A 55,839-nucleotide genomic window follows, 5' to 3' on the forward strand; every position below is an offset into this window, starting at 1 on the left:
CATAAAAAACAAAAACAGGCGGAGAAAAAACAACTCGTTTTTCTCCGTCTGCTTTATTTTAGGGACTTATTGGACAGCCCCGAGATTCATTTACAGTTTGAGGGGCCTCGTCGCGGGGCCTTCCAGCACCGAGCCGTCTTCCCGGAATCTGGAGCCGTGGCATGGGCAGTCCCACGTGCGGTCGCCCTCGTTCCATCTGGTTTTGCAGCCCATATGGGTGCAGGTCGGCGTATCCAGCCGGACCGTATAGCCTGTAGCCAACTCGCCGGTGACCAGACCGGATACCTTGATGCCCTGCAGAAGTTTCGCGCCGAAGCCGGTTCGGCCGGGGCTGTACAATTGAGTCGCTTCGTTTGGCCGGCCGATGATCAGGTCTCGTAGCACTTCAGACCCTGCAAGCGAACCGGACAGCCCCCACTTCCGGAAGCCGGTGCTGATATAGATATGGGGCAGGTCTTCCGTGATGCGGCCGATGTATGGAACATAATCGGGCGTCTGTGGGTCCTGGGCCGACCAGCGGTGGGAGACTTCGGTTACACCGAACTGTTTCCTGAGATGCTCGGAGAGTTCACCGTAGTTTTCGCCGGTGTCCTCCTTCATGCCGGCCAGGTGGCTGCTGCCAGAGACCATCAGGTAGGCCTGGCCGTCGATTCCCGCAGTCCGGATCGACAAGGAGTCGGCGTCCACGCCGAGATACTGGTTTTTCAGCTCCTTCGAAACCTTGGCGGCGGCAATATAGGAGCGATTAACCTGGAGTTTCATGATGTTCAGGTTTTGGAAGCCGACCAGCGGATAGTGGGTGCAGATAATCAGTTCATTGAAGGTGACGTCAGCGCCGTTTTCAAGCTCCACGAACCGCTTCTTGAAGTTCATCTTCCTAACGGCGGAGTTTTCATAGATGCGGGCACCCGCATCCGCTGCCATCCGTGCGAGGCGCTGGCCGAAGCGGAGAGGATGGATCTGCAGTTCGTCATGCATCGACAGAGCGCTCTCAACGGTGAATGGCAGTTCCGTCTCATTGACGAACGCGCCCTGGATGCCGATTTCCTTGTAGGCTTCCCATTCCTTTCGGAGGTTTTCGGTGCCGAGAGGGGTGCGGGCATAGAGGATGGAGTCAAGAGGGCGGGCTTCGTCATCACGGGCAATCTCCCGTGCCCTGCGCACAGCGCGCTCATTCGCCTGGTAATAGGTCCGTGCAGTTTCCAGGTCAAACTGCTTGATCAGCTTGGAATAGATGATGTCATGCTGGGCGGTCACTTTTCCTGTCGAGTGGCTTGTCGTGGAGCCGAAGATGCGGTCCTTCTCCAGGACGATGACATCCTTTCCGGCCTTCGCGAGCTGCTCGGCCGCGGCAATTCCTCCGATACCACCGCCAATGATACATACATCACAGCGAAGCGAGCCGGCTGCTTCCGGATACTGATCCCGCGGATAACCCGTGTCGAGCCAAAGTGGTTCATTCAATGGTAAATCCTCCAATCACTTGTCGTTCTGCCCCGCGTTCTGCCGGGCGGATTCCTTGTCGCGTGCTCAGCATCCCCCTACAATGAAGACAGACAAAACGGAAGGGGATCGGTGACGTGAAAATAGAAGTATGGTCTGATTATGTTTGCCCGTTCTGCTATATCGGCAAACGGAAACTGGAACAAGCCCTCGAGAAGACGGGCTTGGGTGCCGGAGCGGAGGTCATTTTCAAAAGCTATGAGCTGGACCCGCATTCTCCGGAAACATCTGAGCAGTCGATGGTTTCCGTGCTGGCCGGGAAATATGGCACGACCGAGGCCCAGGCGGAAGGCATGACGGCCAATGTCACAGCCGCTGCCAAAGAAGTCGGTCTCGAGTACAACTTCTCCAAAATGCGCCCGGCCAATACCTTCAGTGCCCACAGACTTGCAAAATGGGCTGAAGAGCAGGGGAAGGCGGACCAGATTTCGGAAAATCTGCTTCGTGCTTACTTTATCGAAAACCGGAAAATTGGACTGAAAGAAGTTCTTGCGGACATCGCTGAAGAGACGGGGCTCGAGCGTGCCGAGGCAGAGGCAGTCCTTAAGTCTGATCGCTATGAAAAAGACGTCCGGGCGGATATCGAAGAAGCTCGTCAGCTCGGTGTGCAGGGCGTCCCGTTTTTCGTAATCAACCGCAAATACGCCATTTCTGGTGCCCAGCCCGATGAAGTGTTTGAGCAGGCACTTCGGCAAGTTGCTGAAGAAGAGTCATGAAATGCCGAACCTGCCGCATTCTAATGGATGGATGCGGCTTTTCTAATGCAAAAAAACGGCCGCCCATTAACGGGCGGCCGTTTTGAACAATTAGGATTCGAGGCTTTCTTCTTCTGCTTCTTCTGTTTGAGGCTGTTCCTCGGTCGCCTCCAGGTCCAGATGAATCTTCACGTCTTCACCGACGAGGACGCCCCCGGTTTCGAGCGCCTGGTTCCAAGTGAGGCCGAAGTCTTTGCGGTTGATCTTACCGTCCACTGAGAATGCGACGACTTCCTGGCCCCAAGGGTTCTTCGCCCGGCCTTCGTACTCGGCTTCAAGCGTGACGGATTTGGTTTCTCCCTTGATCGTCAGGTCACCTGTCACTTTGTATTCATCGTCTCCGTCTGGCTGGATGTCGGTCGAGACGAAAGTGATCTCCGGATGGTTCTCCGTATCGAAGAAGTCTGCAGAGCGGAGGTGATTGTCGCGGTCCTCGCTGTCCGTGTCGATCGAGTTCACATCAATCGTGAACTTAAGAGAGGCACTGGAAAGATCCTCAGGATCCGCCTCGACCTCTGCGTTAAACTTGCCGAACGATCCCCGGACCTTCGAGATCATCATGTGCTTCACCGTAAATGTTACATGAGAGTGCGCCGCGTCAATCTGCCATTTCGTATTTGCCAATGGAACTCCTCCTTTTATTGGTACCGTAATAATTTGAATTTAAGGCAATTTTCCGAACAAGTCAACCAAAGCGATTCTGCTTTTGGGGCTGACGGGTTCGACTTGTCAAAACGCCGGGCAGACAGCATACTATATAATTGTGAATGACGATTAGAGAGTAAGAGACCCGCCGCGGCAAGGCGGAGAGCCTCTGAAAGGAATGGCAATCCAATGAGCAAACAGCAATGGGCTGATGACTTAAAAAAGATCATCGGCGATGCACACGTGAAAATAGATGAATCTCTTTCCCTTCATACGATGACCCGGATGGGCGGGCGCGCGGACCTGTTCTGTGACCCGAAGACGGAAGAAGGTGTTCAGGCGGTCGTCCGCTACGCGCATGAAAACGGGATCCCGGTGCTCCTGCTCGGGAACGGTTCGAATATGGTCGTCCGGGATGGTGGCGTCCGCGGAATCGTGCTGAACCTGTCTGAACTGAATGAGATCCGCTTCGACGGCAAGTCCGTGTACGCAGAGAGCGGGGCGGACATCAAGGATGTCTCACGGCAGTCTGCGGCTCTCGGCCTCACCGGTTTTGAATTTGCCTGTGGGATTCCGGGTTCTGTCGGCGGCGCGATGGTCATGAACGCCGGTGCCTACGGCGGCGAGATCAAGGACATCATCCACCGCTGTACGGTCCTGACGCCTGAAGGGGAGCGTCTGGTGCTCTCCAAGGAGGAGCTGGAACTTGGCTACCGGACGAGTGTGATCGCGAAAAAAGGATATTATGTCCTATCAGCGGAATTCCTGCTTGAGGAAGGCGAGCAGGGGGAGATCGATGCGAAGGTCGCGGATCTTACGCACCAGCGCGAATCCAAGCAACCGCTTGAGTTTCCTTCCGCGGGCAGTGTGTTCAAGCGTCCTCCGGGTTACTTTGCCGGCAAGCTGATCCAGGATTCCGGCTTACAGGGCAAAGGCTTCGGGGGTGCGGAAGTATCGACCAAGCACGCAGGATTCATCGTCAATAAAAACGGTGCAACGGCTACCGACTACATCCGCACGATCGAGATGGTCCGCGAAGCGGTCAAAGACAACTTCGGTGTCGACCTCGAGCTCGAAGTGAAGATTGTCGGGGAAGAATAATAGACAGCAAGGGAGCGCGGACATCGGTCCGCGCTCCCTGTTTTAAAAGGCGTCCGTTGCATGGACGCTGCAAAAAAAGCGGCTGCCCGCCATGGACAGCCGCTTTCTTTATTGAACGTGTTTTTCCTCCGCCATGCGTTCGACGGTACGTGATTCTTCAATTCGGTCATCATCCACATGCACCTGGCACATCTTGTGGTCATGCATGAATTTGAAGATGCCGTTATTGAAATCGGTCCCGATCTCCTTGAAGAAGATCCCTTCGAATTCGCAGCCTTTCGACTGGGTGAAGCTGACGCGGTAGTCTTCGCCGTCCTTGATCAGGTACGCGCGGACGCCTTTTTCATACATGTCCTCTTCCACGGACTTGATGGTCCTGGCGACGGAGACGACATGCAGGTCGGCGAACGGAATTTCACGGAGCAGGACGTTGATGAATGATCCCTTGGTGATTTCCTCCCACCGGCTCTGTGCGGTCTGGCCGATGACGATCTGGGTTACATTCTTGTCATAGGCCACTTCCTTGATGACCTTGGCGGAAGGCAACCGCTCGCTGTCCCGGAGGATGAACGCCTGTGCGCCGAGTTCCTCCGAGAGTTCCTGCCATCGCTCCACGTATTCGGACTTGTCGGCATCAAACTGGTCGAACGGCAGGGGATCGACCGTCAGGATATAAAACGGGCAATTGAGCATGCTGGCCATTTTATGGCCTCTCCGGATCAGCCGCTCGCCGTTCGGGCCATAATAGACACAAACGAGAATGCACTCATCCATTCCCGGCTTTTTCAACATGGCGGTGAGTCACCTCTTGTTCATAATAACTGGGCTGCCGGGACAGTGCCCGGCGCCTACTTCGAAAGCCAAGACATTATAAGACATCCCAGAGAAAAACACAACCTGACCGGCTGGCAGTGGACATGATGTGCGAATAGGGCGGATTTCCTGTATACTTTTAAGTGGGAAATCAGTGCCGCAGAAATGCGGCCGCTGTGTTTCGCATGCCCTTTATACATAACTGCAGTCCGAGGCTCCCGGAAGGGTTCCGGACGCTGTTGCACCATATTATGCGCCCTGCCGGCCGTTACGTCAAGGCGGCTTGCCCGGAAGGTGCTCACGACCTGATTGGAGGTTCCCATGTACGCTGTATTTGTCATCTTTTTCCCATTCATTATGGCAGCGCTCCTGCCGCCGGTCCACCGTCTGATCGGCGATCGCCTGATCGGCTGGTATGTCATGGCGGTGCCGCTTATTCTCTTTGCCACCCTTGTCCGGCTTATCCCGAGGGTCGCGGATGGAGAGATCGTCTCCGCTTCCTATGCCTGGATTCCGGATGCCGGAATCGACTTGGCCGTCCGGATTGATGGTCTCGGCATGATTTTTGCACTCCTCATCACCGGGGTCGGCACACTGGTCGCCCTCTATTCTATTTATTACCTCTCACCGAGGGAATCACTCGGTCACTTCTATGTCTACCTGCTATTATTCATGGGCGCCATGCTCGGCGTCGTCTTTTCAGATAATCTGATGCTTCTTTATACGTTCTGGGAGCTGACGAGCATCTCGTCGTTTCTTCTGATTGCGTTCTGGTATCACCGGAAAGGTTCCCGATACGGGGCCCAGAAGGCGATGCTTATCACGGTCATGGGAGGCGTGTCGATGCTCGCCGGCTTCCTCATGCTCTACTTCATGACAGGGACGTTCAGCATCAGCGAAATCATCGGGATGCGGGAATCACTTTCCGGGGCGCCGTTGCTTATTCCTGCGATGGTGCTCATTCTCCTGGGGGCGTTCACCAAGTCGGTCCAGTTCCCTTTCCACATCTGGCTTCCCGACGCGATGGAAGCACCGACACCGGTCAGCGCCTATCTGCACTCCGCTACGATGGTCAAGGCAGGGATTTACCTGGTCGCGCTGTTCACGCCTCTGTTCGGCGGCCTTGAATCCTGGTTCTGGTCACTGAGCATTGCCGGGATCATTACGCTGCTGTGGGGCGCGTTCAATGCGATGAAGCAGAACGATTTAAAGGCCTTGCTCGCTTATTCCACAATCAGCCAGCTCGGCCTGATCATGAGCCTGCTCGGTTTCGGGTCAGTGGCGTTGTCTGATTCTGCCGCGGGAGATCCGACAGCTTATGCGGCCGCCGGATTTGCAGCATTTTTCTATCTGCTCAACCATTCGACCTTCAAGGGGCTCCTTTTCATGGTCGTGGGGATTGTCGACCATGAAATCGGGACGCGGGACATCCGCCGTCTCGGAGGTCTCATGTCCTTTATGCCGGTGACGTTCACCTTTGCTGTGATCGGCAGCTTCTCGATGGCGGGATTGCCGCCGTTCAACGGATTCCTGAGCAAGGAGATGTTCTTCGGGGCAGCTGTGGACATCGCGTCCGGCCAGCCGTTTGCCGGCGGAGCCGAGGTGCTCTTCCCGGTTATCGGCTGGCTCGCGAGTGTCTTTACATTCGTCTACTGCACGATCATCGTCTACCGGACATTCCTGGGCCCATCACAGCCCGAGAAGATCGACCGCGTACCGCACGAGGCGCCAAAAGGGATGCTGGTCGCTCCCGGCATTCTTGCTGCGCTGGTCATCGTGATCTTCTTTTTCCCGAACGTGGTCGGCAAATATGTGATCGGTCCCGCAATGTCCGTCATGTTCCCGGAGCTTTCCCGGCAGACGGATCTTGTTCCGGAAATAGAGGCGTGGCATGGATTTAACCTGCCACTTCTCATGACATTCGGAGTCATCGCTCTTGGCCTGCTGCTGTTCATTACGTTCCGCCACTGGAAGAAGATTTACCGTGTCGCGCCGTTTCGCTGGACGATGGACTCCATATACCGAAGCATGCTCGGAGCCGGGGAGGCAGGCTCCACGATCCTCACTGATCTATATATGACCGGAAGAAGCCGTGACTATTTTGCCTTCATCTACCTGTTCTTCCTTGTTACTGTCGGCGGGATGCTTTTCCTGACCGGGGCTTTCGATCCTGACTTCAGCAGGGGGCCGGTCGGAATTTTCGAGATATCATTTGTCATCATCATGGCGTTTGCAGCGATCTCGATGCTGTTTGTCCGGTCCCGTATTACGGCGACCCTTCTGAACGGAGTGCTCGGATACTCTGTCGCCATCTTTTTCGTCTTTTTCCGGGCACCGGACCTTGCACTTACGCAAACGGTGATTGAAACGGTGACGACGGTGCTGTTCCTGCTGTGCTTCCACTTCCTTCCCGAATGGAAGCCAGAAGATTCTCCGCTCCGGACCAAAGTCGTCAACGGAATCATCGCGATCGGCGCCGGTACGCTGGTCACCGCGTTTGGCCTGACTGTCCAAGGGTATGACGTCTACGAATCAATCTCGGGATATTTCGAGGATTCCTACAAGCTTGCGGGCGGCAGCAACATCGTCAACGCCATCCTCGGCGACTTCCGTGCGTTCGATACGATGCTGGAAGTCGTGGTCCTCTTTATCGCGGGCATCGGTGTCTATACGCTGATCGCCCTCAAGCCGAAGAAAGGAGGGGATGACATTGAAGGAAAATGATGTGATTCTCCGGACTGTCACCCGTGCAGTTGTCTTTATCATCCTGACCTTCGGTGTGGAGCTGTTCCTGTCGGGGCACCACAATCCTGGAGGCGGCTTTGTCGGAGGGCTTGTGCTGTCTTCCGCGCTTGTCCTCCTGTATGTGGTCTTCGATATCGAAACCGTCCATCAGGGCGTGCCATTCGACTTCCGCAAGATTGCGGCGTTCGGAGCGATGGTATCCGTCTTGTCAGGTACCGGGGCAGCCGTGTTGGGCAAGCCTTTCCTGACGCAGGGCTTCGGCTATTTTGACCTGCCGATCTTCGGACTGACCGAACTCGCTACCGTGACGATCTTCGAAGCCGGGGTCGCACTCACGGTCATCGGCACGGTCGTCACCATTATCTTGAGTATCAGTAAGGACGTGTAGCAGATGGAATTCCATATGACCATACTGGTGGGCATTCTCGTGACCGTAGCGGTCTATCTGCTGCTGTCCCGCAATATGATCCGCATCATCCTCGGCACCGCCGTCCTGTCGCATGCCGTCCACCTTCTCCTCATCACGATGGGCGGAGCGGGGGAAGGCGGGGTGCCGCTCCTCCGGGAGTCCGACGGTCCGTATGCAGATGCGCTGCCGCAGGCACTGATCCTGACGGCGATCGTCATCAGCTTTGCGACGACCGCTCTCCTGCTCGTGCTGGCTTACCGGACGTACGAGGAAAGCGGATCCGACAACATGAACACGATCAGGAGGATTGACCGTGAATAATATCTTAGTCCTCCCGATGCTGCTCCCGTTGCTCACCGGATTTGTGCTGTTTTTCCTGCGGCCTTCCGTAAAGGCGCAGAAAATTGTAAGTTTCCTGTCTCTCCTCGCTTTGGTTGCTGTCGCCGGCCGGATTCTTTTCCGCATCAGTGACGAAGGCATCCTCAGGCTCGATTTTGGCGGATGGGCGCCGCCGTTCGGCATTTTGTTCGTCGGAGATTCCTTCTCCGCACTTATGGTGCTCACGGCCTCGGTAGTCTCTACGCTAATCATCGCCTATTCCTTTACGGCGACGGAGCGCAGGATGGAGAACATGTTCTTTTATCCGTTTGCCTTCTTCCTTGTCGCGGGTGTCAACGGTTCGTTCCTGACAGGGGATATGTTCAACCTGTTCGTCTGTTTTGAAGTCATGCTGCTCGCTTCGTATGTGCTTATTACGCTAGGAGGCGGCAAGGTCCGACTGGCGGAATCGATGAAGTACGTCGCGATCAACGTGGTGGCTTCCTGGTTTTTCCTCGTCGCACTGGCATTCCTTTACGGGACGGTCGGCACGCTCAACATGGCCCACGTTTCCGTCCGCGTGGCGGAAGCCGGGCAGGGTCCGCTCCTCAGCGCTGTGGCGGTCGTGTTCCTGATCGTCTTCGCGCTGAAGGCCGGGCTTTTCCTGTACTTCTGGCTGCCGGGTTCGTACAGCTCGCCGCCTGGCCCGATTGCCGCGCTGTTTGCAGCACTCCTCACGAAAGTCGGCGTGTACGCGATGTTCAGGACGTTCACCCTCATGTTCTATCATGATGACTTCATAATGGGCACCATCATCGGCACGATGGCGGTCGTGACGATCATCGCCGGCTGTCTCGGTGCGGTCGCCTATACCGACATCCGCCAGATTGCTTCGTACAACGTCATCATCGCGGTCGGATTCATGGTCCTGGGCCTGGCTGTCTTTAATGAGGAAGCGTTCAAGGGTTCCGTTTTCTACCTCATTCATGACATGGTCATCAAAGGGATCCTCTTCCTGATCGTCGGGGCGATGGTCTACCTGACCGGCAAAACGAAAATCACCGAAATGAGCGGCCTGATCCGGAACTATCCGGTTCTCGGCTGGCTGCTTTTCCTCACCACGCTCGGCCTGGCCGGAATTCCGCCGCTCAGCGGATTCATCGGCAAGATGTATGTCGGACTCGGTGCAGTCGAGGGCGGGAATTACTTCCTTCTCTTTATCGGTTTCGCATCGAGCCTCATCGTGCTGTATTCGATGCTCAGGATCTTCATGAACTGCTTCTGGGGCGAGACGATCATCAACCGGGAAGACCAGCGTCTTTATCCTGCGAGGCGGCTGATTCCTATTGCAATTCTCGGGGTTCTGACAATCGGCATCGGGGTCGGTGCGCAGGCGCTGGAGCCGTTCGTATCCGATGCAGCCCGAGTGATGGCAAACCCTGGCCTCTACATTGACGCTGTCCTCGGGGAGGTGGAGTCATGAACAAGTTTGCCGGAGACGAGGGATTCGGGGCGACGGCCGCCCAGTTCCTCCTGAACCTGTTCATCGCGTTTCTCTGGATGCTGCTTCTCGATGAGGATCAGTTCCGGGCAACGACATTCATCGCCGGATTTATCGTCGGGATCTTTATCGTGTTCTTTATGCACCGGTTCTTCGGTACGCAGTTCTATCTGCGCAAGCTGTTCGCCATCATCAAGCTTATCCTGATCTTTATCCGGGAGCTCATCATGTCGAGCATGTCCGTCATCACGCAGATTTTGAGCCCGACATTGAAAATCCGTCCCGGAATTTTCCGGTATGACACGATTCTTGAGAGTGATGTGGAAGTCACCATGCTCTCCCTGCTGCTGACACTCACTCCGGGTTCGGTCGTTATGGAAGTGACCGAAGACGGGCAGGGACTCTACATCCATGCGATGGATCTTGACACCTCGAAGGAAGCGCTCATCAGCCAGTTGAAGAATTTTGAAAAAGCGATCATGGAGGTGACGAGATAATGGTGAATATCCTCATGCTCATCTCGTTGGTGCTGTTTTCGTTCACAATCCTGATCGCAGTCTATCGGATCATCAAGGGTCCGTCTAAGCCGGACCGCGTCATCGCGCTTGATATGATCGGTGTGAATCTGCTGGCATCCATTGCGGTCGTGTCCTGTATCCTCCTCACAAAGGCTTTCATGGAAGTGATCCTGATCCTCGGCATCCTGAGCTTTATCGGGACAATCGCTTTCTCAAAGTACATAGAGAGGGGGATCATCGTTGAACGCAGACACAATCGTTGAATACGTCGCGGCGATCCTCATGGTCACGGGCGGGATAATGAGTGTCATCAGTGCGATCGGCATCATTCGTTTGCCCGATGTGTACACACGCTCCCACGCGGCGACGAAAAGCTCGACGCTTGCCGTCCTGCTTTCCTTGCTTGGCGCCTTTCTTTATTTTTGGGCGGTCGACCGATTTATCAGTGTCCGACTCCTGCTCGGCATCATCTTCGTCTTTCTGACGGCTCCTGTAGCCGGCCACGTCATCATCCGGGCCGCGCACAGGTCGGGCGTCAGGCTGGCCGACATTTCTCAAGGCGATGAGCTGGAGGAAGCAAAGGAAGCCAGGAAAGAGAAGGAAGCAAAGAAAAAACCCGAAAAGGAAAATGAAAGCAGATCCGATGGCTGATGGCCGTCCGGATCTGCTTTTTCTAATGAGTGCTTCATGAGGGGCGGGAAGGATTTCTCAGGTAAAGGGAGAATCTTTTGGTCAGGGGGGATGTTGGAATGAGCAAGTGGCCGAGGTGGTTGCGCTTCGCCTTGTATGCGGCGGGGGCGGTTGTGGTATTGGGTGTTGCCGCACTGATTTTCGTAAACGTTTACATAGGTAGGTCCGCTCCTGTCACGGAAGGCGAGCTCCGCGTGCCGGTGCTGGATTCAGAGGTCACGGTTGTACGTGACGGAAAGGGTGTGCCGCATATCCGCGCTGAATCAGATGCCGACCTGTACAGGGCACAAGGGTATGTCCAGGCGCAGGACAGGATGTTCCAGATGGATCTGGCCAGAAGGCAGGCTTCCGGCAGGCTGGCGGAAGTGGTCGGTGAGGCAGCAGTGCCATCCGACAAGCTGTTCCGCACGTTCAGCCTCCGGCATGCGGCTGAGCAGTCTCACGAGGGATACGGGGAGGAAGCAAGACAGGTGCTTGGGTGGTTCGCCGAAGGGGTGAACGCCTATATCGACGAGGCGAATCAAGAAGGCAGCCTGCCGTATGAATTCAGCCTGCTCGGGTACGAGCCGGAGGAGTGGACGCCGCTGGATTCCCTCACAATCGGAAAATTCATGGCCTACGACCTTGGGGGCCATTGGCAGGCGCTGGCATTCCGGCACTGGGCGGTAAATAAATTTGACGGCGAAAAGATGGAGGAGCTGTTTATCCATTATCCGGAGGATGCACCCTCCATCATTGAAGCGAACCGCGCGAACCCGGTCCAAGTTGCCGGAGCATTTGATGCCTCACTGATACCGCCTGAGTTCAATGGAAGCAACAACTGGGTCGTTTCGGGTGACAAGACAGCGACCGGCAAGCCGCTTCTCGCCGACGACCCGCATCTGGGACTGACGACGCCGTCCATCTGGTATGAGATGCACCTGGAATCACCAGAGCAGAATGTCGCAGGTGTCATATTCGGCGGCATCCCGGGCATCATCCTCGGCCACAACGAGGAGATCGCCTGGGGTGTGACAAACGTCGGCCCGGATGTGCAGGATCTGTATATCGAACAGCCGAACCCGGACGATCCGACGCAGTTCCTCTATGACGGAAAGTGGGAGCAGGCAGTGGTACGGGATGAACCGATCCGTGTGAAGGACGGGGAGACGGTGGACTTCCGGGTGGTGACGACGAGGCGCGGACCGGTCATCTCGGATCTGATGCTGGAGGAAACGGGACCGGGTGCCGTGCTGTCGATGCAGTGGACGGCGCTTGAGCAGACCCGGGAGCTTGAGGCCGTCCTGACGTACAATAAAGCTTCTGGCTGGGATGAGTTCGAGAAGGCACTGGAAAACTTTAACGCGCCGGCGCAGAACTTCGTCTTCGCTGCCAAGGATGGCACGATCGCCTACAAGGCGAACGGCAACATCCCGATCCGCAAAAAAGGGGACGGACAGCTGCCGGTCCCGGGCGATTCGCCGGAATACGGCTGGGAGGGCTATATCCCGTATGACGAATTGCCGCGTGCCGTGAACCCGGAAGAAGGATTTATCGCCACAGCGAATAACCAGGTCATCGGGGAGGACTATCCGTACCACATCACCCAATTCTGGGCACAGCCTTACCGTTACGAGCGGATTGCAGAAGTGCTCCGGGAGGGCGATGACCTGACCCCTGAGGATATGATGGCGCTGCAAATGGATGTGAAGAACCTGTACGCCCGGGAGTTTCTGGATGACATGATCGGCTCGCTAAAGGCGACGGGCGCGGCGGAAGAATACGCATCCGCCGTCCGGATGCTGGAAGACTGGAACCTCGAAGATGACAAGGACCTCGGCGCGCCGCTGATCTTCCACAGGTGGATCCAGCAATTGCCGAGGACTATGCTGCGCCCCTCCATGCCTGGGGATGTCTATGACCTCATGCCGGGCAAGAACCACATCACCGATGAAATGATGAGGCAGGCCTACGCCGGAAGTCCGGGTGCCTGGGTGACGGGTTACGGCGGCGTGGACGCCTGGGTCACAGATTCGTTCAAGCGCGCAGTCATGTCAATCGCGGACGCCTACGGGGATGATGCGGACAACTGGAAATGGGGCGACTATCACCAGCTCGTCTTCCCGCACCCGGTCGGCGGCGCCTCGCCGATCCTGGAGCGGTACCTGAATCCGCCGCGCACGCCGGTCTCCGGCTCGCACATCACCGTACAGGCCGCCGGATTCAACTACGACGGCACCGCCGACCACGGCGCATCCTGGCGGTTCGTCGCCGACCTGTCCGACCTGTCCGGCACGTGGCACATCGTCGGCCCCGGCCAGAGCGGCCATGTCAAATCCGGCTGGTTCCATGACCAGGTGGACGACTGGGTAAAAGGCGACTATCACGAAACCCGGATCGACGGGACCGCAGAAGGCGACGAGCTGAAGCTGCTTCCGTAAAGAAGTGGAGCGGCAATCAAGGGCGGGAGTTGCACCAAGTGGTGCGGATTTGCGATATGGCGCACTGATTTGCCGCATAGGCTGCCGATTCGCCACATGGAGTCCGGATATGCCACATGGGTCTCCGATTTGCCGCATGGGCTGCCGATTCGCCACATGGAGTCCGGATATGCCGCATGGGTCGCCGATTTGCCACATGGAGTCCGGATATGCCGCATGGGTCTCCGATTTGCCACATGGAGTCCGGATATGCCGCATGGGTCGCCGATTTGCCATATGGGGCTCCAACTTGCGATAAGGAGCCGGGAGTTGCAACAAGGGGTCCCAACTTGCAGTAAGGGGCCCCGACTTGAAATAAGGAGTCAGAAGTTGCAATAAGGGCTGCCGAAATGAAATATGGCAGTCTGCCTTGAAATAAGCGGACCGATCATCCGGAGAGAGGGGAAGAAAGTGAGAAGGTTTATAGTTGGTGCGATCATTGTCGCGGGGCTCCTGGCAGGCTGCAGCGATCCGGAAGTCACGAGTTTCAGTGAAGTCAATCAGATGCCGGGTAAAGCATGGGAACAGGTTGATCCCGCCTTGTCCCTTCAGATGCTTAATTCGAAAGACAAGTCCTACATCGTCTTCCAATCCGAGCAGGCTGTGGCGGCAGACTACGAAATCAAAGACAATAGGGTCATCATCAAGCTGGAAGAAACCGCAAGGACTCAGGACGCGGCTGCAGACACCCACGTTTACGAACTGAAGACAGACGCCAAACAAGACACGATCGAAGTCAGGGTAAACGGCGAACAGCGGCCGTTTGACAGAGTGACCGGTTTCTGAGGCGAAGAAAAGAGAACTTCCGCAAATCTGGAAGTTCTCTTTTTCCTTAGGTGCCAACTCACCGGAATTCCGCTTTCCTGACAAGCCTTCCTTTTCTGCCGGTCGTCGTCTCCGCGTGCAGGAGCGACTGCAGGATGGCTTCTTCCGTCGAGACGATGGCCGCTTCGAACAGGTCGTTCATGACCGGGTGGTCGTCCTTGGTGATTTCCCTGGTGACGGTCATGTCTTCGCCACCGTGCCGTGTCAGCAGCCCGTTCGAGAAGGCGATGATGATGTCGCCGCTCCCGTTATGGATGTGGGTGCCTGTCCGGCCAAGTCCGATTGCGGCGCGCCTGGCGATGCGTTTTAGCTGGCGGGCGTCCAAAGGAGCATCGGTCGCGACGACGATGATGACCGAACCGTCCGGGCGCTTTTCCTCTTCGGCAACCGGTGTTTCGGGAGCCGGTTCTTCCGGCGATACCCAGCCCGAAAAACGGCATTCATGGCCGCGGCCGAAGTTGGTGAGGACGAGCGTGCCGACGGTAAATGACCGGTTGCCGGCCTCGACGATCCGTGATGAACTGCCGATGCCGCCTTTCGCGCCGTAGCAGATCATGCCCTTGCCGGCGCCAATCGCGCCCTGTGCCAGTTCCCCGCCGGAAGCTTCTTGAATCGCCCGGACGGCGTCTTCCGGCCGCACGGCCATTTTGCGCATCGAGTTCAGGTAACTGTCATTGCACTCGCCGACGACGACATTGAGCGAGCTGGTGGAGTCCCCGATTGCCGGATTCTCATCGAGCATGTATTGGAGCGTACCCTCCAGCACCGCACCGACGCTGAATGTGTTTGTCAGCATGATTGGCGATTCAAGCACGCCCAATTCCTCAACCTGGACAAGCCCCGCTGTCTTTCCGAAACCATTCAGGACAAATGAGGCAGCGGCGGGCTTTTCCTCGAACCAGTTGCCCCTGTGCGGCAGGATCGCCGTCACCCCTGTGCAGAAATAATCGTCCCCATCCCCGGGCCGGTCAAGCGTGACATGGCCGACCGACACTCCTGCGACATCCGTGATGGCATTCCACTTTCCTTTTCTCATTGCTTTTCCCCCTTGCGAGCCTGATCTGCCTCCCATTATCTCAAAGTTCAATTAAAAATGGGCGCATAAAAAAACCGTCCCCCTTTTGGGAACGGTTCACTTCACAAGCAGGACGGGGCATTCGGCGCGCTTGGCGACTTTATGGCTGACACTGCCGAGCACCATCTCCTGGAAAGCGTTCAGACCGCGGCTGCCGACAATGGCCAGGTCGTAGCCGGCCGAATTAATGAATTTGACGATTGCAGGGCCGGGTTCACCGAACTCGATCTGAAGTCCGGGCCGGATCCCCCTGTCACTGAAAATGGCGAAAACCTCGGACAGCTGGTCGCGGATGCGCGTTTCCAATTCTTCCTTTGTGACGTTTTCGAGTTCCTGCGGACGGGAGCGGTCATGGTCGACCACGTAAAGCAGGTCGGCCGCTGCACCGGTGGCCTGCGCAATGGTGGCGCCGTGCTTGGCCGCGCGTCTGGAATGGGCGGAGCCATCCACGGCAATAATGATTTTCTCGTACATGAGTCCGGTATCCTCCTTCGGTTTCCGGAATGGACGGCTGCGAGCCGCCCGCCGTCGTCCGGTTATCCGGACGAGGGGAAACGTTCTCTATATTAATACTATATTCCCTCCACGCCGCTGAAAAACCTTTTGCACCAAAAGAAAAAACAATCAATCAACGTTATGCTTGACCTTGGTTCCTGTAACAGCCCATATAAAGGGGGCGTTGCGCCTTTAGAGCATCAGTAAAGCCGGAAAACGTTGTGTAAATTGAGAAAAACGATTATGTTTTCATTAGGACATAAAATTGCCGCTCTGCCTCCTGCAAATCCGGGAGCAGTGCGCGGCAGGGGGGACACGCATGAAACTGACGGAATGGACGATGCAGGAACAAGAAGAGCTCATCCACTTCATGACGGAAAACAGCTGGCCGTACCACGGCATCCCGCATCCCGCGCGGAAGATGATCGAGAAGGCGATCGACGATGGCGGCTATGAATCCGATGAGGTAAAAACCTTTTGGGTGGAAACGGATGACAGGGAAAAGGTCGGCATCGTCAAGCTGTATGACATGCAGGACGAGATTCCGATGTTCGATCTGAGAATCGCGGAGCGGGCGCGGGGCAGGGGCTTCGGGCCAAGGGCGCTGCGCCTCATCTGTGACTATGTGTTCAGCCTGCCGGATAAGAAGATCCGGCTGGAAGGCCATACCCGCCAGGACAACGCCGCAATGCGGAAAACGTTTGAGCGGGCGGGCTTTGTGAAGGAAGGCCATCTCCGGAGATCTTGGTACTCCCCGAAAGAAGATTCTTACTATGATGCTGTAACCTATGGCATCACGCGGGAGGACTTTGAGAGCGGCATGACAACCCCTGTGGAATGGAACGACCGGGAAATTGCTGCGGCATCCGATCACCAGGGACGTCCGCCAAGTTTCCCGGATGAGTTCCGGTCGGAGCGGCTCCTGATACGTGCGCCGCGCCTGGAGGATGCCGCCGATGTATATGATGCGCTCACCTATTCCCATCCGGAGCTGAAGGAATGGCTCCCGTTTGCCAAGGACAAGCCGACACTCGAAGGCGTGGAAGACAGTCTGAGGGGAGCGGTGGCCGACTTTATCACACGGAAAGATCTGAGGCTGCATCTTTACCGTTTGGAAGACGGCGCGTTTATCGGTTCTTCCGGCCTGCACCGGATCAACTGGGACGTCCCGAAATTCGAGATCGGCTACTGGATCGATACTCGCTATACGGGCCACGGCTACATCACGGAAGCCGTTGAGCGGATCACACAGTTCGCCGTGGAAACGCTAGGGGCGAGACGCGTCGAGATCAGGTGCGACACGAAAAATGAAAAGAGCCGTGCCATCCCGGAAAAGCTTGGCTTCGGGCTTGAAGGTGTCCTGAAAAACGACGCTGTCGCATCAGACGGCAGTCTCCGCGACACCAATGTTTATGCAAAAGTGAACTAGTGCATTAGCTGGCAGCCCCTGAATGAAGGCCGCCGGTTCTGTCGGAGCAGCACCGGGATTTTCGCGAATGACAAGCAAACCCTCAGACTTAAACATAAAGGGATGCCGCCATGTGTGTGCGGCATCCCTTTATTCAATGTTTATTCCTGCCGGTGATCAGCTGGAAGATGAAAATGATGCCGGCAATAATGAGGATAATATGGATCAGCCCGCCGAAAATATCGAGCAGGAAGCCGATCAGCCAGAAGGCGATCAGGATCAGGATGATCCACCAAACGATTTTGCCCATGAGGTCACCCGCTTTCCGTCTTGTCTGTTAATCAAATCCTACCCCTCGCACGGCACGGATAAACCGGCCCGGGCACCGTGGCGTCCGTGCTATAATGGACGGACAGGCAATGGAAGGGGCGGATCTGATATGGCGACGCCGAGCATGGAAGACTATCTGGAGCAGATCTGGCTGAAGTCGGCGGCAACCGGGGAAGCGCGTGTTTCCGACATCGCAGAGGCGCTGGAAGTCCTTCCGTCATCCGTGACGAAGATGGCGAGGAAGCTTGACCGGGAAGGCTATTTAGTTTATGAACGCTATAAAGGGTTAATATTAACTTCAAAGGGTGAAGTATTTGGCCGGAAGCTGGCCGGGCGCCATGAGCTGCTCGAACGGTTTCTCCGGCTGATCGGCGTAGACGAAAAGCATGTCTACAACGATGTCGAAGGGATCGAGCATCACCTGAGCTGGGACGCGATTGACCGCATCACCGATCTTGTGCGTGTCCTCGAGGCCAACCCTGCGACGCTGGATCAGCTGGAGCGAAACCGAGCCGCGGACCGTGCAGATGAAGAAAGGGAGAGATAACTATGACAAAGGCCGAATCCGGGCGAATCATCGAGGCGCTCGCGGAAAGGCGGGAAGGTTCCCGCTGGGTCCTGTCCTGCGACGGACAGGATTTCAACATGAATGCGTCGGAAGCACCGGAAGACCTGAATGAAGGAGACCGGCTGAAAGTTTTTCTCCACCCGGACCGCCGCGGCAACCTCGTTGCGACGAGCAGGCTGCCCCGCATAGAGGCCGGTTCGTACGGCTGGGCTGAAGTGATCGATATAGATGGGCGCGATGGCATCCGGACAGACATCGGCTCATCCGTCGAGGTCATCGTGAACCCGAAAGACATGCCGCAGCTCAAGGAACTCTGGCCGGAGCCGGGCGACTGCCTCTACATGACGCTCCGTACGGATAAAGGGGGCAATCTGTTCGGCCGGCTCATTACCGAAGAGCGCATCAAAGAAGAATATGTGGACGCACCCGCTTCCCTCTTCAACAAGAATCTGAAGGCGAGGGCATACCGTCTGCTGCCGGTCGGGGCATTCATGCTGAGCGAGCCGCAGAAATACAGGATCTTCGTCCATCACAGCGAGATGAAGTTTGAGCCCAGACTCGGACAGGAAGTCGAAGTGCGCGTCATCGGCATCCGGGATGACGGCTCGCTTAACGGATCCCTTCTGCCCCGGAAGGAAGAGCGGATCGGGGATGATGCGGAAACCGTCCTTCGATACCTGAACGGAGCAGGCGGCAAAATGCCGTTCACCGACAAGTCCACACCGGAGGAAATCGAAGAGATGTTCGATATGAGCAAGGCCTCGTTCAAGCGGGCTCTCGGGAAGCTTCTGAAAGAACGGAAAATCGTACAGGAAGACGGCTGGACTTATTTGAAGGACGTCCAGCGGGATTCATGAAACTTTTTACCCTCCCTGCCCGTTATATGGGTAGGGAGTTGCTTTTGTATTCTGGAAAGGGGAAAACCTCATGATCAAGAAGAAAAGATGGGCATTGCCCGCAATCATAGCAATAATCCTTTCGCTGGTGGCGGGCCCGGCTGTATCTGCTGCGCCTGCGGTCGATGAGCGGCTCGGGATTCCGATTGTCGTATACGGTGCAGACCTGACCGCCGACCAGAAGGAAAGCGTCAAGTCTAGCCTGAAGGTGGCAGAGGAAGCGGAAGTCGAGGAAATCACTGTTTCCGGACAGGACCTCGGAAAGTATATTGAGGGCTCCAATCCGCGGGCACGGATGTATTCATCCGCGAAAATCACCGTGACCGAGCCGGGCAGCGGCCTGATCATCCAGATTGTCACGCCGGACAATATCACTCAGGTCACGTCCGACATGTATGCGAACGCAATGCTGACAGCTGGAATTGAAGATGCTGACGTGGATGTAGCCGCACCGAAGCCGGTTACCGGCCATTCGGCGCTTGCGGGGATTTACAAGGCCTATGAGGCAAGCGGCGGCACGCTCGATGCGGAGCGGACCGATGTTGCAAACGACGAGCTGACCGTGGCGACAGAGCTCGCCGAAAAGTCGGGCGTCGATGAACAGAAGGTAACGGAGCTCCTCACCGAGCTGAAGCAGCAGATCGCCGAGCAGAATCCGGCGACAAAGGAAGATGTCGAACGCATCGTTTCCGAGCAGCTCGACAAGCTCCAGATCGAGCTGAGCCCCGAAGACCGCCAGCTGCTCATTGATCTGATGGACCGCATCCGCCAGCTTGATATCGATTTTGGCCAATGGTCAGATCAGCTCGGACAGTTTGCACAGGATTTCAATGACAAATACGGCGACAAGATTCGCGAGACGGTGAATGACGAAGGTTTCTGGCAGAAAGTCAAAGACTTCTTCAACAGCCTGATTGACTCGGTCCGCTCGCTGTTCAGCGCCAACTAACGGAAAACGGATGCCCGGCAATTTGCCGGCATCCGTTTTTGTTTTTGGCTCTGTTAATGTTTAATGTTGTTTTTAAATATAAAAACGGGAAACTCTTTTTACTTTGAGTTTCCCATTCAGTTTTAAATAGGAGCAGTTCACCAAATTAGTTCAATTTTGATGGAAGCAATCTTCACATATGAAACTTCCTTCATTTTTTAAATACGCTTTTATTTCAGTCATACCTTTACGCTTTGGATAACGCATTTTTATAAGAACAACCTCGTCACCCTTGATTTCCTTACCACATTTTGTACACTTAGGCTCTTCTCTAAACATTTATATCACCACTAATAGATTATTTATACTCTTATTACGAATAAGTTTCATAAAAGTTTCTTTAAATGCTAAATGCCAATGAGCCTTGCTTTTAAAGAGGCAAGAATCGCGACGAAAGTGACGATTCGCCCTTCTCGAGTGACGAATCCCTCCCGAGAAATTATCCGGCGTTCCGCAATCCGGCCGTTATCGGATCCGCTGGCCCAGCTCCCTGTACCATGACTCGGTTTCTTCCGCACTGCCGCCCGTAATGAACACCGGCCGGCCGGTTGTCTTAATCAGCAAAATGGGCGCCTGCTTCATATCGACGAAAAGCAGGGAAGATCCATGGCCTTCGACGGAGAATCGGCCCTTGGCATAATCGGCAAAGCCGAAGCCGTTCTCCTTTAAGACGACAGGTGGCATCGTGTCGAGCATTTCCACGGAGTGGATATCCCGGTAGGGGATTTTTTCGCCGTACATGCCGGAAATCTCCACAGCGGACTTGCCAAATGTGAAATCGGGCTGCTTTGCGCCGATCATGAGCAGTGCCGAAACACCGCCGATTACGACGACCGCCATGATCACCGAGATGAGAAGGGAGCGCTTCCTCTTATGCGGGACTTCGCGGCGCGACAAGATAATCAGCCCCCCGAACAGCACGAGCATCATAAAGGCCATCTGCACTTCAAATGTGTAGCGGAAACCGGTAAGGCCGAGTGGCATGAGGATCATCAGCCCCGCTGCGATGATGAGAAACATCCGGCCGACGCCTTGAGGATAGCCGTTTTCAATCAGTTGCTGTTGCTCTTCTTTGGAGCGTGTGGCGAATCCGGAAATAAACATATAGGAGCGGCGTTTCAGGATGATGTAGGCAAACAGTGCAAACAGGGCAACCAGGAACACCTGGGTCCAAAAGATGAGTGACATGATTTTTTTCCTTTCCAAACGGGTATCGTCTTTCAAGTGTAGTGGGGATGCCTGGAGATTGCAAAAGCGCGAGTGGGAGTATATGATTAAGGAAAGTATCTTGAAGTCAAGATAAAAAGGAGCGAATGACATGCAACTCGGAGGAATTCACCATGTCTCGGCCATCACGGCCAGCGGAGCAAAAAACCACGACTTTTTCACCAGGGTACTCGGAATGCGGCTCGTCAAGAAGACGGTCAATCAGGACAGCACCTCGATGTACCACCTGTTTTATGCCGATGCGGTCGGCACGCCGGGAACGGATATGACGTATTTTGAAATCCCGATGGCGGGCCGCACCTATCCTGGCGTTTCTTCCATCAGCAGCACCGGTTTTCGGGTCAAGTCTGAAGAAGCGCTTGCGTTCTGGATCGGGCGGTTTGATGAATTGGGTGTGGACCACGAAGAGATCCGGGAGCGCAACGGCCGGAAAACGCTGGCCTTCACCGATCATGAAGGTTCAAGGCTGATGCTCATTGCAGATGACGGCTCGGGCGTTCCATACGGGCTTCCTTGGAAGAAATCTGATATTCCTGAAGAATTTGCGATTGTCGGGCTCGGTCCTGTAAAATTGACGGTACGTCACCCGGAACGGACGGAAACGGTTCTGACTGAAGTGCTGAATTTCAGGAAGGCGGGGACCTACCCGTCTGATGTGCCCGGCATGCCGGACTTTATCGTCTACGAAACCGGTGAGGGCGGAGCAGGTGCGGAAGTGCACCTCGAGACTCGTCCCGACCTGCCTCCGGAGAGGCCGGGCAGGGGAAGCGTTCATCACGTCGCCTTCCGTGTTTCGACTTTCGAGGATTATGACAGGTGGCTTGAGCACCTTGAACGGGCAGGTTTCCAGACGAGCGGCAAGGTGGACCGGTATTATTTCCGGTCGATCTATTTCCGTGAACCGAATGGTATTTTGTTCGAACTTGCAACGGACGAGCCCGGCTTTGACTCGGATGAGCCGATGGACTCGCTTGGCAAGACGCTGGCACTTCCGCCTTTCCTTGAGCCGCGCCGACAGGAAATCGAGGCGTCACTCAGTCCGTTGGAGCTTGACTGATCGCCGTTTTGGGTACACAAATGGGGAAAGGGGAGTTGGATCATGGAGTTTGAACTGAAAGAGCTGGGCAGCGATGCGTTTGCATTCGTGCATGAGGAAAATGGCAAGAGAGATGCGGAGATCACTTGGACGAAGATGGGGGATGTAATGGTCATGGACCATACATTCGTCGACCCGTCGCTCCGCGGAGGCGGCGTAGCGAAAAAGTTGCTTGACCGTGCGGCCGACTATGCGCGTGAAAACAATTATAAGATGGAAGCGGTCTGCTCTTATGTCGTAACCGCATTTGACCGCTACGATGAATATGAAGATGTAAAAGCCAAATAAACACACGAAAAAAGCAATCCGTTCCGATTTGACCGGGCGGATTGCTTTTATGTTTGATAGTGGCTGATCGTCATAAAGTCCTCCTTCAGAATGTGAAGAAAATCAGAATTGCCGTGAGAACAGACGATCCGGCAATGGCATACATCGCATCGGACTGACTAAAGATGAGTTTCTTTTCCATGGGTTCGTCTCCCCCTTTTTAAATGTGTGTTGCTATGAAAGTACCCCATGAAATAGGTGGGTAAACCTTCCATTTTATATCCTTTTAAAAAAGTTGAAACCGTGCGTAGTTTCATCCGTAAGAAGAAAGGTAGAATAAAAGAAAATCAAAAGAGGTGTCGCCAAATGGAACAGAACTCCTTTAACCGTCCTTTTAAACGGACCGGGGAACGCGTCCTCGGAATCGTCAGCCTGGTCTTTAACATCCTCGGTGTGATTATGACACTCGTTGTGAACAGCCTGATGAAGTCGCTGACGAACGATCCGCAATTCCAGCAGGAATTCGAAGCGGAAATCTGGAATGATCCGACGCTTACCGAGTCGGATGCGCAGGCCATTGTGGACATGATGTATATGGGAATGGACTGGATAGTCAGCTTCGGCTGGTTCTTCATCGCTGCACTGGTCATCAGCTCGATCCTGATCGTGATTGCACTCATCAATCTTAATAAGAACTCCAAACTGAGCGGAATTCTATTCATCGTCGCCGGCGTCCTTGCCGGAATCATTTCCCTGACTTCCATCCTGCTCTACATCGCCGGTATCATGTGCTTCGTGCGCAAGCCGCCTGTAGAAGAGGAATCGGTCTATGGAAACGACACAATGCGTCCGCTTTGACCGAAATAGCCCCGGCCTGTGCCAGGGCTTTTCCTATTTATGTGAGAGTGTTAATGGAGAATCAGTGCCTGATATAAATAGGAATAAAAGAAATAATCATATGTGCAAAAAAAAAAGCCCCGGCTCATACGAGAGCGGGTGCTTTGAGATAATAGACATATTGGGCTGTGACTGTCGGATAGCCTTCGAACAGCTCGTCGAATTCTTCAAGAAGCTCGAAACCTTGCTTTTCGTAAAATGCGCGGGCGCCTTCATTCAGGCAGTCGACGTAGACGAACAGTTGGCGGCCGTCTTCCAGTGAAGAGATGCCGGCTTCGAGCAGTGCCGAGCCAAGGCCCATTCCCTGATAATCCGGGAGCAGGTACATATCGGTCAATTCTGCATCGCCGTCTTCATCCACACGGGTGAAGTTGGCAAATCCGACCGGCCGGCCTTCATGCTCCGCGATCAGCATCGTGGTCTTTTCCAGCCGTTTCATCATCATCGGTGCAGCATAGGCGCGTGTGAGGAAGGACTCCTGTACCTCTTCCGGGAGGATGCCTTCATACGTGTCATCGTAACTGACCGCCGCAATCTGCCGGACGGTCTCGATATCATGTCGTGTCATCAAACGGATCATGGAAAAGGTCACCTCGCCAAATGATTTCCATCAACTATAACAAATAAATCAGACTTCCGATATACATTGTGGAATAATGTAATCAAAATGAAATGAAAGAAGTGGGACTATGAACTGGAGTGTCAAAAGCTTTTCGGAACTGACGGTGGACGAGCTATATGAAATTCTCAGGCTTAGGGTCGACGTGTTTGTAGTGGAGCAGGCTTGCCCCTACCCGGAAATCGATGGAAACGACCGGGATGCCCTCCATCTGATCGGCATGGAGGGGGATACGATCACGGCTTATGCGAGGGTGCTCAAATCGGGAGCCGTGCATGAGCATCCGGCAATCGGCCGGGTGATCGTCAGGAAATCCCACCGGGGAAAAGGGATTGCCCGCGAACTTGTCGAAAAGGCAAAGCAGGTCGTAACGGCGCGTTATGGCGAGGTCCCTGTACACTTATCGGCCCAGCTTCATCTGGAAGACTTCTATGCGTCATGCGGATTCCGTACGGTTTCCGAGCCATATGATGAAGACGGGATTCCCCATGTGGATATGCTGCTATTGGTTTCCGCCGGGGAGTGAGGGGGTATACTGCACTATGAAGCCAATCACGACTGAAATCGAACTGGAGGATGATGGATATGGCAGGCAAAAATAAGAATCTCTTACTGGCTGGTCTCGCGGCAGGAGCCTATGCGTATTTCAGCAAAAAGGAGAACCGCGACAAGGCGATGGTCGCCTTCAATAACGTGAAGACGAAAGTGGATTCCTTCATGGAATCCCAGAAGGTGAACCGTAACTACGAGGATACGAAAGCGGGCCATTCCGATCCGTATGACTTCCAGGACAATGACATGGTGGCGGAAGGTGCCCAGACTAGTGTCCACTACTACAACCAGGAAGTAGAGGACAAGAAGAACAAGAAAAAGAATCCTGATGAGGACGGACTCTATCACAAAAAAGAAACCGGTGAGCCGGCAGGCCAGCAAAAAGCCAGCCTCGGAAGCAATGACGATACAGCAGAACAGCTTAACGAAGATACGGATGCCGTCACGACGGAAAACCGCATCAATACGGATAAGTTGTAAAATTAGAGCGGCTAAGATGCCCATCCATGACAGGATGGGCATCTTTTTTGCATAAATGTGTGAAAAACGAATGCTGAAGGGTATAGAATTAGTACATAAGAAATCCGGAAGGACGTGCGCTATGGAGAAACAGGAGGCGGTGTTTATCCTGAATCCTTCCTCGGGGAAGGAAGAGGCGGAATCATACCGGGAACTCTGTATAGAGGTACTGGAGGAAATAGGCTACTCAGTCACCGTCCGTGCCACGGAGAAGCAGGGGGATGCATCTGACTTCGCACGCGACGCTGCGAGGGCGGGATGTCCCCTTGTTGTCGCGATGGGCGGCGACGGCACGGTTAATGAAGCCGTTAATGGCCTGGCAGGAGAAGAGAGACGGCCGGACTTTGCCTTTATCCCGCTTGGTACGGTGAACGATTTTGCGCGTGCCCTTTCCATTCCGCTTGACCCCGAGGAAGCCATACGCGGACTGCCGGATTTTGTCGGGAGGCCGACGGATATCGGCCTGGCCGGTGACCACTACTTTATGAACATCCTGGCGGTCGGAAGCCTGGCTGAAGGGGTAATGGATGTGCCGGTCGAGGAAAAGACGAAATTTGGCCCATTAGCCTACGCGGCCCATGGCCTCCAGAAGCTGATAACGGACGACGGGAACCGGTTCACAATCACCCACGACAGCGGTACATGGACCGGGCAGGCGTCACTTGTTCTGGCAGCCCTGACGAACTCGACGGGCGGATTCGAGAAGATGAACCCGGATGCCAAAACTGACGACGGACTGCTTCATCTGACAGTGATCAAACAGACGAAGCTGCCGAGTCTCCTGAAAATGTCCGCCGCACTGCTACTTGGAAAACTGCAGGAGGACGGAGCGGTCGAAACGCTCCGGACAACCCGTGCAAAGATCGAAACGGATGAGCCGATCGCCTGCAACATTGACGGTGACGAACGCGGGACGACTCCGGTCTCGATCGAGGTCCTGCGCGGTCACCTGAATATACTGGCTCCGGAAATAACGGAAGGAGAATGACCATGCGTGGAAAAGGTGCAGGAGGATGAGGGAAACGGGTCTGCAATACATGACGAATCTGTTCATGGACCGTGTGGAAGTCCTGAAGTCGTATGAGCGAAGCGAAGATTTCTATCATCTTGAGAAAGATCTGCTGGAAGCGATGGCAGAAGGGGACCGAGCCAGAGCGAAGGACAGACTAAACCAGATTGTCACGATGGTGAAGGATATCGCGGGGGACCGGTGGGTGAAGGACGTCGCCAATTACTACGTGATCTTCGCTGCGCTCACTGCCCGATTCCTGATGGTCCCGAAGTTTTCCCCGGAATGGGCAGTCGCGACAAACATTACCGCGATGAGGATCGTCGACCGGAAAGCGGATAGAAAAGACATCGTAGAAACGACCAATGACCTCGTTGAATTCTTCATACACGTCCTTGAGGGCCGGGACAAGCCGGAACTTTCGCATCCGGTCGTCAACGACATCATCCAGTTCATCGATGCTTCGATCGAGGATCCGATTACAGTCGAGCAGCTTGCGAAGCGGGCCGGCATCAGCACGAGCCATCTGTCACGAATCTTCCGCGAACACGCAGGCCTGACGCTGATCGACTACATCAACATGCGGAAAATAGAAGAATCCCAATTCTATCTCCGCAACACCGATTTGAAGATCGCAGAGGTATCGGACCGCTTCAGCTTCTGCAATCAGAGCTACTTCACGAGGACGTTCAAAAAGTATACAAATGTGACGCCGAAGCAGTTCAGGGAGCGCAAAGACATCGATTACTTCTCCTCAGTCTTGCCTGGAAGCGGAGAAGCGGCCCGAACATAAATTGAAAAGCCTGCAACGGGTGGTGTATACTACTCTATAGTCTAAAAAAGTTGTAGGTGAATCGATTGAATAAGCGCATCGGGCTGATCCTTACACTGGTAGCCGCAGCGTTGCTCCTTGGCGGATGCTCCAGCATCGAGAACAAGGAAGGCACGTTCTATAATCTATTCGTCCGGCCGATGGACTGGTCCCTGGAATTTCTCGGGACATTCTTCAACGGCAACTACGGACTGGCGATCATCGCCATTACAGTCATCATCCGTCTGATCCTCATGCCGCTCATGCTGAAGAACTACAAAACCCAGCAGGCGATGAAGGTGAAGATGGATGCTCTCCGCCCTGAGATGGAAGATATCCAGAAGCGCATCAAGGAAACAAAGGACAAGGACGAGCAGATGAAGCTCCAGCAGGAAATGATGGGACTTTACCAGAAGCACGGCGTCAACCCGCTGAACATGGGCTGTCTGCCGGTTCTCATCCAGATGCCGATCATCATGGGCCTCTACTTCGCGATCCTGTATTCGGACGACGTCAAGTCACACCAGTTCCTCTGGTTTAATCTCGGCTCTCCTGACATGATCATGGCCCTGATTGCAGGGGTCGTCTATCTCCTGCAGGCACGCGTCTCTCTCTGGACGATGCCTGAACAGCAGCAAAAGCAGATGAAGATGTTCATCTACATGTCCCCGATCATGATCACGTTCATCTCCTTCACGGCGATGTCCGCACTGCCTCTCTACTGGGCGGTCAGCGGTGCAATCCTTGTGATCCAGACCTATATCGGGCGGAAGTTCTACTATGAAAATCCGGAAAAGGCAGTGGAGCAATAAACCGGATAACCATCCGGCTATCAGAACAAACGGCAGTGGCCCGGGACTCATACGAGGCCTGGGCACTGCCGTTTTTCTGCTTATGACCAACTGAGGAAAAGGAGATGAGGGGGATGTCCAAGAATAAGCGGTGGTTATTTGGAATCGGCATCGCGGTAGTCTTTATACTGACTCTGGTCTTTATTGTACGGCAGGCAATGCATGCTGCGGCGCTGTCGATGGCGCTCCTGTTTGTCCTGACCAATACAGCGCGTGCTGCGGGTTTCAGGGAGCGGGGCATGATGAGAGAAGCGAAGTGGATGAACCTGCTTGCCGGTTTTTTCGGTCTGCTGTTCATCGTTCTGGCGGTCATGCTCTTTATTTGACCGATCATGAAAAAACGCGCCGGTCATTTTTGACCGAGCGCGTTTTCTGCTTTTATGCCTATCTTATGGACAAGGTTTTCCTGTTCTGCAAGCAAAGCATCCAGCTTTTCCATGAGTTGAAGAATGTCTTGGATCGAGATTGGTTTCATATGTATGCCCCTTTGTCCTCGTTTGCAAAACTATACGGACAATTGTCTGGGCATTTGTCCGTATTTCACAAAAATAGTACTTTAGTATCAATTGGAACGATTAATAATCGTCGCTTGCCGTTTACGGGGAGAGCTAATGCCGGCTCCTGGTGCCTTAATAAGCGTGCCTCTTTCTGGTTGCATAAACGATCAGGGCGGCCGGAACCGTACAGATGACCATGCTGAGGAATGACAGGCCCGGCTTCACCTCGTACAGGGCCCCGCCGAGAAGGGTCAGAAATGCAGTGCTCAGGCTCATTGCAAATGCCGCATACAATGCCTGTGCAGGCGCGATCAGACGGGTCGGAAGCTTCTCGGAAATGTACCGGATAAAGGCCACATGTGCAATGCCGAAAGAGGCAGCGTGCAGGACCTGGGTAAGCGTGAACATCCATACCGTCGGCACAAGGAAGATCAGCACCCAGCGGAGTGTCGAGCCTGCAGCGGCCAGAAGGAACATCCGTGATGCGGTCATTTTTCCGAACAGGCGGTCCGCGACGCCGAAGAACAGGATTTCGAAAAGGATGGCGACATTCAGCACGAGGCCGATTGTAAAGCTTGCGACACCAAGGTCCTCCAAATAGACGAACCCATAGTTATAGTAGGCTGCGTGGGACCCCTGCAACAGGACTGAGACAACCAGTACCGTCAGAAAGCCTCGTCCGCGGATCAGTTCACGAAAAGCGCCGGACCGCTTTCCCGCCGGCTTCCCGGGTTCATCGCGGCTGAGAGATGCGGGGACAGCTGTGTATTGGGCGGCAAGCATAAACAAAAGTCCGGCGAACATCGTCCAGAGAATCGCTTCATTGCCGAACAGGGCGGTGACCGCGCCGATGATGAGCACGGCAACCATATAGCCCGCAGAGCCGAAAGCCCGGCTGCGGCTGTAGTTGATGTTGTCTTTTTGGATCAGGACGGAAGCGCTGGTTTCCATTGCGGGAAGCAGATTCGGGTACACAACATTAAACATGCAGGTAATGACGAGAATCGCCGTGTAGGATCCGGACGGGATGTAAAGCAGCGCGATGATAAAGGAAAGGACGACACCCGCTTTCATCACTCCGGTGATCGGGAAGCGCTGCGCTGCTGCAGGGAACAGGAAAAGGGTTGAAAACGCCCGGATGAACATCCCTGCCCCCATGATCGCACCTGCTTCAAAGACGGTCAGGCCCTTTGCGGAAACGAGCCAGCCCGTCCAATAGGGGAGGAAAATGCCCCACGTAAAAAAGAACGCGAAGAAATTCAGGGATAGCCAGCGTGAGTTCATTATAAGGTTCCTCCGCAAGTAATAGATTTGTCACAAAAGAATCATAGCACACCGGATAAAGGCGCGGAATGCGGGTTGGTATGGTACGATAGACCAATGGAAATTTCATGAAAGAAGGGTCACCAAGAATGAGCAGAATGAATGTACGGAAGCAGAAGCGTGAGGGGAAAAGCGTCTGGGTCGCCGTTCTCGCTGCAGTCGCTCTGCTGGTCGGAGGAGCAGTAATCTTTGCCGGCATGAACGGATGGGATGCAGGGCGGATCAAAGGGGCACTTGGCGGAGAAACGCCTGTACAGGATGAGGAGGCGGGCCCGGCCGGGACGGAAGAACCGGCCAGCGGAGGGAACGCAGCCGAAGAAGAGAATCCTGAGGCCGATCCGCTGCCTGCAGGCGGCACGCCGGAACCTCAAGCCGACCCGCTTGCCGGCATCGGCGAATATGTGGAGGGACTGGAGCTGCCGGCGGAGCCGACCTATATCGGCGGCATCCTGCTGGCCAACAAAAAGTACCCGCTTCCGGCCGACTTCGCGCCCGGCGAAAATCCGGATGCGCGTGAAGCATTCGAAGAAATGGCCGCGGCGGCGTTCGTGGAAGGTTTTGATCTGGACGCCTTCAGTACATTCAGGACCTATGAACGGCAGCAGGAATTGTATGATCGGTATGTGGAACGCGACGGAGCAGAGGCAGCGGACCGCTACAGCGCGCGCCCCGGCTATTCAGAACATCAGACAGGATTTGCTTTCGACATCGGAGAGGCGACGCAGCCTGAGCACTATGCCCGTGAATCATTTGGGGATACACCTGCCGGGCAGTGGCTGCTTGCCAATGCACACAGGTTCGGCTTCATCCTCCGCTATCCCGAAGGCAAGGAAGACATCACCGGTTATATGCACGAATCGTGGCACTACCGCTATGTCGGGAAAGAAGTTGCCGGTAGGATCCACTCAAAGGGCATCACCTTGGAGGAATATCTGCTGGTTCCGGACAGCCAAGGAGAACCAGCGGAGCCCGAGAAATGAGGGCGGCCGCCTGACTTGGAGTAAGAGGGTGTGAATTGGAGTACTGCGGCCCGAATGGAAAATCTCATTATAATCGAAAGCCCTCCCGCACGTTTTTCTCCGTGCGGGAGGGCTTTTTCATTGGTTCATAAGATCGGGGACAGGAGCCGGGAGACGGACTCCTTGAATCGGATATTGGTGGTCCGGTTCTGGTAGGCTTCCAAGGTCAATTCCGTTGAAAGCCGCATATCCTGTTCAAACAGCTCCGCCAGCTCATGGGATTTTTCCCGGTCATAGATGAAAGCGTTGATTTCAAAATTCAGCTTGAAGCTGCGGACGTCGATGTTGGCGGTGCCGACCGTCGCCACTTCGTCGTCGACGACGATCATTTTGGCATGGATGAACCCATTTTCATAAATATAGACTTTTGCCCCTGCCCGCAGAAGGATGCCCACATGGGAATACGTCGCCCAATAGACAAACATGTGGTCCGGCTTGTTCGGAATCATGATGCGTACATCGATGCCCGACAAACAGGCGATCCGCAGTGCATCGAGGAAGCTGGCATCAGGTATGAAATAAGGAGTCTGGATATAGATGTACTTTTTCGCCAGATGGATCATCTTCAAGTAGCCGTCCTTAATCTGCTCCCACTGTTCGTCCGGGCCGCTCGAGACGATCTGCATCCCGACGGAACCTTTCCGGGGAATGGCCGGGAAATAGCGCTCGTGATACTCGATGTCGTGGGAGGCGGATGCCTGGTTCCAGTCCAGGATAAAGCGTGTCTGGAGAGGATGGACGGCGCTGCCTTCGATCCGCAGGTGTGTGTCACGCCAGTAGCCGAATCTGCGGTTGAGGCCGAGGTATTCATCACCGACGTTGAATCCGCCCACATAGCCGACGCGCCCGTCAATGATGGCGATTTTCCGGTGATTCCGGTAGTTCATCCGGGGATTGATGAGCGGAAGGATTGCCGGGAAAAACGCTTCGACCTCACCGCCGGCTGCGGTCAGCTCCCGGAAGTGGCGCTTCCTCAATCCGCGTGAACCGATATCATCGAAGAGCACCCGTACCCTGACACCGCTTTTCGCTTTCCGGATGAGAATATCCAAAATACGCTGTCCCAGATTATCGAGCCGGAAAATATAGTATTGGATATGGATGTGGTCTTTGGCGTTTTCCAGGTCATCCAGCAACGCTTCGAATTTCTTGCCCCCGTCGTTGAAGATTTCCATATTGTTGTCCTGGGTCAGGAGGGCATGGTTGTTCCGCAAGTGTAGGTAGACCATATCTTGATAGTGGGCGGTATCATCCAGCCTGAAGTCGAAGGTGCCGTCTTCAATCGCCTCGATCTGGTAATTGACGAGTTGCTCGATCCCGATTTTGTTCCTGTCTTCCCAGCGGAACAGCTGTTTTTTTCGCAGCTGCCTGCCGAACGTCAGGTAAATGAAGAATCCTAAGACAGGAATGAAGAACAGGACCAGCAGCCATGCCCAGGTTGATGTCGCATCGCGCCGCTCAAGGAAGATCAGGGCAATCGCGAGGAAGATGTTCAGGATAAAGATCGCGACCGTCGTGTACGTGATGAACTGTGCCATGAAAACCTCCAGTTGCGTATGATCTGTCTAAGGACAGTATACCGTTAGCCTGCCGAAAACACGAATAGAGGGGGGGTGATACTGATAATACCTACTTGACTTATAGGTTTAAAGGTTATATTCTGTTGCTTGTGTTTTTTCAAATCAAACCATTCCTCTCCGGAGGAAATCATCATAATGGAGGAATGATCATGAATACCTGGCTGGTTGTCATCAATGTCGCCGCCTTGCTCGTTCTCGTCGGGGTCCTGTTTTATATGCAGCGCCGGCATGTCTCGTTCTCGAACCGTGTTTTTGCGGGTCTCGGTCTCGGGATTTTGTTCGGTCTGGCACTCAATCTTATCTACGGTACGGAATCCGGAGTGCTGGCCGATTCCGTTGACTGGTTCAACATCATCGGCTCGGGATATGTCCGCTTTCTGCAGATGATTGTCATGCCGCTTGTCTTTATCTCAATTCTTGCCGCATTCACTAAAGTGTCGACCGGTAAAAACTTCGGAAAAAACGCGGGGCTTATCCTCGGTATGCTGGTCGGAACGACTGCGCTTGCCGCAGCGATCGGCATCGGTTCTGCAGTTGCCTTTAATCTGGATGCGTCCGAGCTCGTACAGGGCACGGCGGAAATGGAGCGCGGAGCTGCGCTTGAGGAGCGTTCGGCGGAAGTGGCCGACAAGACCCTTCCCCGGCAGATTACCGAGCTGATCCCGGCCAACCCGTTTCTTGACCTGACGGGTGCACGTCCGACTTCGACAATCGGAGTCGTCATTTTCGCCGCATTCCTAGGTGTCGCCTATCTCGGAATCGGAAGAAAAGAGCCTGAAAATGCGGCGATGGTGAAAAAGGGGATCGATGCAATCTATGCGCTTGTCATGCGTGTCGTGAAACTGATCCTTCGCCTGACACCGTACGGCATCCTGGCGATCATGGCGCGCACGGTTGCCACCTCTGATTTTGGGGCGATCGCCAACCTGGGTAAGTTCGTCATTGCTTCTTACGTGGCGCTGATCATCATGTTCCTGATTCATCTGGTGATCATCACACTCAACGGCCTGAACCCGATCACGTACCTGAAAAAAACATCGGAGACGCTTCTTTTCGCGTTTACTTCCCGTTCCAGCGCGGGTACGCTGCCGCTCAACATCAAAACACAGACGGACCGCCTGGGCCTTCCGGACGCGACCGCAAACTTTGCCGGATCGTTCGGGCTGTCAATCGGCCAAAACGGCTGCGCGGGCATTTATCCTGCTATGCTGGCGGTCATGATCGCGCCGTCCGTCGGCATTAATCCGCTTGATCCGGGCTTCATCGCGACACTGATTGTCGTAGTCGCGATCAGCTCGTTTGGTGTGGCAGGCGTAGGCGGAGGCGCGACCTTTGCCGCCATACTCGTCCTCTCGGCCATGAACCTGCCTGTCGCTCTGGCCGGTGTGCTCATCTCTGTTGAACCGCTCATCGACATGGGCCGCACTGCCCTTAACGTCAGCGGTTCAATGACGGCAGGCGTCACCGCTGCATCCGTGAACAAGGAAGTCGATCGGGACGTTTATAACGGTGATATCCGCACACAGCCAATTGATGCTTAAACCGAAGAAAATGCCGTCCCGTTTAAAGGGGCGGCATCTTTTTTATAGGCTGTTCAGCTTTTTATGTATCTGCTCCACCCGGTCTTTGTATGGAGTCCCGGGAAGGGAAGCGATACGCTCATGGACATCACGGATCAGGTCCAGCGCTTCACCCGTTTTACCTGTTGCCCAGAGGGATTCTGCTTTATAGGCTTCCCCCTCCATGAAAATCGACAGGTCGATCGGGTGATGGATGTACTCCCGCGGGACGAGTGCACGTTCAAACGCCTCGAGCGCTTCCTGGTGGTGGCCTAGTCCGGATAGTGCCTTTCCGACTTCAAGTGAAAGATAAGGCGAGTGGAGAGGGTCCGACAGGGCGGCAACCTTATCCTCCGGCCAATCCATGATTTGAAGGTGTGCTGAGGCATGGTCGTTACGGAAAGAGTTCAGTTCATGAACATCGAGAAACGCCAGAAAACCGCCGGCTTCCTTATCATCAGCAAACTCTGCGTATTGGCGAAGCTTTTTTCGGTAGTGTCCATATTCATCATCCATGCCTGCCATCAGCGCATGGACCGAAGCCAGGCGGTACCAGTCACTCATATGGTAGTAGAGATCATTTTCCCGGGAAAACGCAAGGGCGCTTTCCATGACCGACATCGCTTCTTCCGTTTGGCCGACTGCATATAGAAGGACGGCCTGGAGGTAATCAAAGTCAAGACGGGTCATCGGTTCGATGAACAGTCTCCTTTCTTCGATGGCTTTCCGTTCTTTGAGCATCACCCCGAGCGCACGATCATAGTCACGCTCCGTAAAGTGCACCTGGGCGCGGAACATTCCGATTGCGGCGCGTCTCGGGATGATGTTCAGCGAATCATAGATGGCGGCTGCCCGGTCGATCGGTTCTTCCCATCCGTCTTCCTCCAGGTAATGGAGGGACCGCCCGTACATTTCCAGCAGCCTGCCGGATTCGTATCCTTCTCCCATTTGGCCGATATGTGGTCTGACGAGATTTACGAGGCGTTGTCTGGCTTCCTTCGCCCCCTCATCAATCAGCCTGACCGAAGCATATTCCTCTGCCTGGTCCAACAGCCCCTTCAGTTCTTCACGGCTGCTTTCCTCAAGCAGGTCGGAGGGGGATACGTTCAGCTGGGCAGCAATATGTGTCAGGCTCTCCATCGAGGGCTTGGCCTTGTTGTTTTCAATCAGGGAAAGCATCCCCTTCGACATTTTGTCGCCGGCCAGTTCCTGCAGGGTCATCTTACGGTTTTTTCGCAGCCGGCGAATTCGTTCACCCAATGTATCCAAAAAGGGAACACCTCCAATCATCGTGCATAGTTTAATTGTATTAAACAAATGCTTGCTTGTGAAGAGGAGGCATGTTATATTTTGTTTAATAAGATTAAACAAGGAGGAGAACAGCATAGAACATTCCATGAGTCTGCGCCAGGCAACTTCACTTTTCTTAAGGGTTCTTGCAAGCAAATTCATTTTAACATCCGGACAGCAAAACACATATGTAAAACCCGTAATCAAACCGTCCTACTATGAGATGGATAAGTCAGGTGCGGAAGTGTTGAAACCACGACGTTGGATGTAAGTTTATTTTTTTGTTGTGTAAGTTTAATTAGATTTAACTTTTTCTTGTTTCAGGAAAAACGTGGTGCTATGATTTAGTTAATGATTATAGTGAGGAGCGAAAATTATGGAACAGGCAGTGAAACTCCGCCGCGCTACCTATCACATCTGGACGTTCATGGCGAGTAAGCTGATATCGGCATTTGGTGCCCAGGTCTATACGTTTGCCATCAGTTTTTACATCCTCCAGCTCACAGGATCTGCGACGAGCTTTGCGATGAACCTGATTTGCAGCATCCTTCCGCGTACGATCGCAGCACCGTTTGCCGGCTATGCCGCAGACCGCTGGCCGAAGAAAACAATCGTCCTGACGGCCCAGGGGGCAATTGTGCTGTCTGTCGGTGGATTGCTTGCGGTCAGCATGACATATGGACTTTCGCTTCCCGCAATCTATGCTACGACTGCCGTCATCTCGCTGGCGGCATCGTTTTCCGGAGTCGCGTTTTCCGCGGCGATCACCGGACTGGTCGATGAGGCGCGTATCCAGAAAGCGATGTCGCTGAACCAGATGTCGATTTCAATTGCCGCCATCGGAGCGCCTGCGGTGGGCGGGCTGCTGTACGGTACGGTTTCGATGAACCTGTTCCTCATCCTTTTCATGGCGGCGGAAGCCGTAGCGCTCCTTTTGGAGGCGACGATGAATTTCCGCCTGTTTAACCGCAAGGCGGATGCCGGGGAGGAGACCGGAGAAGGCCATGTGAATGAGAAGCTCCTGCAGAGCATGAAGGCCGGCCTGGACTACTTGAAGACACAGCCGATCATCATGTCCATCATCTGGATCTCGCTGTTCATCAACTTCCTGTTCGGAGCTTTTCAGGTCGGCTATTCTTACATCCTCATCGAAAAGATGAAAATGGCTTCAGAGCACTTCGGCCTGACGGAAGGGGCTTTTGCGGTCGGAATGCTCCTCATGTCGGTATACCTGAGTGTCAGGAAAGAAGTGAAGTATCCGCTTCTCGTCTCCAAGTGGGGCATTGTCACGATGGGGCTGATTATGGCGTCAGTCGCTCTTCCGCTGATGGTAAGCCTCCCGTATATGGCGCTTTTCATTTTCTATGCGACGGTCATGTTCGCTTTCGGGCTGGTCATGATTCTCGTCAACACACCGATCCAGGTCATGATGCAAAAGCGTGTGGATGACGACTACAAAGGTCGGGTTTTCGCCATCCTGGAAACGATGGCGATGGCCCTTATGCCACTCGGGACTGTACTGTACGGTTTTCTGTACGATCTGCTTCCGGCAGAGTGGATCCTCATGGTGTCAGCGGCCGTGCTGATCGTTGTTGTCTTGACCCTGGCGCGTCCGTCTGTGGTGCGGAAAGCGCATCCTGAACTTGTCCGGAAGCGCCCCGGAGGTCCGAAGAACCCGGCCCCTGCAACAAAATAGACACGAATCAGAGTGCCGGACGGGTGATGAAGCCCGTCCGGTTTCTTACTAGCAAGATTTTCCTCTATAATGAACCCAAAGAAGTGACTCGGATGGGGGATCATCAATGAAGATGGAAGGCCTTGGCTTACTGGAACGGGTATTATCGGATGGGCTCGGCGAGATGCTGTTTGTTGTAAGCGGGAAGCGCAACGGAGAGTTCAAGTTTGAGTGGATCAATCGACCCGCCCGTGAAAACTTTGGCTTCGGAGAAGAGGCTATCGGCAGCAATGTCCGTGACGTGCTTGGCGATCAAGTCGGTGGGCTTCTCACAGAGCGTTATAGGGAAGTTGCCGAGAGCGGAGGGCAGGCGGTCTATGAAGATCACTTTTATACTCCGGACGGAGCTGAATGGTTTACGGAAGTGACATTGACGCCGCTACCCGAAGAAAGGGATGTTCGTTATATCGCTGTGCTCGCCAAGGATATCACGGGCAGGAAACAAGGGGAGTTCATGCGGCGGGGGATGATCCGCCGCCTTGAGGAAAGCACTTCCCGCTTCCGGGCACTATTCGAGAATAATGGCGACGCCGTACTGGAACTTGATCCGGCAGGTGTGATCATTGAGGCAAATACGGCAGCTCTCCGACTTTTAGGGCTTTCAAGCGAAGCCCTTGACGGCAAATTATTTTCCGGTCTTATTCCGGAGCAGGATCGCTGCATGGCAGAAGCGGCTTTTAGTCTGGCGGCAGATGGCCGGCTTCAGGATGTGCGGGTCAATGTCATGACCGAAAATGGCGGGCTAGTGGGCTGCCTGCTGAAGTTCACACCGATTGACCGTGATGGAAAGCCGATCGGCTATTATGCAAACTTGAAGGATATGCGTGAACTCGACAAATTGGCTGATCTTTATCTGGAAAGCCAGAACCAGTTTAAGATTATTGCCGATAACGTGAGAGACGTCATCGTCACAATCGACGGCAGTTGGCGGCTGTTGTACGCCTCGCCGTCCGCAAAGCCCCAATACGGTTACGAAGTGGACGATGTCGTCGGAAAAGCTACGGAGGATCTGATCCATCCGGATGACTTCCCGGATTTGGTCAGGGGATATAAAGAAATTCTTGAAGGCCGTCATATCTTCCGCATTCGTCTCCGGGTTCTCCATAAGAACGGGGATTGGATCTGGTCCGAACTCAATGCGTCCCCCGTCCGCGGACCGGACGGTGAATTCCTGCATATGGTCATCGTCGTCCGGGACATCAGCAGGCAGAAAGCGGAGGAAGAGCGCCTCGAGCATTATGCTTATCATGACCAGCTGACCGGCCTGCCGAACCGGCGACTGTTCCTGAACCGGTTGGAGGATCGGGTGAACGAGTATCACCGGACGGGCCGTCCATTCGCCGTCGCCCTGATGGACCTTGACCGCTTCAAGAAGGTCAACGACACTTGGGGCCACAGCGTCGGGGATGATGTGATCCGTGCATTTAGCCACCGCATTGAAGATGCGGCAGACCATGTCCTGGCGGCCCGCTTCGGCGGTGACGAGTTTGTCATCCTCATTGCGGACTGCTCGACCCACGCGCAAGCCGAAATGCTTGCCGGCCGCATCATCGCTGCCCTCAAGGAGCCGATCGTCGCCGGCGGGCATGTGATTCCTGTCAGCACCAGCATCGGCATCGCCTTTGCCGCTCCGGGCCGCACCACCACCGATGTTCTGCTGAAGCTCGCAGACCGGGCCATGTACGAGGCCAAGCAGGAAGGCCCGAACCGGTACCGGATTGTGGAGTGAGAGCTGTCCGGCAACGAAAGACCAGGCCAGGTTGCCGAAAGGCCAGGCAGCGGCAACGAGTGTCCAAGTGGAACTAATGGGAGTCCAAGCAATTATAGCGAGAGTCCGATAGTCCGGCGCAACGCAGCCACAATCAGAAAAAGCCGCTCCGGAAAAATCCGGAGCGGCTTTCAAATATCAGGCGGCAGATTCCCGCAATGATTTCCCTGATTTCCTGTAAAGGACGATCAGCGCCACTGAGAGTACGGCAAGTGCGGCAGAAATCCAGTAGACGCCGTCCGGCATCTGAGTGAACAGCCAAGTGAAAAGGAGCGGTCCCGCGATGCGTCCCACGTTATCCATGGAGTAGCTCATGCCGGCGGCGGTACCGTATCGGCCGCCAGATTCCTTCGTGGTGAGTGACACAAGGACCGTGCGCGCAAGTGCATTCCCGGCCGTGAACACACAGAGGGAGAGCCCCGCCCAGAACAGGCTGCCTGTGAATACCAGAAGGACAAGCCCTGCAGCGGTAATGATCTGGGCAATCATGATGACCTTTGTTTCCATGCCGTCCTTGACCCGGCGGACGACGCCTCCCTGGATAGCCGCATCGACCAGACCGCTAAAGAGGAACAAGTAACCGATCTGTTTCGGTGTGATTTCGATCTTGTGAATCTGGAAAAGCTGGAACGTCGCTTCGATGCCGGCGAGGAGGAAGGTCACCATGAACGACATCAGGAACAGGTAGCGTACGCGGTAGCCCCAAAGCCGGCTTGCCCCTTCTGGAACAATCGCGCGCTTTTTCGCTTCGCCCTTTCGTTCCGGCTCCTTCAGGACAGCCATGGCGTAAACGAGCAGGATCAGGACAAGGATGCCCGAAGCGGTAAATGGAAGCGACAGGCGGATGTCACCAAGGATTCCGCCGATTGCCGGACCAAAGATAAAGCCGAGGCCGATCGACATGCCGAGGAGTCCCATGTACTTGTTGCGGTTCTCCTCATCTGTCAGGTCAGCGACAAAGCCGGTGACTGCAGTGTAAAGCGCACCAGAGAACAGTCCGCCGATCACTCTGGACAGGTACATCAGCGCAAGGGAATCGGTAAACGCCGCAAACAGGAAAAAGCTCAGGCTGAAGCCGGCGAGCCCGATTGCAATCAGCTTCTTGCGGCCGGTCCGGTCGGAATATGCCCCCCAAAGCGGAGCGGTAAAAAAAGATGCCAGCGCATAGACGGTCAGGAGACCGCCGACATGCATCTCATCAAAACCCTGCGCCACGACAACCTCGGGCAGCACCGGGATGATGATTCCGAATCCCAGATAGACGAAAAACTGGACGGACATGAGTAGGAGAATTGATTTTTTCATCAAGATGACCCGCTTTCAGGAAAAACATGTGATGCGTCCATTCTACTCCGCAGAGTGGGGGAGTGACAAATAAAGGCGGCATCGGCGCATAGATTGGCGAATGTGATAATTGGAATTTTGAAAGTGACGAAAGGGATGCTGAAAATGACGAATGGAGTGCTGAAAGTGATGAATCAGAGGGAGAGAGTGGATTGCATAAGCGACGCCTCTGCATACCTCAAAAAAGCCACCCTCTAATCGGAGAGCGGCTTTCCATTTCATCCAGTCCATAAACCGTTTGTTACTTTACGTCGTAGCCCTGTTCTTCGATTGCGTCCTTGATCTGCTGGTCGTTTACAATGTCTTCATTATAGGCGACTTCCACGGTGCCCGCTTCAAGGTTGACCTTCACGGCATCCGCGCCGTTTAGTCCGCGGACCGCATTTTCAACAGAGTTCACACAGTGGTTGCAGCTCATGCCTTCCACCTGCAGTACAAGATTGGTTGCCATCATGGATCTCCTCCTTATTTTCTCATCAGTTTTTGGATGGTGACGGTCAGTTCATCAAGCACTTCGTCGTCGCCTTCAAGCAGCCGGTCGCGGACACACCCTTTCAGGTGTCCGTCAAGGAGGATCCGTGCGACGCTGTTGAGCGCAGCCTGGGTCGCCGCGAGCTGGGTGATTACATCGTCGCAGTACACATCCCGCTCGATCATCCCGCGGATGCCGCGCACCTGGCCTTCGATCCGGTTAAGCCGGGTGGCGAGGTTTTTCTTTACCTCCGGCGTCTGGTGGCTTTTCCGGCAGGACTCGTCCTGAACTGGAATTTCCATTGGCTCGGTCGTCAATGGGCACCGCCTCCTTTGCTGTTTTTATTATACCAACAAGGGGTATGCGAACAAACAATTTAACCTCCGTTTATTCAGAATAAATTATTTACTTAAAGGCAACAATTGTAACAGGATTGAAAGATTTGAGACAGTGGGCCGGTGGTATAGTAAGGATGTGTATATAGAACGTTCGGCATCATCCATTTTTAAAGCAACTTTCCCCCGGTTGCCGCGTCATATTGAAGGAAGGAAGAGGTGGAACGGATGGCCCAGAAACAGGACGTCAAGACGATCGCAGAGCGGATAACAGCATTAGGCATTCCCGTGACGCTGACCAAGTCGCGCCTCGATTTGCTGAAAGCTCTTGCGCCGCCCTCTGGCTCCCAGGCACCCACGACCTAAGCTTCATAAAAGCTCCCGCCTCAGTGATGAGAGGCGGGAGCTTTTTGTACCTTATTCTTCCGGATCAGCCGAGAACATATAAGTCCTGTGGTGGAACTTCATGCTGAAGACGAGTCCCAGGGCGAGCATGTTGCCCATGATGGAACTCCCGCCATAACTGATGAGCGGAAGCGGAATTCCTGTGATAGGCAGAAGCTGGATCGTCATGCCGACGTTTTGGAACACGTGGAACGTGATCATGGCAATGATGCCCGTACACACATACGTAGAAAACGGGTCCTTCAGCTGGAGCGTCGTCCGGGTCAGGTGGTAGATCAGGACAAAGTACAGACTGATGACGAGGCTTGCACCGATGAATCCCCAGTCCTCGCCGATGATTGCGAAGATAAAATCCGTATGGGCTTCCGGGACGTACACTTCACGGCCCTGGAAGCCCTTTCCTCCGATCATGCCGGAACCGATCGCATTCAGTGATGTGATCAGGTGGCGGCCTTCATCGGACGGATAGGCGTACGGATCCAGCCAGGAGTAGATCCTGGCAAACTGGTACGCGCTGAATCCGAACGTCTTCACGAGAAAATCCTGCATGTAGACGGCCATCCAGATCAGGATCGCGCCGAATGCAGCGGTTCCCGCATACAGGGGGACGATGATTTTCCAGGTGATGCCGGAAACGAGGATCAGCGCTGCGGTAATCGCGATAAAGACGAGGGCGGTCCCGAGGTCCGGCTGTTTCATGATGAAGAACAGCGGAACGATCAGGAGGCCCATGATCTTGGCGAGCAGTAACAGGTCAGTCTGCGGTGTGCGGTTCAGGTTGTTTTCGTTGTGCACCGTGATGAGACGTGCAGCCCCGATGATATAGAAGGTCTTCATGAATTCCGCGGGCTGGATGCTGCCGAGTCCCGGCAGGTGGAACCAGCTTTTCGCGTTATTCCGCCGTGCGACAAGTTCCATCCCTTCGGGCAGGATAAAGAGCATGAACAGGAGGAATACCCCGCCTCCGTAGATGATCCAGGCCGCCTTTTTGTACTGCTCGGGATCAAAATACATCATCACGGCGATGATGGCGGCCCCGACGACATACCATTGGATCTGGGATGGGACAAAATTAATATTATATTGGCCGGTCGTCTGCGCCGATGCGATGGCAACTGTGCTCACGATAAGAAAAAGCAGCAGGATAAAAGCCAGCGTCCAGTCGAAGCGGTCTGACGGCCGATTATTCAGTTTCATGATGATCACCCGGTCGTTTCAAAGATTCACAGAAAGGTTACGGCAATACGCTCCATTATACCGCAAGCGGATGCCGATTGCCTGTCTGACTTCCGTCACTAAAGGACGCAGCAAGCTGGAAAATGTTTCATCGTCCGATTGCAGGAGTTTTTTTCCTTGGCCTGCTGTAACGGGATGGCCTCATCATGCTACACTGATAGTATCCAAGACATGGAGGTTAACCATGAAAAATCGTATCTTTCTTCTATACGGGGGCAAATCCGCGGAGCATGAAGTATCGCTTTCGACAGCCCGCGCCGTCACCCATGCACTTGATTTTGGGCGTTATGACATCACGCCGGTATTCATCACGCCGGACGGTGAATGGCGTCCGGGTCCGCTCCTTGAAGCACCGGCCGAAAATGTCACCGACCTGATGATCGGGGAAAACGGCACAAACGCGCCGGACCGTCTGACGGATGGCATTGCCGCTCTTGCAGGGCAGACGCCCGATGCACCGCCTGTCGTCATCCCGCTCCTTCACGGACCGAACGGTGAAGACGGCACCGTGCAGGGCCTCCTGGAAGTCCTTGATCTTCCGTATGTCGGTAACGGGGTGCTTGCCTCTTCGGCCGGCATGGATAAAGTCGTCATGAAGCAGCTGTTCGCCCAGGCCGGGCTGAACCAGGTGCCGTATGTCCACTTTATCCGCAGCGAATGGAACAAAAACCGGGACGGTATACTCAGGGAGTCAGAAGAAATGCTTGGCTGGCCGGTATTCGTCAAGCCGGCAAACCTTGGCTCAAGTGTCGGCATCTCGAAAGCATCTGACCGTGAAAGCCTCATCGGAGCAATTGAGGAAGCGCTGCGCTATGACCGCAAAGTCATCATCGAGCAGGGTGTCGACGCACGCGAGATCGAAATGGGCCTGCTCGGCAACGATGAACCGAAATGCTCGGTTGTGGGTGAAATCAGCTCCGCCTCCGATTTTTATGATTATGATTCAAAATACATGGACGGCAACACCGTGCTGACCATCCCGGCAGATGTTCCGGAAGAGGCGGCTGAAGAGATGGAGCGGGCAGCAAAGGCCGCGTTTAAAGTACTTGACTGTTCAGGGCTCGTGCGCGCGGACTTTTTCCTTACGAAAGAGGGCGGCGTCCTCATCAATGAAGTCAACACGATGCCAGGTTTTACACCGACCAGCATGTTTCCCCTCCTCTGGCAGAATTCCGGCATGACCTATCCGGAACTGCTTGAGGAACTGATCCGTCTGGCGCTTGAACGCTATCAGGAAAAACAGTTGCTGAATATGAACAGAGATTGAGGGAAGCCTTTTATGAAACGAACATTGAATGAGATTGCGCACTGGCTCGGACTGCCGGCCGTTGAAAACGGCGATGCGGCCGTGACGGGCGTTTCGATCGATACCCGTACTTTGAACAAAGGCGACCTGTTCATCCCTTTTAAAGGAGAACAGGCAGATGGCCACCGGTTTGTACGGCAGGCATTCGAAAAGGGGGCTGCGGCCACTCTCTGGCAAAAAGGCGTGGACGGTGCACCGGAAGACCTTCCGGTGCTGTTCGTCGAAGATCCCGAACAGGCGCTTCAGCAGATGGCGCGCCGCTACCGCGATGAACTGGAAGCCGTCTTTATCGGCATCACCGGCTCCAATGGCAAGACATCCACGAAGGACCTGGTCGCCGGCACGCTGTCGCCGTATTTCCGTGTCCGCAAGACAGAAGGGAACTACAACAATCAGCTTGGCCTCCCTCTGACAATCCTGTCTCTTCCCGAGGATACCGAATACGCGGTGCTTGAGATGGGCATGAGCGGCTTTGGCGAGATTTCGTTCCTTTCTGAGCTTGCACGGCCTAAGTATGCGGTCATCACAAACATCGGCGAGGCGCATATGCAGGACCTCGGTTCTCGTGAAGGCATCGCTGAGGCGAAGTCGGAAATCACTGACGGCCTTCTGACAGGCGGGAGATTGTTCTACGACGGCGACGAGCCGCTGCTCGTTCCACATGCCGAAAAGCTCCCGGAAAACACGGCCGTGCCGTTCGGGAAAGGGGAAGCGTGTGGCCTCCGTCTATTGTCGGTCGAACCGTCGGAAGCGGGCAGCATCTTCCGTACAGAGGGGATCATTGAGGGAGAGTTTATGATTTCCGTCCTTGGCGCCCACCAGGCGAAAAACGCTCTCGCAGCCATTCTGATAGGGAAGGAAGCGGGCCTTTCAGAAGACCAGATCAGAGAGGCGCTGAAGCAGGTCGAGCTGACCGGCATGCGCATGCAGACAGTGGAAGGGCCGCATGGATCGCTTTTCATCAACGATGCCTATAATGCGGCGCCTACTTCCGTGCGTGCTGCACTTGGATTTGTGCGGGACTCGAAGCTCCGTGACGAAAAGTGGGCAGTCCTTGGCGATATGCTCGAGCTCGGTGTTTTGGAAGTGCCGGCGCATGAAGGGCTTGAGGGAGAGCTGGATCCTGCAGACTTTGACGGGGTATGTCTTTTCGGGCCGAGGATGGAGCACCTGTACCGGAAGCTGGAAGGGAAGTTCCCGGCGGACCGGCTTGTCTGGAGCGGAGAAGACCTGTATCCGATCACTGCCAAATTGCATGAGCGGCTGGAACATGCTCCGCTGATTTTGCTGAAAGGCTCGCGAGGGATGGCATTGGAGCGTATCATCGGTGAGCTTGCGGACAATCTATAAATGAACCCGCGGGCACTTGCCCGCGCCGGTTTCATTGCAAGAAGAGCCGTGCCGTGTTATACTGCTAACTATTGGATACATTTGAACGGGAACTCTTCGCATATTGAGGAAGAGTTGTTTTTTTTGAAACGGTTCGGTTGAAGGGCGTGTTCCTCTCCGGTCGGACCGCCCGGCAGCAACCGGAACTTTTCGAGCGCACTGCCCGCCAGGACGGAACGGCGGACAACACTGAAAAACTCCGAAACGGCACGGCATGCCGGACTTCATTTGAAAATGGATCCAATGATCACATGAAGGATAAGGAGATTGACACATTTGACAAAGTTTTCTGAACTGAACATCAGCGACACTACACAGCTTTCACTCGAACGCATGGGGTTTGAAGAGGCGACAGCAATCCAGGAAGAAACGATTCCGCTCGCTCTCGGCGGCAAGGACGTTATCGGCCAGGCACAGACAGGTACGGGCAAGACGACCGCATTCGGCGTTCCGATCATCGAGAAGATCGATACACAGAACCCGGACATCCAGGCTCTGATCATCGCACCGACGCGTGAACTTGCGATTCAGGTCTCTGAAGAGATCTACCGAATCGGCTACGGCAAGCGCGCACGCATCCTCTCCGTCTACGGCGGACAGGAAATCGGCCGCCAGATCCGCGCGCTGCGCAACCGTCCGCAGATCGTCGTCGGTACGCCAGGCCGGATCCTCGACCACATCAAGCGCGGAACGATGAAGCTTCACGGCGTCGAAACGCTCGTCCTTGACGAAGCTGATGAAATGCTGAACATGGGCTTTATCGAGGACATCAATGCGATCCTCGAGAACGTCCCGTCCGAGCGCCAGACGCTTCTCTTCTCCGCAACGATGCCTGGCCCGATCCGCAAAATCGCGGACAGCTACATGCACTCGCCTGCAGAAGTTCGCGTCAAGGCGAAGGAGATGACGGTCGAGAACATCGAGCAGTTCTTCGTGAAAGCGCAGGAACGCGAAAAGTTCGATGCCCTCACACGCCTGCTGAACGTTCACACGCCTGAACTCGCAATCATCTTCGGCCGCACAAAGCGCCGCGTCGATGAAGTGGCACAAGCACTCAACCTCCGCGGATACCTCGCAGAAGGCATCCACGGCGACCTGACACAGGCAAAGCGCCTGTCGGTCCTACGCCAGTTCAAAGAAGGCAAGATCGATATCCTCGTTGCGACTGACGTTGCTGCACGTGGCCTTGATATCTCGGGCGTCACACACGTCTACAACTTCGACATTCCACAGGACCCTGAAAGCTATGTCCACCGCATCGGCCGTACCGGCCGTGCAGGCAAGAGCGGGGTTGCAGTCACATTCGTCACACCGCGTGAGATGGGTTACCTCCGCACGGTTGAGGAAACAACGAAAAAGCGCATGACGCCACTTCGTCCGCCATCCGAGGACGAAGCGCTGGCCGGCCAGCAAAAGCTTGCCGTCAGCCAGCTGAAGGAACTCGTCGAGAAAAACGAGCTCAACGACTATCGCATCCTCGCAGAAGAAATGCTGCAGGATAACGATGCCATTGACCTCATCGCAGCAGCGATCAAATCGCTTACTCGCGAGCCGGACGGCACACCAGTCAAAATCACCGAAGAAAAACCGCTTCCGTTCCGTGGTGGAAACCGCGGCGGCGGTTACAAGGGCCGCAGTGGCTCCGGCAGAAGTGGCGGCTACAACCGCGACAGCAGCCGTCGCCGTGACGGACGCCGCCCAGGCGGACGCCCGCGCAACCGATAAGAACATTAAAGAACCCGGAAAGCCGTTCAGGCTTTCCGGGTTTTTTTGCGTTCTGGCGAAAGTGATGAATGAGTTTGCGAAAGGGTCTCTGAAACTGGCAAAGTGCCGCCTTGCAAAGTCTCAACCCTTTATGATTAAATTTATGAAACGTTTCCCAAGCCTTTCCGTATACAATAGAAAGAAGTCATAGAAGGGGTGAACCGGATGAGAAGAGAACCGGCGAACCGCATATCCGAGAAGGGGCTCACCGTCTGGAGGATCCATGGGATCTTCTATACGCTGATTGTCCTTGTCCCGGCGATTGCGGCTAGTGTACTGGCATACATATTTGAAGGCCCGATCTGGATTTATATCGTGTCGGGGGCGGTTTCCGTGATTGCGGCGTATCTGCTGATTTTCCTGTTTCCGAAGATCCGATGGCAGCGTTGGAGGTACGAAGTGAGGGAAACGGAAATCGAGCTGCAGCATGGGCTGTTCATCGTAAAGAGGACGCTCGTGCCGATGGTCCGGGTACAGCATGTCGACACGAGCCAGGGCCCGATCCTCAGGAAATATGCCCTCTCCGGCATTACCGTATCGACGGCCGCGACCAATCACGAAATCCCGGCGCTCCAGATGGAAGAGGCCGACGAGCTGAGGAGCCGGATCTCCGTGCTCGCGAGGGTGGCGGAAGATGATGTCTGAGAAGAACAGGCTGCACTGGGTCACTGCTGTCATCGAGCTTCTGAAGACGCTGAAGGAAGCGATCATTCCGCTCCTCGTCATCGTTGTGGCGAACGGCATTGGACGGGAACGGTCGGGGAATTTCTGGCTGGATAATCTGACCATCCTGATTTTTGGTGCATTTGTCGTGTTTACTGCGGTTGCCGGCTTCGTCAAATGGAAACGGTTCGTCTACTGGTTCGAAGACGGGGAACTCCGGATCGAGCACGGGCTGTTTGTAAAGAAAAAGCGCTATATCCCGTTTGAACGGATTCAGAGTGTCGATTACACGGAAGGGATCTTCCACCGGCCGTTCGGGCTCGTCAAGGTGAAGATCGAGACTGCGGGCAACTCGTCCGTCCTGGAAGGGGCGGAGGCGGACCTGACGGCGGTGACCCGTGCGGAGGCGGATCGTGTGAGCTCGGTCATCTCCGAGGCGAAACGCCGCCGTGCAGGCTTGCAGGAAGTGCAGGAGGATGGGACAGAAGCGGTCGCCGTCCTTCCGGCAGAAGAACCGGAGGAAGAAGCGAAAGTCCTTTTCCGGATGGGACGCAAGGAAATTTTCCTTCTGGCGACGTTCTCGGGAAGGATCGGCATCATCTTCTCCGGGATCGCGATTTTCCTGTCGCAGTTCGCCGACATCCTGCCGTTTGACGTGATCTATGACGAAGTGGTCGCGTTTATCCGGTTTGGCGTGTTCATGGTCGCCGTGGCGGTCCTTGCGGTGATGCTCGTCGGCTGGGTCCTGTCTGTCGCCTGGACGTACCTCGGATTTTACGGATTCACTGTCTCGTTTGACGGGGATGACCTGTTCATCTCAAGAGGGCTCCTGGAGAAAAAACGGGTCACCGTACCGCTGAAGCGCATCCAGGCGGTGCGGGTGAGCGAGAACCCGTTCCAGAAACTTCTCGGCTATGTATCGGTCAAGGTGCATAGCGCCGGAGGGAGCGCGAAAGAGGGAGGCGCGGCAATCGGGCTGTTCCCGCTCGTGAAGAAGCGGGAAGTCAACGGGCTTCTTTCGGAGCTTTTCCCCGATATTGAAACATCTGGAGAACTAAAGAGGATTCCTGTGAAATCCCGTCCGTTCTATTACAGGCTCGACTTTATTTGGGTAATTCCGCTGACGGCCGCTTCAGGGTACTTCCTGTTCCCGTATGGCCTGCTTGCGCTGCTCATCATCCCGCTGATTATCCTGCTCGGACTCTGGCAGCACCGCTCTGCGGGCTGGGCTGTAAGGGATCGCCAGCTGACCGTCCGGTGGCGTGATTTTACGCTGCACACGGTCTATGTGTTCAGGAAGCGGGTCCAATCGATGCAGGAGCATCAGACCATCTTCCAGAGGCGGAGGAATGTCGCGACTGTCACGGCAGCATTCAAGTCTGGCGTCATGCCCAGCAAAGCACCCATCCGCCATATCGATGAGGCGGATGCGGACCTGCTGATGGATTGGTACGACCCGAGAAATCGGGCGCAGACACCGGCTTCCGTTGAAGGAACTCCTGCCGCCGAAGGCGAATAAGTTCATACAGACGGGCCTCCCCGAGCCGGGAGGCCCTTTTCTGACAGGAGGGGTCGGGTTGGAAGAGCTTATATTTCGCCATATGCAGACGGTCCGTGAGATGACGCTGAAATGCTTGGACGAAACACCCGAGGAAATTGCGGGCATTATTCCAGACGGGTTCAGCAACAATATCCACTGGAATTTTGGGCATATCCTGTTTATCCAGGAGCGGCTCGCCCTGGAAGTGGCAGGCGAAGAGATGGAGCTGGCTGCGAAATACCCGGAGTACTTTGCTGCGGGCACGAAGCCGTCTGATTGGAAGAGTGAGCCCCCGTCTCTGATCGAGATCAGGGAGGAACTGGACACCCAGACGGAGCGTCTTCAAAAGCTGCGGGCAGGCCGCCTGGACGAGCCGCTTCCGGAACCGTTCACGAACCGCATGGGCCTCACATTCCGCATGACCGGCGAAACACTGCTGTTCTCGTTTTACCATGAAGCCCTTCATCTGGAGACAATCAGGCAGATGAGGAAACTGATCCGTGCCGCTGAGTGACAGAAAAATCCCGGACCGCAAAGCGGCACGGGATTTTTCCTGTTCAGACGGTTTCCGGTTTCCGGCTGAACTGCTTTCCTGGATGACGGGCGGGGAGGCGGTTGCCATTGCCGAACAGGTTGTCGCGCAAGGAGGTGCCCCCGTAATCTTTAGGTACACGGCCGCGTGCCTGGAGGATCGGGATGACCCATTCGCCGAATTCCTTGAAGGTCCTATGCGCAAGGGCATAGGCGATGTTGAATCCGTCGACGCCGGTCTCGTCGGCCCACGCCTCGAGCACGTCCGCAACCTGCTCCGGCGTGCCGACGATTGCGGTGCCCATGCCGCCGACGCCAATCGATTTGATGATCTCACGGATTGTCCAGTTGCGTTCCGGATCGATTTTCGTGAATGTCTCGAGCGTGGAGCGGATCGCGTCATTTTCGACGTATTCGACGCCGGCATCAAGGTCGGCGCCTGACAGGTCGACGCCCGTCCAGCCGCCGAACAGGGCAAGTGCGCCTTCATCGGAGATGTAGGACTGGTACTCATCGTACTTCTCACGGGCTTCTTGCTCGGTCCGCCCGATGACCGGTGTGACCAGTGTCAGGATCTTGATCTCTTCCGGATCACGTCCGGCTTCAGCTGCCGCTTCCCGGAGCCTCGTGACGGTCTGTTTGGCCGCGTTTTTCGTTGGTGCTCCGATAAAGGCGAGTTCAGTGTGCCTTCCTGCGAATGAACGGCCCTTTGGCGACGCGCCAGCCTGGAACAGCACCGGTGTACGCTGAGGGGACGGTTCCGACAGATGGGCGCCCGGCACCTTGAAGTATTTGCCGTGATGGCCGATATCGTGGACTTTGGAAGGATCCGAATACACACGGTTTTCCTTGTCGACTTTCACGGCATCATCTTCCCAGCTGCTTTCCCACAGTTTGTAGCACACTTCCAAGTATTCTTCCGCGATGTCGTAGCGCTCGTCGTGGGAAACCTGTTCGTCCAGACCCATGTTGAGGGCGGCGCTCTTCAGGTAGGATGTGACGATGTTCCAGCCGACACGTCCCTTTGTCAGGTGATCGAGTGTCGAGATTCGGCGGGCGAACGTGTACGGATGCTCGTGGCTGACGGAGGCAGTGACACCAAAGCCGAGATGATTCGTGACAGCCGCCATGAGGGGGACGACGAGGCTCGGGTCGTTGACCGGCGACTGTGCACCTTGTCGCACCGCTGCTTCGCGGGAACCGCCATAGACATCGTACGTACCAAGTACATCTGCAAGGAACACAGCATCATAGCGGGTCTCCTCGAGGATGCGTGCAAGCTCGATCCAGTAGTCGCAGTCCTTGTACCGGTGGGACTGGTCATCGGGATGCGCCCAGAGGCCGGGAGACTGGTGACCCGCTGTGTTCATCTCGAACGCATTCAGGTAAATACGTTTTTTGGTCATGGTCATCATCCTTTCATTCTGGCTCAGGCATGGGTTCGGCTGTGCTGCCTTCGGATCAGTTCCGCAAAATAGGCCGTCTGTTTCTCAAGGCGGCTGAGGCAGTCTCCGTCAAGCACAGGGATGTCGAGATTCTTGTCGATCACATCATCCGTCAGGTAAATCCCTTTTAGGGCATGCCCCTTCAGCGTGGAAAGGAGCGGCTTGAGGGCATAGTCGAGTGCCAGCAGATGCCCGGGGCTGCCGCCGGTCATGAGCGGAAGGACGGGGGTGGATTCCAGCACATCTTGAGGCAGAAGGTCGATAAACGCCTTAAGGACTCCTGAATAAGCGGCTTTGTAGACAGGGGAGCCGACGACGACCCCCTGCGCTTCCCGGATGCTCGCTGCGGCGCCCGTGACGGACGGGTGGCTGAAGTCTGCTGTAAAGAGGGCTTCGGCGGGAATGTCCCGCACGCTCAGGTGGGTGACGATGAACCCCTTGTCTTCAAGCAGCCCTCCGATGTAGCCGAGTACTCGGTCCGAGCGGGAAGCGGCACTCGGACTGCCGGAGATGATGACAATTTCGGTCATGGATATTCATCCTTTCTTTAATGAGGTCATTTGGCGGATGGGGTTGGATTGACGGATTCCGCTGAAAGGTTCCGGAAAGGATGAAGAATAGGAAAAGGCCCTTTTCCCATTCAAGAATGAGAGAAGAGCCTGGGCAGAATACAATTACGCCTGCCTGACTGTTTTCTCATCTTCAGGACAGATCTGTCCTTCCGGAGTTAGCACCATACAAACCGGAGTTTGCTGGTTGCTGAGGCTTCGCAGGGCCAAGTCCCTCCACCTCTCTTGATAAGAAAAAAATTATGAATTTTTCAGCTTGATGAACAGTATAGCAAAGCTTTCGGCATTGTCAACGATAAATTTCAGACTTTTCTGTAGAGCTGTCACTTGCCGGAATAAGATGCGGACCCAGCAGCCGGAAGGAGCGGGCGCGTTCAGCTACTTTCGGCAGCGCTGTGTGCAGGATGAATTCATCTATCCGGTAAGCCTCATGGAGCTGCGCCAGTTGCTGATGCACATAGTCGGGTGTCCCTGCGATGATGTCTGCCTTCAGCTCTTCGACTTCATAGGGAACACCTGCCTGTCTGCCGAACGAATGAGCCGCTTCGGTGGATGTCAGCGTGAATGAACGGCCGTTCTGCAGATGCACTTTGATGATTTTGTAATCACCTGCCAGATTTTCAGCTTCTGCCTGCGTCGGCGCTGCCAGCACATGGGCGGCAGCGATGAATGTTCCGCCGGGATGAAGTTCCCGGTACGCGGCGGCTGATTTTTCCAGCACGGTGCGATTGTTGTTGATGAACAAAGCGAATACAAATCCGATTCCCAGTCTTGCCGCGAGCCGGGCGCTATCCGGGCTTGCACCAAGAAGATGGACATCAGGCCGTTTGGACGGGAGAGGGGTGGCCTGGATGCCGGCCAGCGGATGAGCTTCCGGTACTTCATCCCGGATCAGTTGCATCAGATGGGCCAGCCATTCGGCAAAGTCTGTCCCGTCGTTGACCGTCCCAAATTGCAGGGCCTTCGTGGAGAGGGGAAGGCCGCCGGGTGCCTTTCCTATACCGAGGTCGACCCTTCCAGGAGCAAGCGCGGACATCAGATGGAAGTTTTCAGCGACTTTAAAAGGACTGTAGTGCTGGAGCATGACGCCTCCGGACCCGATGCGGATGGACTCTGTTTTGGCCAGCAGATGGGAGACCAGCACCTCAGGTGATGAACCGGCTACGTCCTGGGAGTGATGATGCTCGGACACCCAGAACCGGCTATACCCCCATTTTTCCGCCTGTTGGGCCAGTTGCACTGTCTGCTGCAGGGCGTGCTCTGCGGACGCCCCCGGAAAAACCGGGCTTTGATCTAATATGCCAAGTTGATAGCTCATGAAGAACCCCTCCAATATGGTGATTTCAAATGCCTGAATGTTTGGTGGCAGGCAGGTGTCAGTGCACACTGAATTCTAATACCCTTATAACTCTACCTGATTAGTAGGTTTTAGGGTAGGTTGAATTTTTCGCAGGCGGGAAGGTACCTTAGCAGAACCACATCAAAAAAGCCCTGCGGGAGCAGGGCTTGGGGTACTTTAGCGGCGCTTCTTGCGCCAGCTTGTGATATTCTTCGGTTGGAAGTAGCTGAAGCCGACGAGGAAGCCGACTGCCAGGCCGGTCAGGTGGGCGGTGATGTTGATGTTCGGTGTCAGGAACGTCATGATCACGCTGATGACGATGATCGGCAGGATGATCTGGCGGATTTGCGGGAATGCGCCCTTCGTATGGTACACAAATGCGCCGAACGCGCCGAAGATTCCGTAGATGGCACCACTTGCGCCGACATAGGCGTAAGAGCCGTCATGCAGAAAATAGGATGCGACATTGCCGAATAGGCCGGCCAGGAAAAACAGGTTCAGGAACCGGATCTTGCCTGCAATCCGCTCAAGCTCCGGGCCGAACAGGAACAGGGCGAACATATTGAACAGGACATGCATGAGTCCGGCGTGCAGGAACATCGGTGTGATAAAGCGCCACCAGTCGCCGTCAGCGATCAGCCGGTTGATGCCCATTCCATGGAACATGATCAGGTCGCCGATGCCGGGCAGGATGGTCAGGATGTAGATGATCACGTTGATCGCGATCAGCGCCGAGACGACCGGATAAAGCCGGATGTACTCGGAGAAGCTTTCTCTTCTGATAAACATGGTTTCACCTCAATTTACATAAGAACAGTATACCGCGTTTGGCGCGGTCCAGAAAGCGGGGAGAACGGATGATCACGGGAATTGGGCTTGATATAGTGGAAATGGACAGGATCAGGCAGGCGGACGGCCGCAGCGACCGCTTCCGGGAGAGGATCCTGAGCAAGGAAGAATTGGAGCGATATGATCAGCTCGGCGGCACCCGCCGGACCGAATATCTTGCCGGGCGGTTTGCCGCCAAGGAAGCATTTGCAAAAGCGCTCGGCACCGGAATTGGCGCGTCGTGCGCGTTTTCCGACATCAGTGTGCTTTCCGGCGAAGGCGGCAGGCCAATGCTGTATTTCAGGGGCAATCCGGCGCCTGGTTTTGTCTCGATCACGCATTCGCGTGAATATGCAGCCGCCCAAGTGATCCTGACCGGATTCCCGGCAGCCCTGTCCGAATAAACCCGGCCCCTCTCTCATAGGATGTTCCACAGGAGCGAAATGAGAAAGGGTGAAGGAATTGCGGAGCCGGATATTCGCAGGAATGCTCATCGTGCTCGTCATGCTGCTGGCGGCATGCGGGTCACAGTCGAAGGAAGACGTCATGAAAAAGCTGAGCGGCAAATGGACGGATGCAAAAGGTTATGAACTCACCGCCGTCATGGAGATCAAAACCGGCGATGAGCCGAGGCTGTATGACGTGGAAGTGTGGCACACAAAGCCGGACTATTACCGGGTCAATGTGGCCCAGCAGGGCTCCAAGGAGTCCCAGATGATCCTCCGCAACAAGGATGGGGTATTTGTCGTTACGCCTTCAATCGGCAAAACGTACAAGTTCCAGAGTGACTGGCCGGAGAAAAACAGCCAGGCTTATCTGATCGGTGCGCTTGCGGAAGACATCCGCGCGGACAAGGATGCGGTGATGAAGGAAGAAGACAAGGAATATGTCTTTGAGACGGTCACACGGAACAACCACCGGAAGATGCTGCCTTATCAGCGTATCCACATCGACAAGAAATCGCTCCTCCCTGTGAAGGTGTCGGTGCTCAATGAAAACAAGGAAGAGCAGATGAAGATCACGTTTGAAAAAATCTCTCTCGGCACAGAGCGCAGTGCCGGCGACTATGCGGTTGAAAAGCATTCGAAGGCACCTGAAGGCGCCGAAGGATCCGCGGATGACGCCGATGCGACGGAAGAAGAGGCAGAAGGCGAAGACCAGGAAGGCACCACGGAAGAATCAGACAGTGCGACCGATGAAGAAGGCAATGAAGAAGGCAAGACAGAAGAAGGAGATGAAGAAGCGGGTGCCGAATTGGATGGTGAGGAATTCCGCACATCCTATCCGCTCTTGAAATGGGAAGGCGTCGACCTGCTGGAAGAAGAAGTTGTCGGCAAAGGTGAAGAAAAGCGCGTCTACCTGACATACGGCGGCGAGAAGGAATTCGTCATCGTCCAGCAGCAGGCGAAGTCTCCTAAAGAAGCGCTCGTTCCGGTATTCGCGGAAGGGGATCCGGCACACCTCGGCTTCACAATCGGCGCAATCACCGATAACTCGGTCAGCTGGGAAAAGGGCGGCGTATCCTACTTCCTCGCCTCGAATGCACTGAGCCGCGAGGAGATGGTGGAAGTCGCGACATCGATGATCGAAGCAGAACAGAAGTGACCTGCAAGTATTGACGGCTTTCTCCCTCCGGGCGGATAATGAAAAAGATAAAGAGATATCCGTCAATTCGAAGGGAGAACGGGGAAATGGAACAAATGGAATGGGGCCGGCCGACAGTGGCGGCCATCGATCTGGAGGCGATCCGGGAAAACGTGCGAAACACGGCACGTCTGACCGGCCCGGACACTGGCGTGATCGCGGTGGTCAAGGCGGACGGCTACGGGCACGGCGCGGCCAGAGTCGCGGAGGCGGCGCTGGAAGCGGGCGCAATGATGCTCGCGGTCGCCACTCCGGATGAAGCGGTGGAACTCAGGGAGGCAGGCCTGGAAGCGGACATTCTGCTTTTGGGCGCCTCCCCTGTTCCGTTCGCGCGCATTGCGGCTGAACAGGATATTATCATCACTGCT

General features: G+C 55.0%; 59 protein-coding genes and 1 riboswitch (1 of these 60 only partly in view). Of the genes, 38 read left to right on the forward strand and 21 right to left on the reverse strand.

Translation table 11 applies throughout. The features are described from left to right. Window positions 1-90 precede the first annotated feature (90 nt). Window positions 91-1,464 (reverse strand): FAD-dependent oxidoreductase, encoded by a 1,374-nt coding sequence (locus AC6CHQ_RS13600; RefSeq protein WP_498081823.1) that lies wholly within the window; start codon window positions 1,462-1,464, stop codon window positions 91-93. Between the two features lie 116 nt (window positions 1,465-1,580). Between AC6CHQ_RS13600 and AC6CHQ_RS13605 the strand changes: the two genes are divergently transcribed. Then, window positions 1,581-2,219 (forward strand): DsbA family oxidoreductase, encoded by a 639-nt coding sequence (locus AC6CHQ_RS13605; RefSeq protein WP_498081824.1) that lies wholly within the window; start codon window positions 1,581-1,583, stop codon window positions 2,217-2,219. 90 nt (window positions 2,220-2,309) lie between these two features. Here AC6CHQ_RS13605 and AC6CHQ_RS13610 read toward each other — a convergent pair whose 3' ends face one another. Next, window positions 2,310-2,882 (reverse strand): YceI family protein, encoded by a 573-nt coding sequence (locus AC6CHQ_RS13610; protein WP_498081825.1) that lies wholly within the window; start codon window positions 2,880-2,882, stop codon window positions 2,310-2,312. A gap of 210 nt (window positions 2,883-3,092) precedes the next feature. Between AC6CHQ_RS13610 and murB the strand changes: the two genes are divergently transcribed. Further along, window positions 3,093-4,004 (forward strand): UDP-N-acetylmuramate dehydrogenase, encoded by a 912-nt coding sequence (murB, locus tag AC6CHQ_RS13615; RefSeq protein ID WP_498081826.1) that lies wholly within the window; start codon window positions 3,093-3,095, stop codon window positions 4,002-4,004. Window positions 4,005-4,112: 108 nt separating this feature from the next. On the opposite strand, the gene AC6CHQ_RS13620 is transcribed toward murB, so the two are convergent. Continuing rightward, window positions 4,113-4,796: an adenine nucleotide alpha hydrolase family protein gene (locus tag AC6CHQ_RS13620; protein ID WP_092055333.1), complete on the reverse strand. Its 684-nt coding sequence runs from the start codon at window positions 4,794-4,796 to the stop codon at window positions 4,113-4,115. 342 nt (window positions 4,797-5,138) lie between these two features. Between AC6CHQ_RS13620 and AC6CHQ_RS13625 the strand changes: the two genes are divergently transcribed. The 9 genes from AC6CHQ_RS13625 to AC6CHQ_RS13665 all read left to right on the forward strand — a co-directional run bounded on the left by AC6CHQ_RS13625 (window position 5,139) and on the right by AC6CHQ_RS13665 (window position 14,243). Next, the gene (locus AC6CHQ_RS13625) at window positions 5,139-7,541 is read left to right on the forward strand and encodes a Na+/H+ antiporter subunit A (protein ID WP_498081827.1); all 2,403 of its coding nucleotides are present in this window, start codon (window positions 5,139-5,141) and stop codon (window positions 7,539-7,541) included. Continuing rightward, complete coding sequence (locus tag AC6CHQ_RS13630; RefSeq protein ID WP_251239489.1) at window positions 7,528-7,950, forward strand: Na(+)/H(+) antiporter subunit B; 423 nt, start codon at window positions 7,528-7,530, stop codon at window positions 7,948-7,950. The genes AC6CHQ_RS13625 and AC6CHQ_RS13630 overlap by 14 nt, the downstream gene beginning before the upstream one ends. Window positions 7,951-7,953: 3 nt before the next feature. Further along, window positions 7,954-8,292: a Na(+)/H(+) antiporter subunit C gene (locus tag AC6CHQ_RS13635; RefSeq protein ID WP_251239488.1), complete on the forward strand. Its 339-nt coding sequence runs from the start codon at window positions 7,954-7,956 to the stop codon at window positions 8,290-8,292. After that, a complete protein-coding gene (locus AC6CHQ_RS13640) occupies window positions 8,285-9,772 on the forward strand; it encodes a Na+/H+ antiporter subunit D (RefSeq protein WP_251239487.1) in 1,488 nt (495 codons plus the stop codon). The genes AC6CHQ_RS13635 and AC6CHQ_RS13640 overlap by 8 nt, the downstream gene beginning before the upstream one ends. Further along, window positions 9,769-10,287: a Na+/H+ antiporter subunit E gene (locus tag AC6CHQ_RS13645; protein ID WP_251239486.1), complete on the forward strand. Its 519-nt coding sequence runs from the start codon at window positions 9,769-9,771 to the stop codon at window positions 10,285-10,287. The genes AC6CHQ_RS13640 and AC6CHQ_RS13645 overlap by 4 nt, the downstream gene beginning before the upstream one ends. Then, window positions 10,287-10,571, forward strand: a complete 285-nt coding sequence (locus AC6CHQ_RS13650) for a Na(+)/H(+) antiporter subunit F1 (protein ID WP_251239485.1) — start codon at window positions 10,287-10,289, stop codon at window positions 10,569-10,571. Before AC6CHQ_RS13645 ends, AC6CHQ_RS13650 begins: the two co-directional genes overlap by 1 nt. Continuing rightward, window positions 10,549-10,959: a Na+/H+ antiporter subunit G gene (locus tag AC6CHQ_RS13655; protein ID WP_251239484.1), complete on the forward strand. Its 411-nt coding sequence runs from the start codon at window positions 10,549-10,551 to the stop codon at window positions 10,957-10,959. The genes AC6CHQ_RS13650 and AC6CHQ_RS13655 overlap by 23 nt, the downstream gene beginning before the upstream one ends. 98 nt (window positions 10,960-11,057) lie before the next feature. Then, window positions 11,058-13,418, forward strand: coding sequence for a penicillin acylase family protein (locus tag AC6CHQ_RS13660; protein WP_424237684.1), 2,361 nt, complete (start codon window positions 11,058-11,060; stop codon window positions 13,416-13,418). Window positions 13,419-13,868: 450 nt separating this feature from the next. Next, the gene (locus AC6CHQ_RS13665; protein ID WP_251239482.1) at window positions 13,869-14,243 is read left to right on the forward strand and encodes a hypothetical protein; all 375 of its coding nucleotides are present in this window, start codon (window positions 13,869-13,871) and stop codon (window positions 14,241-14,243) included. A gap of 58 nt (window positions 14,244-14,301) precedes the next feature. Here AC6CHQ_RS13665 and AC6CHQ_RS13670 read toward each other — a convergent pair whose 3' ends face one another. Further along, window positions 14,302-15,318, reverse strand: a complete 1,017-nt coding sequence (locus AC6CHQ_RS13670; protein WP_498081828.1) for a DmpA family aminopeptidase — start codon at window positions 15,316-15,318, stop codon at window positions 14,302-14,304. A gap of 96 nt (window positions 15,319-15,414) precedes the next feature. Next, entirely contained in the window at window positions 15,415-15,831 is a 417-nt protein-coding gene (locus tag AC6CHQ_RS13675; protein WP_251239480.1) for a universal stress protein, read from the reverse strand. 340 nt (window positions 15,832-16,171) lie between these two features. Between AC6CHQ_RS13675 and AC6CHQ_RS13680 the strand changes: the two genes are divergently transcribed. Continuing rightward, window positions 16,172-17,281 (forward strand): GNAT family N-acetyltransferase, encoded by a 1,110-nt coding sequence (locus tag AC6CHQ_RS13680; RefSeq protein ID WP_251239479.1) that lies wholly within the window; start codon window positions 16,172-16,174, stop codon window positions 17,279-17,281. A gap of 133 nt (window positions 17,282-17,414) precedes the next feature. On the opposite strand, the gene AC6CHQ_RS13685 is transcribed toward AC6CHQ_RS13680, so the two are convergent. Then, window positions 17,415-17,570 carry a lmo0937 family membrane protein gene (locus AC6CHQ_RS13685; protein WP_251239478.1) on the reverse strand — a complete coding sequence of 52 codons (156 nt, stop codon included), beginning with the start codon at window positions 17,568-17,570 and terminating at the stop codon, window positions 17,415-17,417. Between the two features lie 129 nt (window positions 17,571-17,699). Here AC6CHQ_RS13685 and mntR point away from each other — a divergent pair, with 129 nt between their 5' ends. From mntR to AC6CHQ_RS13700, 3 genes are all read left to right on the forward strand, one after another. Next, entirely contained in the window at window positions 17,700-18,137 is a 438-nt protein-coding gene (gene mntR / locus AC6CHQ_RS13690; RefSeq protein ID WP_092055362.1) for a transcriptional regulator MntR, read from the forward strand. A 2-nt stretch (window positions 18,138-18,139) separates the two neighbouring features. After that, entirely contained in the window at window positions 18,140-19,015 is an 876-nt protein-coding gene (locus tag AC6CHQ_RS13695) for a CvfB family protein (RefSeq protein WP_251239477.1), read from the forward strand. 70 nt (window positions 19,016-19,085) lie between these two features. Further along, on the forward strand, window positions 19,086-20,003 hold the full coding sequence (locus AC6CHQ_RS13700) for a DUF1002 domain-containing protein (RefSeq protein WP_498081829.1): 918 nt from the start codon (window positions 19,086-19,088) through the stop codon (window positions 20,001-20,003). Window positions 20,004-20,153: 150 nt separating this feature from the next. On the opposite strand, the gene AC6CHQ_RS13705 is transcribed toward AC6CHQ_RS13700, so the two are convergent. Both AC6CHQ_RS13705 and AC6CHQ_RS13710 read right to left on the reverse strand, forming a co-directional pair. Further along, window positions 20,154-20,321 (reverse strand): Fe3+ hydroxamate ABC transporter substrate-binding protein, encoded by a 168-nt coding sequence (locus tag AC6CHQ_RS13705; RefSeq protein ID WP_251239475.1) that lies wholly within the window; start codon window positions 20,319-20,321, stop codon window positions 20,154-20,156. A gap of 186 nt (window positions 20,322-20,507) precedes the next feature. Further along, on the reverse strand, window positions 20,508-21,230 hold the full coding sequence (locus tag AC6CHQ_RS13710) for a DUF3784 domain-containing protein (RefSeq protein WP_498081830.1): 723 nt from the start codon (window positions 21,228-21,230) through the stop codon (window positions 20,508-20,510). A 130-nt stretch (window positions 21,231-21,360) separates the two neighbouring features. Between AC6CHQ_RS13710 and AC6CHQ_RS13715 the strand changes: the two genes are divergently transcribed. The 3 genes from AC6CHQ_RS13715 to AC6CHQ_RS13725 all read left to right on the forward strand — a co-directional run bounded on the left by AC6CHQ_RS13715 (window position 21,361) and on the right by AC6CHQ_RS13725 (window position 23,490). Beyond that, complete coding sequence (locus AC6CHQ_RS13715; protein WP_251239473.1) at window positions 21,361-22,326, forward strand: ring-cleaving dioxygenase; 966 nt, start codon at window positions 21,361-21,363, stop codon at window positions 22,324-22,326. Between the two features lie 42 nt (window positions 22,327-22,368). Next, a complete protein-coding gene (locus tag AC6CHQ_RS13720; protein ID WP_251239472.1) occupies window positions 22,369-22,653 on the forward strand; it encodes a GNAT family N-acetyltransferase in 285 nt (94 codons plus the stop codon). A gap of 345 nt (window positions 22,654-22,998) precedes the next feature. Next, window positions 22,999-23,490: a DUF4064 domain-containing protein gene (locus AC6CHQ_RS13725; RefSeq protein ID WP_251239471.1), complete on the forward strand. Its 492-nt coding sequence runs from the start codon at window positions 22,999-23,001 to the stop codon at window positions 23,488-23,490. A 124-nt stretch (window positions 23,491-23,614) separates the two neighbouring features. Here AC6CHQ_RS13725 and AC6CHQ_RS13730 read toward each other — a convergent pair whose 3' ends face one another. Then, window positions 23,615-24,109 (reverse strand): GNAT family N-acetyltransferase, encoded by a 495-nt coding sequence (locus AC6CHQ_RS13730; RefSeq protein ID WP_251239470.1) that lies wholly within the window; start codon window positions 24,107-24,109, stop codon window positions 23,615-23,617. Window positions 24,110-24,218: 109 nt separating this feature from the next. Here AC6CHQ_RS13730 and AC6CHQ_RS13735 point away from each other — a divergent pair, with 109 nt between their 5' ends. The 6 genes from AC6CHQ_RS13735 to AC6CHQ_RS13760 all read left to right on the forward strand — a co-directional run bounded on the left by AC6CHQ_RS13735 (window position 24,219) and on the right by AC6CHQ_RS13760 (window position 28,216). Continuing rightward, window positions 24,219-24,674, forward strand: coding sequence for a GNAT family N-acetyltransferase (locus AC6CHQ_RS13735; protein ID WP_498081831.1), 456 nt, complete (start codon window positions 24,219-24,221; stop codon window positions 24,672-24,674). 59 nt (window positions 24,675-24,733) lie between these two features. Then, window positions 24,734-25,180, forward strand: coding sequence for a YbyB family protein (locus AC6CHQ_RS13740; protein WP_251239468.1), 447 nt, complete (start codon window positions 24,734-24,736; stop codon window positions 25,178-25,180). A gap of 121 nt (window positions 25,181-25,301) precedes the next feature. Next, the gene (locus AC6CHQ_RS13745; RefSeq protein WP_251239467.1) at window positions 25,302-26,207 is read left to right on the forward strand and encodes a diacylglycerol/lipid kinase family protein; all 906 of its coding nucleotides are present in this window, start codon (window positions 25,302-25,304) and stop codon (window positions 26,205-26,207) included. Window positions 26,208-26,232: 25 nt separating this feature from the next. Then, on the forward strand, window positions 26,233-27,021 hold the full coding sequence (locus AC6CHQ_RS13750) for an AraC family transcriptional regulator (RefSeq protein ID WP_251239466.1): 789 nt from the start codon (window positions 26,233-26,235) through the stop codon (window positions 27,019-27,021). Window positions 27,022-27,098: 77 nt separating this feature from the next. Next, window positions 27,099-27,851, forward strand: a complete 753-nt coding sequence (gene yidC / locus AC6CHQ_RS13755) for a membrane protein insertase YidC (protein ID WP_407640882.1) — start codon at window positions 27,099-27,101, stop codon at window positions 27,849-27,851. 113 nt (window positions 27,852-27,964) lie between these two features. Beyond that, entirely contained in the window at window positions 27,965-28,216 is a 252-nt protein-coding gene (locus AC6CHQ_RS13760) for a hypothetical protein (RefSeq protein WP_251239465.1), read from the forward strand. A 23-nt stretch (window positions 28,217-28,239) separates the two neighbouring features. On the opposite strand, the gene AC6CHQ_RS13765 is transcribed toward AC6CHQ_RS13760, so the two are convergent. Continuing rightward, on the reverse strand, window positions 28,240-28,365 hold the full coding sequence (locus AC6CHQ_RS13765; protein ID WP_498081832.1) for a hypothetical protein: 126 nt from the start codon (window positions 28,363-28,365) through the stop codon (window positions 28,240-28,242). Window positions 28,366-28,519: 154 nt separating this feature from the next. After that, entirely contained in the window at window positions 28,520-29,671 is a 1,152-nt protein-coding gene (locus tag AC6CHQ_RS13770; RefSeq protein ID WP_498081833.1) for an MFS transporter, read from the reverse strand. A gap of 128 nt (window positions 29,672-29,799) precedes the next feature. Between AC6CHQ_RS13770 and AC6CHQ_RS13775 the strand changes: the two genes are divergently transcribed. Further along, a complete protein-coding gene (locus AC6CHQ_RS13775; protein WP_498081834.1) occupies window positions 29,800-30,690 on the forward strand; it encodes a M15 family metallopeptidase in 891 nt (296 codons plus the stop codon). Between the two features lie 125 nt (window positions 30,691-30,815). Here the strand turns inward: AC6CHQ_RS13775 and cls are convergent, their stop codons facing one another. Next, window positions 30,816-32,267 carry a cardiolipin synthase gene (gene cls / locus AC6CHQ_RS13780; RefSeq protein ID WP_092055397.1) on the reverse strand — a complete coding sequence of 484 codons (1,452 nt, stop codon included), beginning with the start codon at window positions 32,265-32,267 and terminating at the stop codon, window positions 30,816-30,818. Window positions 32,268-32,458: 191 nt separating this feature from the next. Here cls and AC6CHQ_RS13785 point away from each other — a divergent pair, with 191 nt between their 5' ends. After that, window positions 32,459-33,850 carry an L-cystine transporter gene (locus tag AC6CHQ_RS13785; RefSeq protein ID WP_092055400.1) on the forward strand — a complete coding sequence of 464 codons (1,392 nt, stop codon included), beginning with the start codon at window positions 32,459-32,461 and terminating at the stop codon, window positions 33,848-33,850. A 42-nt stretch (window positions 33,851-33,892) separates the two neighbouring features. On the opposite strand, the gene AC6CHQ_RS13790 is transcribed toward AC6CHQ_RS13785, so the two are convergent. Further along, the gene (locus AC6CHQ_RS13790; protein ID WP_177168399.1) at window positions 33,893-35,137 is read right to left on the reverse strand and encodes a helix-turn-helix domain-containing protein; all 1,245 of its coding nucleotides are present in this window, start codon (window positions 35,135-35,137) and stop codon (window positions 33,893-33,895) included. A gap of 397 nt (window positions 35,138-35,534) precedes the next feature. Here AC6CHQ_RS13790 and AC6CHQ_RS13795 point away from each other — a divergent pair, with 397 nt between their 5' ends. Further along, window positions 35,535-36,854, forward strand: coding sequence for an MFS transporter (locus tag AC6CHQ_RS13795; protein ID WP_092055404.1), 1,320 nt, complete (start codon window positions 35,535-35,537; stop codon window positions 36,852-36,854). Window positions 36,855-36,960: 106 nt separating this feature from the next. After that, complete coding sequence (locus tag AC6CHQ_RS13800) at window positions 36,961-38,622, forward strand: sensor domain-containing protein (protein ID WP_251239460.1); 1,662 nt, start codon at window positions 36,961-36,963, stop codon at window positions 38,620-38,622. A 177-nt stretch (window positions 38,623-38,799) separates the two neighbouring features. On the opposite strand, the gene AC6CHQ_RS13805 is transcribed toward AC6CHQ_RS13800, so the two are convergent. From AC6CHQ_RS13805 to AC6CHQ_RS13815, 3 genes are all read right to left on the reverse strand, one after another. Next, window positions 38,800-39,966: an MFS transporter gene (locus tag AC6CHQ_RS13805; protein ID WP_092055408.1), complete on the reverse strand. Its 1,167-nt coding sequence runs from the start codon at window positions 39,964-39,966 to the stop codon at window positions 38,800-38,802. Between the two features lie 280 nt (window positions 39,967-40,246). Further along, entirely contained in the window at window positions 40,247-40,456 is a 210-nt protein-coding gene (copZ, locus tag AC6CHQ_RS13810) for a copper chaperone CopZ (protein WP_498081835.1), read from the reverse strand. A 14-nt stretch (window positions 40,457-40,470) separates the two neighbouring features. Further along, window positions 40,471-40,779 (reverse strand): metal-sensitive transcriptional regulator, encoded by a 309-nt coding sequence (locus AC6CHQ_RS13815; protein ID WP_498081843.1) that lies wholly within the window; start codon window positions 40,777-40,779, stop codon window positions 40,471-40,473. A gap of 261 nt (window positions 40,780-41,040) precedes the next feature. On the opposite strand from AC6CHQ_RS13815, the gene AC6CHQ_RS13820 reads away from it, so the two are divergent. Further along, window positions 41,041-41,178 carry an Lmo0850 family protein gene (locus tag AC6CHQ_RS13820; RefSeq protein WP_177168400.1) on the forward strand — a complete coding sequence of 46 codons (138 nt, stop codon included), beginning with the start codon at window positions 41,041-41,043 and terminating at the stop codon, window positions 41,176-41,178. 51 nt (window positions 41,179-41,229) lie between these two features. Here the strand turns inward: AC6CHQ_RS13820 and AC6CHQ_RS13825 are convergent, their stop codons facing one another. Next, window positions 41,230-42,414: an FtsW/RodA/SpoVE family cell cycle protein gene (locus AC6CHQ_RS13825; protein WP_498081836.1), complete on the reverse strand. Its 1,185-nt coding sequence runs from the start codon at window positions 42,412-42,414 to the stop codon at window positions 41,230-41,232. A gap of 223 nt (window positions 42,415-42,637) precedes the next feature. On the opposite strand from AC6CHQ_RS13825, the gene AC6CHQ_RS13830 reads away from it, so the two are divergent. From AC6CHQ_RS13830 to AC6CHQ_RS13855, 6 genes are all read left to right on the forward strand, one after another. Then, window positions 42,638-43,720, forward strand: coding sequence for a D-alanine--D-alanine ligase (locus AC6CHQ_RS13830; protein WP_092055415.1), 1,083 nt, complete (start codon window positions 42,638-42,640; stop codon window positions 43,718-43,720). 12 nt (window positions 43,721-43,732) lie between these two features. Continuing rightward, window positions 43,733-45,109 (forward strand): UDP-N-acetylmuramoyl-tripeptide--D-alanyl-D-alanine ligase, encoded by a 1,377-nt coding sequence (locus AC6CHQ_RS13835; protein WP_251239458.1) that lies wholly within the window; start codon window positions 43,733-43,735, stop codon window positions 45,107-45,109. 315 nt (window positions 45,110-45,424) lie between these two features. Further along, window positions 45,425-46,873 carry a degradosome RNA helicase CshA gene (gene cshA / locus AC6CHQ_RS13840; RefSeq protein WP_092055423.1) on the forward strand — a complete coding sequence of 483 codons (1,449 nt, stop codon included), beginning with the start codon at window positions 45,425-45,427 and terminating at the stop codon, window positions 46,871-46,873. Between the two features lie 204 nt (window positions 46,874-47,077). Continuing rightward, a complete protein-coding gene (locus tag AC6CHQ_RS13845; RefSeq protein WP_092055425.1) occupies window positions 47,078-47,557 on the forward strand; it encodes a PH domain-containing protein in 480 nt (159 codons plus the stop codon). Next, entirely contained in the window at window positions 47,547-49,094 is a 1,548-nt protein-coding gene (locus AC6CHQ_RS13850; protein WP_498081837.1) for a PH domain-containing protein, read from the forward strand. The genes AC6CHQ_RS13845 and AC6CHQ_RS13850 overlap by 11 nt, the downstream gene beginning before the upstream one ends. 58 nt (window positions 49,095-49,152) lie before the next feature. Further along, entirely contained in the window at window positions 49,153-49,629 is a 477-nt protein-coding gene (locus AC6CHQ_RS13855; protein WP_092055430.1) for a DinB family protein, read from the forward strand. A 43-nt stretch (window positions 49,630-49,672) separates the two neighbouring features. On the opposite strand, the gene AC6CHQ_RS13860 is transcribed toward AC6CHQ_RS13855, so the two are convergent. The 4 genes from AC6CHQ_RS13860 to AC6CHQ_RS13875 all read right to left on the reverse strand — a co-directional run bounded on the left by AC6CHQ_RS13860 (window position 49,673) and on the right by AC6CHQ_RS13875 (window position 53,788). Continuing rightward, the gene (locus tag AC6CHQ_RS13860) at window positions 49,673-51,052 is read right to left on the reverse strand and encodes an LLM class flavin-dependent oxidoreductase (RefSeq protein WP_092055431.1); all 1,380 of its coding nucleotides are present in this window, start codon (window positions 51,050-51,052) and stop codon (window positions 49,673-49,675) included. A gap of 23 nt (window positions 51,053-51,075) precedes the next feature. Then, window positions 51,076-51,621: an NADPH-dependent FMN reductase gene (gene ssuE, locus AC6CHQ_RS13865; RefSeq protein WP_092055434.1), complete on the reverse strand. Its 546-nt coding sequence runs from the start codon at window positions 51,619-51,621 to the stop codon at window positions 51,076-51,078. Between the two features lie 163 nt (window positions 51,622-51,784). Then, window positions 51,785-51,895, reverse strand: a riboswitch (SAM riboswitch). Between the two features lie 54 nt (window positions 51,896-51,949). Next, complete coding sequence (locus AC6CHQ_RS13870) at window positions 51,950-52,978, reverse strand: LLM class flavin-dependent oxidoreductase (RefSeq protein WP_498081838.1); 1,029 nt, start codon at window positions 52,976-52,978, stop codon at window positions 51,950-51,952. 198 nt (window positions 52,979-53,176) lie between these two features. Next, window positions 53,177-53,788 (reverse strand): rhomboid family intramembrane serine protease, encoded by a 612-nt coding sequence (locus AC6CHQ_RS13875; RefSeq protein ID WP_251239455.1) that lies wholly within the window; start codon window positions 53,786-53,788, stop codon window positions 53,177-53,179. 68 nt (window positions 53,789-53,856) lie between these two features. Between AC6CHQ_RS13875 and acpS the strand changes: the two genes are divergently transcribed. The 3 genes from acpS to alr all read left to right on the forward strand — a co-directional run. After that, window positions 53,857-54,231 (forward strand): holo-ACP synthase, encoded by a 375-nt coding sequence (acpS, locus tag AC6CHQ_RS13880; RefSeq protein ID WP_498081839.1) that lies wholly within the window; start codon window positions 53,857-53,859, stop codon window positions 54,229-54,231. A gap of 58 nt (window positions 54,232-54,289) precedes the next feature. Beyond that, window positions 54,290-55,432, forward strand: coding sequence for a LolA family protein (locus AC6CHQ_RS13885; protein WP_498081840.1), 1,143 nt, complete (start codon window positions 54,290-54,292; stop codon window positions 55,430-55,432). Window positions 55,433-55,518: 86 nt separating this feature from the next. Continuing rightward, window positions 55,519-55,839 carry the start of an alanine racemase gene (alr, locus tag AC6CHQ_RS13890; protein ID WP_424237699.1) on the forward strand. 813 nt of this gene lie beyond the right edge of the window, so the window shows 321 of its 1,134 coding nt (coding positions 1-321); it begins with the start codon at window positions 55,519-55,521; its stop codon lies beyond the right edge, outside the window.

This window comes from Bhargavaea sp. GQ12, from assembly GCF_059758705.1.

Coding starts and splice junctions, on each gene's coding strand:
- murB (WP_498081826.1), top strand. CDS start 3,093: ATGAGCAAACAGCAATGGGCTGATGACTTAAAAAAGATCATCGGCGAT.
- AC6CHQ_RS13620 (WP_092055333.1), bottom strand. CDS start 4,796: ATGTTGAAAAAGCCGGGAATGGATGAGTGCATTCTCGTTTGTGTCTAT.
- AC6CHQ_RS13625 (WP_498081827.1), top strand. CDS start 5,139: ATGTACGCTGTATTTGTCATCTTTTTCCCATTCATTATGGCAGCGCTC.
- AC6CHQ_RS13635 (WP_251239488.1), top strand. CDS start 7,954: ATGGAATTCCATATGACCATACTGGTGGGCATTCTCGTGACCGTAGCG.
- AC6CHQ_RS13645 (WP_251239486.1), top strand. CDS start 9,769: ATGAACAAGTTTGCCGGAGACGAGGGATTCGGGGCGACGGCCGCCCAG.
- AC6CHQ_RS13650 (WP_251239485.1), top strand. CDS start 10,287: ATGGTGAATATCCTCATGCTCATCTCGTTGGTGCTGTTTTCGTTCACA.
- AC6CHQ_RS13660 (WP_424237684.1), top strand. CDS start 11,058: ATGAGCAAGTGGCCGAGGTGGTTGCGCTTCGCCTTGTATGCGGCGGGG.
- AC6CHQ_RS13670 (WP_498081828.1), bottom strand. CDS start 15,318: ATGAGAAAAGGAAAGTGGAATGCCATCACGGATGTCGCAGGAGTGTCG.
- AC6CHQ_RS13675 (WP_251239480.1), bottom strand. CDS start 15,831: ATGTACGAGAAAATCATTATTGCCGTGGATGGCTCCGCCCATTCCAGA.
- AC6CHQ_RS13680 (WP_251239479.1), top strand. CDS start 16,172: ATGAAACTGACGGAATGGACGATGCAGGAACAAGAAGAGCTCATCCAC.
- AC6CHQ_RS13685 (WP_251239478.1), bottom strand. CDS start 17,570: ATGGGCAAAATCGTTTGGTGGATCATCCTGATCCTGATCGCCTTCTGG.
- mntR (WP_092055362.1), top strand. CDS start 17,700: ATGGCGACGCCGAGCATGGAAGACTATCTGGAGCAGATCTGGCTGAAG.
- AC6CHQ_RS13695 (WP_251239477.1), top strand. CDS start 18,140: ATGACAAAGGCCGAATCCGGGCGAATCATCGAGGCGCTCGCGGAAAGG.
- AC6CHQ_RS13700 (WP_498081829.1), top strand. CDS start 19,086: ATGATCAAGAAGAAAAGATGGGCATTGCCCGCAATCATAGCAATAATC.
- AC6CHQ_RS13705 (WP_251239475.1), bottom strand. CDS start 20,321: ATGTTTAGAGAAGAGCCTAAGTGTACAAAATGTGGTAAGGAAATCAAG.
- AC6CHQ_RS13710 (WP_498081830.1), bottom strand. CDS start 21,230: ATGTCACTCATCTTTTGGACCCAGGTGTTCCTGGTTGCCCTGTTTGCA.
- AC6CHQ_RS13715 (WP_251239473.1), top strand. CDS start 21,361: ATGCAACTCGGAGGAATTCACCATGTCTCGGCCATCACGGCCAGCGGA.
- AC6CHQ_RS13720 (WP_251239472.1), top strand. CDS start 22,369: ATGGAGTTTGAACTGAAAGAGCTGGGCAGCGATGCGTTTGCATTCGTG.
- AC6CHQ_RS13725 (WP_251239471.1), top strand. CDS start 22,999: ATGGAACAGAACTCCTTTAACCGTCCTTTTAAACGGACCGGGGAACGC.
- AC6CHQ_RS13730 (WP_251239470.1), bottom strand. CDS start 24,109: ATGATCCGTTTGATGACACGACATGATATCGAGACCGTCCGGCAGATT.
- AC6CHQ_RS13735 (WP_498081831.1), top strand. CDS start 24,219: ATGAACTGGAGTGTCAAAAGCTTTTCGGAACTGACGGTGGACGAGCTA.
- AC6CHQ_RS13740 (WP_251239468.1), top strand. CDS start 24,734: ATGGCAGGCAAAAATAAGAATCTCTTACTGGCTGGTCTCGCGGCAGGA.
- AC6CHQ_RS13745 (WP_251239467.1), top strand. CDS start 25,302: ATGGAGAAACAGGAGGCGGTGTTTATCCTGAATCCTTCCTCGGGGAAG.
- AC6CHQ_RS13750 (WP_251239466.1), top strand. CDS start 26,233: ATGAGGGAAACGGGTCTGCAATACATGACGAATCTGTTCATGGACCGT.
- AC6CHQ_RS13760 (WP_251239465.1), top strand. CDS start 27,965: ATGTCCAAGAATAAGCGGTGGTTATTTGGAATCGGCATCGCGGTAGTC.
- AC6CHQ_RS13765 (WP_498081832.1), bottom strand. CDS start 28,365: ATGAAACCAATCTCGATCCAAGACATTCTTCAACTCATGGAAAAGCTG.
- AC6CHQ_RS13770 (WP_498081833.1), bottom strand. CDS start 29,671: ATGAACTCACGCTGGCTATCCCTGAATTTCTTCGCGTTCTTTTTTACG.
- AC6CHQ_RS13775 (WP_498081834.1), top strand. CDS start 29,800: ATGAGCAGAATGAATGTACGGAAGCAGAAGCGTGAGGGGAAAAGCGTC.
- cls (WP_092055397.1), bottom strand. CDS start 32,267: ATGGCACAGTTCATCACGTACACGACGGTCGCGATCTTTATCCTGAAC.
- AC6CHQ_RS13785 (WP_092055400.1), top strand. CDS start 32,459: ATGAATACCTGGCTGGTTGTCATCAATGTCGCCGCCTTGCTCGTTCTC.
- AC6CHQ_RS13795 (WP_092055404.1), top strand. CDS start 35,535: ATGGAACAGGCAGTGAAACTCCGCCGCGCTACCTATCACATCTGGACG.
- AC6CHQ_RS13800 (WP_251239460.1), top strand. CDS start 36,961: ATGAAGATGGAAGGCCTTGGCTTACTGGAACGGGTATTATCGGATGGG.
- AC6CHQ_RS13805 (WP_092055408.1), bottom strand. CDS start 39,966: ATGAAAAAATCAATTCTCCTACTCATGTCCGTCCAGTTTTTCGTCTAT.
- copZ (WP_498081835.1), bottom strand. CDS start 40,456: ATGGCAACCAATCTTGTACTGCAGGTGGAAGGCATGAGCTGCAACCAC.
- AC6CHQ_RS13815 (WP_498081843.1), bottom strand. CDS start 40,779: ATGGAAATTCCAGTTCAGGACGAGTCCTGCCGGAAAAGCCACCAGACG.
- AC6CHQ_RS13820 (WP_177168400.1), top strand. CDS start 41,041: ATGGCCCAGAAACAGGACGTCAAGACGATCGCAGAGCGGATAACAGCA.
- AC6CHQ_RS13825 (WP_498081836.1), bottom strand. CDS start 42,414: ATGAAACTGAATAATCGGCCGTCAGACCGCTTCGACTGGACGCTGGCT.
- AC6CHQ_RS13830 (WP_092055415.1), top strand. CDS start 42,638: ATGAAAAATCGTATCTTTCTTCTATACGGGGGCAAATCCGCGGAGCAT.
- AC6CHQ_RS13835 (WP_251239458.1), top strand. CDS start 43,733: ATGAAACGAACATTGAATGAGATTGCGCACTGGCTCGGACTGCCGGCC.
- AC6CHQ_RS13845 (WP_092055425.1), top strand. CDS start 47,078: ATGAGAAGAGAACCGGCGAACCGCATATCCGAGAAGGGGCTCACCGTC.
- AC6CHQ_RS13850 (WP_498081837.1), top strand. CDS start 47,547: ATGATGTCTGAGAAGAACAGGCTGCACTGGGTCACTGCTGTCATCGAG.
- AC6CHQ_RS13860 (WP_092055431.1), bottom strand. CDS start 51,052: ATGACCAAAAAACGTATTTACCTGAATGCGTTCGAGATGAACACAGCG.
- ssuE (WP_092055434.1), bottom strand. CDS start 51,621: ATGACCGAAATTGTCATCATCTCCGGCAGTCCGAGTGCCGCTTCCCGC.
- AC6CHQ_RS13870 (WP_498081838.1), bottom strand. CDS start 52,978: ATGAGCTATCAACTTGGCATATTAGATCAAAGCCCGGTTTTTCCGGGG.
- AC6CHQ_RS13875 (WP_251239455.1), bottom strand. CDS start 53,788: ATGTTTATCAGAAGAGAAAGCTTCTCCGAGTACATCCGGCTTTATCCG.
- acpS (WP_498081839.1), top strand. CDS start 53,857: ATGATCACGGGAATTGGGCTTGATATAGTGGAAATGGACAGGATCAGG.